The sequence below is a fragment of the Saccharopolyspora aridisoli genome, from assembly GCF_004348445.1.
Taxonomy (GTDB): Bacteria; Actinomycetota; Actinomycetes; order Mycobacteriales; family Pseudonocardiaceae; genus Saccharopolyspora; species Saccharopolyspora aridisoli.
The window spans coordinates 112,500-170,170 of the sequence record NZ_SMKV01000010.1 but is presented as its reverse complement, the minus strand read 5'-3'; the positions used below and the strand labels follow the sequence as shown (position 1 = coordinate 170,170).

The 57,671-nt window shown below is 68.1% G+C and carries 45 protein-coding genes and 2 pseudogenes (2 of these 47 cut by a window edge); 25 read left to right on the top strand and 22 right to left on the bottom strand.

What is annotated here, in order from left to right; translation table 11 throughout:
* Positions 1–2,096 carry the 5' portion of a glycoside hydrolase family 31 protein gene (locus E1161_RS10895; RefSeq protein ID WP_165939751.1) on the bottom strand. Its footprint begins 250 nt before the window's first position, so only the first 2,096 of its 2,346 coding nucleotides appear in the window; the start codon lies at positions 2,094–2,096; the stop codon falls past the left edge of the window.
* Positions 2,097–2,194: 98 nt separating this feature from the next.
* Between E1161_RS10895 and E1161_RS10890 the strand changes: the two genes are divergently transcribed.
* From E1161_RS10890 to E1161_RS10880, 3 genes are all read left to right on the top strand, one after another.
* On the top strand, positions 2,195–3,652 hold the full coding sequence (locus E1161_RS10890) for an MFS transporter (protein ID WP_132622242.1): 1,458 nt from the start codon (positions 2,195–2,197) through the stop codon (positions 3,650–3,652).
* 150 nt (positions 3,653–3,802) lie between these two features.
* Entirely contained in the window at positions 3,803–5,242 is a 1,440-nt protein-coding gene (locus E1161_RS10885) for an NAD-dependent succinate-semialdehyde dehydrogenase (protein ID WP_132622240.1), read from the top strand.
* Positions 5,239–5,967: a sulfite exporter TauE/SafE family protein gene (locus E1161_RS10880; protein WP_132622238.1), complete on the top strand. Its 729-nt coding sequence runs from the start codon at positions 5,239–5,241 to the stop codon at positions 5,965–5,967. Before E1161_RS10885 ends, E1161_RS10880 begins: the two co-directional genes overlap by 4 nt.
* A 259-nt stretch (positions 5,968–6,226) precedes the next feature.
* On the opposite strand, the gene E1161_RS10875 is transcribed toward E1161_RS10880, so the two are convergent.
* From E1161_RS10875 to E1161_RS10865, 3 genes are all read right to left on the bottom strand, one after another.
* Positions 6,227–7,291 carry an esterase-like activity of phytase family protein gene (locus tag E1161_RS10875; protein ID WP_408011978.1) on the bottom strand — a complete coding sequence of 355 codons (1,065 nt, stop codon included), beginning with the start codon at positions 7,289–7,291 and terminating at the stop codon, positions 6,227–6,229.
* Between the two features lie 625 nt (positions 7,292–7,916).
* A complete protein-coding gene (locus E1161_RS10870; RefSeq protein WP_235874934.1) occupies positions 7,917–8,660 on the bottom strand; it encodes an IclR family transcriptional regulator in 744 nt (247 codons plus the stop codon).
* 5 nt (positions 8,661–8,665) lie between these two features.
* On the bottom strand, positions 8,666–10,123 hold the full coding sequence (locus tag E1161_RS10865; protein WP_132622234.1) for an APC family permease: 1,458 nt from the start codon (positions 10,121–10,123) through the stop codon (positions 8,666–8,668).
* A 241-nt stretch (positions 10,124–10,364) separates the two neighbouring features.
* Here E1161_RS10865 and E1161_RS10860 point away from each other — a divergent pair, with 241 nt between their 5' ends.
* Entirely contained in the window at positions 10,365–11,780 is a 1,416-nt protein-coding gene (locus E1161_RS10860) for an APC family permease (protein WP_132622232.1), read from the top strand.
* 33 nt (positions 11,781–11,813) lie between these two features.
* The gene (locus tag E1161_RS10855) at positions 11,814–13,733 is read left to right on the top strand and encodes a primary-amine oxidase (protein ID WP_132622230.1); all 1,920 of its coding nucleotides are present in this window, start codon (positions 11,814–11,816) and stop codon (positions 13,731–13,733) included.
* 189 nt (positions 13,734–13,922) lie between these two features.
* Here E1161_RS10855 and E1161_RS10850 read toward each other — a convergent pair whose 3' ends face one another.
* Positions 13,923–15,359 (bottom strand): APC family permease, encoded by a 1,437-nt coding sequence (locus E1161_RS10850; protein WP_132622228.1) that lies wholly within the window; start codon positions 15,357–15,359, stop codon positions 13,923–13,925.
* Positions 15,352–17,316, bottom strand: coding sequence for a primary-amine oxidase (locus tag E1161_RS10845; protein ID WP_132622226.1), 1,965 nt, complete (start codon positions 17,314–17,316; stop codon positions 15,352–15,354). The genes E1161_RS10850 and E1161_RS10845 overlap by 8 nt, the downstream gene beginning before the upstream one ends.
* A 118-nt stretch (positions 17,317–17,434) precedes the next feature.
* Here E1161_RS10845 and E1161_RS10840 point away from each other — a divergent pair, with 118 nt between their 5' ends.
* Positions 17,435–18,022 (top strand): TetR/AcrR family transcriptional regulator, encoded by a 588-nt coding sequence (locus tag E1161_RS10840; protein WP_132622224.1) that lies wholly within the window; start codon positions 17,435–17,437, stop codon positions 18,020–18,022.
* Between the two features lie 2 nt (positions 18,023–18,024).
* Here E1161_RS10840 and E1161_RS10835 read toward each other — a convergent pair whose 3' ends face one another.
* On the bottom strand, positions 18,025–18,702 hold the full coding sequence (locus tag E1161_RS10835; RefSeq protein ID WP_132622222.1) for a GntR family transcriptional regulator: 678 nt from the start codon (positions 18,700–18,702) through the stop codon (positions 18,025–18,027).
* A gap of 114 nt (positions 18,703–18,816) precedes the next feature.
* On the opposite strand from E1161_RS10835, the gene E1161_RS10830 reads away from it, so the two are divergent.
* The 9 genes and pseudogenes from E1161_RS10830 (at position 18,817) to E1161_RS10795 (ending at position 30,430) form a co-directional block, all read left to right on the top strand.
* Positions 18,817–20,313: a fumarylacetoacetate hydrolase family protein gene (locus E1161_RS10830; RefSeq protein WP_132622220.1), complete on the top strand. Its 1,497-nt coding sequence runs from the start codon at positions 18,817–18,819 to the stop codon at positions 20,311–20,313.
* Positions 20,310–21,263, top strand: a complete 954-nt coding sequence (dapA, locus tag E1161_RS10825; protein ID WP_132622218.1) for a 4-hydroxy-tetrahydrodipicolinate synthase — start codon at positions 20,310–20,312, stop codon at positions 21,261–21,263. Before E1161_RS10830 ends, dapA begins: the two co-directional genes overlap by 4 nt.
* A 1-nt stretch (position 21,264) precedes the next feature.
* Positions 21,265–22,758: a 5-carboxymethyl-2-hydroxymuconate semialdehyde dehydrogenase gene (hpaE, locus tag E1161_RS10820; protein ID WP_132622216.1), complete on the top strand. Its 1,494-nt coding sequence runs from the start codon at positions 21,265–21,267 to the stop codon at positions 22,756–22,758.
* A gap of 30 nt (positions 22,759–22,788) precedes the next feature.
* On the top strand, positions 22,789–23,859 hold the full coding sequence (hpaD, locus tag E1161_RS10815; RefSeq protein ID WP_132622214.1) for a 3,4-dihydroxyphenylacetate 2,3-dioxygenase: 1,071 nt from the start codon (positions 22,789–22,791) through the stop codon (positions 23,857–23,859).
* Positions 23,856–25,322 carry an NAD-dependent succinate-semialdehyde dehydrogenase gene (locus tag E1161_RS10810; protein WP_132622212.1) on the top strand — a complete coding sequence of 489 codons (1,467 nt, stop codon included), beginning with the start codon at positions 23,856–23,858 and terminating at the stop codon, positions 25,320–25,322. Before hpaD ends, E1161_RS10810 begins: the two co-directional genes overlap by 4 nt.
* A gap of 55 nt (positions 25,323–25,377) precedes the next feature.
* Positions 25,378–27,282, top strand: coding sequence for an FAD-binding monooxygenase (locus E1161_RS10805; protein ID WP_132622210.1), 1,905 nt, complete (start codon positions 25,378–25,380; stop codon positions 27,280–27,282).
* Positions 27,279–27,593, top strand: a pseudogene (locus E1161_RS28340) (aldehyde dehydrogenase family protein); the annotation flags it as partial. The gene E1161_RS10805 and the pseudogene E1161_RS28340, both read left to right, overlap by 4 nt.
* A gap of 88 nt (positions 27,594–27,681) precedes the next feature.
* Positions 27,682–28,705: pseudogene (locus E1161_RS28665) on the top strand (aldehyde dehydrogenase family protein).
* Positions 28,706–28,747: 42 nt separating this feature from the next.
* Entirely contained in the window at positions 28,748–30,430 is a 1,683-nt protein-coding gene (locus E1161_RS10795; protein WP_132622208.1) for an amidohydrolase, read from the top strand.
* A 171-nt stretch (positions 30,431–30,601) separates the two neighbouring features.
* Here E1161_RS10795 and E1161_RS10790 read toward each other — a convergent pair whose 3' ends face one another.
* From E1161_RS10790 to kdgD, 3 genes are all read right to left on the bottom strand, one after another.
* On the bottom strand, positions 30,602–31,807 hold the full coding sequence (locus E1161_RS10790) for an Nramp family divalent metal transporter (RefSeq protein WP_207920177.1): 1,206 nt from the start codon (positions 31,805–31,807) through the stop codon (positions 30,602–30,604).
* Between the two features lie 172 nt (positions 31,808–31,979).
* Positions 31,980–33,560: an aldehyde dehydrogenase (NADP(+)) gene (locus E1161_RS10785; RefSeq protein ID WP_132622204.1), complete on the bottom strand. Its 1,581-nt coding sequence runs from the start codon at positions 33,558–33,560 to the stop codon at positions 31,980–31,982.
* Complete coding sequence (gene kdgD, locus E1161_RS10780; protein WP_132622202.1) at positions 33,557–34,483, bottom strand: 5-dehydro-4-deoxyglucarate dehydratase; 927 nt, start codon at positions 34,481–34,483, stop codon at positions 33,557–33,559. The genes E1161_RS10785 and kdgD overlap by 4 nt, the downstream gene beginning before the upstream one ends.
* 106 nt (positions 34,484–34,589) lie before the next feature.
* Between kdgD and E1161_RS10775 the strand changes: the two genes are divergently transcribed.
* Positions 34,590–35,537: a LysR substrate-binding domain-containing protein gene (locus E1161_RS10775; RefSeq protein ID WP_132622200.1), complete on the top strand. Its 948-nt coding sequence runs from the start codon at positions 34,590–34,592 to the stop codon at positions 35,535–35,537.
* A 73-nt stretch (positions 35,538–35,610) separates the two neighbouring features.
* Here E1161_RS10775 and E1161_RS10770 read toward each other — a convergent pair whose 3' ends face one another.
* From E1161_RS10770 to E1161_RS10755, 4 genes are all read right to left on the bottom strand, one after another.
* Complete coding sequence (locus E1161_RS10770) at positions 35,611–35,802, bottom strand: hypothetical protein (RefSeq protein ID WP_132622198.1); 192 nt, start codon at positions 35,800–35,802, stop codon at positions 35,611–35,613.
* A gap of 417 nt (positions 35,803–36,219) precedes the next feature.
* Complete coding sequence (locus E1161_RS10765) at positions 36,220–37,566, bottom strand: MFS transporter (protein WP_132622196.1); 1,347 nt, start codon at positions 37,564–37,566, stop codon at positions 36,220–36,222.
* A gap of 37 nt (positions 37,567–37,603) precedes the next feature.
* A complete protein-coding gene (locus tag E1161_RS10760) occupies positions 37,604–38,605 on the bottom strand; it encodes a PDR/VanB family oxidoreductase (RefSeq protein WP_132622194.1) in 1,002 nt (333 codons plus the stop codon).
* Positions 38,605–39,741, bottom strand: coding sequence for an aromatic ring-hydroxylating dioxygenase subunit alpha (locus E1161_RS10755; protein ID WP_132622192.1), 1,137 nt, complete (start codon positions 39,739–39,741; stop codon positions 38,605–38,607). Before E1161_RS10755 ends, E1161_RS10760 begins: the two co-directional genes overlap by 1 nt.
* 110 nt (positions 39,742–39,851) lie before the next feature.
* On the opposite strand from E1161_RS10755, the gene E1161_RS10750 reads away from it, so the two are divergent.
* From E1161_RS10750 to E1161_RS10740, 3 genes are all read left to right on the top strand, one after another.
* Positions 39,852–40,436, top strand: a complete 585-nt coding sequence (locus E1161_RS10750) for a helix-turn-helix transcriptional regulator (protein ID WP_132622190.1) — start codon at positions 39,852–39,854, stop codon at positions 40,434–40,436.
* A gap of 348 nt (positions 40,437–40,784) precedes the next feature.
* Positions 40,785–41,000, top strand: coding sequence for a hypothetical protein (locus E1161_RS10745; RefSeq protein ID WP_132622188.1), 216 nt, complete (start codon positions 40,785–40,787; stop codon positions 40,998–41,000).
* Positions 41,001–41,787: 787 nt separating this feature from the next.
* Positions 41,788–43,410, top strand: a complete 1,623-nt coding sequence (locus E1161_RS10740; protein ID WP_132622186.1) for a BCCT family transporter — start codon at positions 41,788–41,790, stop codon at positions 43,408–43,410.
* A 449-nt stretch (positions 43,411–43,859) separates the two neighbouring features.
* Here the strand turns inward: E1161_RS10740 and E1161_RS10735 are convergent, their stop codons facing one another.
* Positions 43,860–44,699, bottom strand: coding sequence for a helix-turn-helix domain-containing GNAT family N-acetyltransferase (locus E1161_RS10735; protein WP_132622184.1), 840 nt, complete (start codon positions 44,697–44,699; stop codon positions 43,860–43,862).
* 99 nt (positions 44,700–44,798) lie between these two features.
* Here E1161_RS10735 and E1161_RS10730 point away from each other — a divergent pair, with 99 nt between their 5' ends.
* Positions 44,799–46,133 carry an FAD-dependent oxidoreductase gene (locus E1161_RS10730; RefSeq protein ID WP_207920176.1) on the top strand — a complete coding sequence of 445 codons (1,335 nt, stop codon included), beginning with the start codon at positions 44,799–44,801 and terminating at the stop codon, positions 46,131–46,133.
* A 273-nt stretch (positions 46,134–46,406) separates the two neighbouring features.
* Positions 46,407–46,847 carry a DUF6653 family protein gene (locus tag E1161_RS28510; RefSeq protein WP_328591244.1) on the top strand — a complete coding sequence of 147 codons (441 nt, stop codon included), beginning with the start codon at positions 46,407–46,409 and terminating at the stop codon, positions 46,845–46,847.
* A gap of 843 nt (positions 46,848–47,690) precedes the next feature.
* Here the strand turns inward: E1161_RS28510 and E1161_RS28660 are convergent.
* Entirely contained in the window at positions 47,691–47,960 is a 270-nt protein-coding gene (locus E1161_RS28660) for a WGxxGxxG family protein (RefSeq protein ID WP_408011977.1), read from the bottom strand.
* Between the two features lie 424 nt (positions 47,961–48,384).
* Between E1161_RS28660 and E1161_RS10720 the strand changes: the two genes are divergently transcribed.
* The gene (locus tag E1161_RS10720) at positions 48,385–49,020 is read left to right on the top strand and encodes a hypothetical protein (protein ID WP_132622178.1); all 636 of its coding nucleotides are present in this window, start codon (positions 48,385–48,387) and stop codon (positions 49,018–49,020) included.
* Between the two features lie 630 nt (positions 49,021–49,650).
* Here E1161_RS10720 and E1161_RS10715 read toward each other — a convergent pair.
* Entirely contained in the window at positions 49,651–50,238 is a 588-nt protein-coding gene (locus tag E1161_RS10715; protein ID WP_132622176.1) for a DUF1097 domain-containing protein, read from the bottom strand.
* Between the two features lie 316 nt (positions 50,239–50,554).
* Complete coding sequence (locus E1161_RS27115; protein ID WP_165939750.1) at positions 50,555–50,704, bottom strand: hypothetical protein; 150 nt, start codon at positions 50,702–50,704, stop codon at positions 50,555–50,557.
* Positions 50,705–51,287: 583 nt separating this feature from the next.
* Here E1161_RS27115 and E1161_RS10710 point away from each other — a divergent pair.
* Positions 51,288–52,142, top strand: a complete 855-nt coding sequence (locus E1161_RS10710; RefSeq protein WP_235874931.1) for a GH25 family lysozyme — start codon at positions 51,288–51,290, stop codon at positions 52,140–52,142.
* Positions 52,143–53,162: 1,020 nt separating this feature from the next.
* Here the strand turns inward: E1161_RS10710 and E1161_RS10705 are convergent.
* Entirely contained in the window at positions 53,163–53,525 is a 363-nt protein-coding gene (locus tag E1161_RS10705) for a hypothetical protein (RefSeq protein WP_132622174.1), read from the bottom strand.
* Between the two features lie 305 nt (positions 53,526–53,830).
* Between E1161_RS10705 and E1161_RS10700 the strand changes: the two genes are divergently transcribed.
* On the top strand, positions 53,831–54,325 hold the full coding sequence (locus tag E1161_RS10700; protein ID WP_132622172.1) for a DUF4383 domain-containing protein: 495 nt from the start codon (positions 53,831–53,833) through the stop codon (positions 54,323–54,325).
* 112 nt (positions 54,326–54,437) lie between these two features.
* Here the strand turns inward: E1161_RS10700 and E1161_RS10695 are convergent, their stop codons facing one another.
* From E1161_RS10695 to E1161_RS10685, 3 genes are read right to left on the bottom strand one after another with little or no spacing between them, the layout of a single operon-like run.
* Positions 54,438–55,457 (bottom strand): NAD(P)/FAD-dependent oxidoreductase, encoded by a 1,020-nt coding sequence (locus E1161_RS10695; RefSeq protein ID WP_235874939.1) that lies wholly within the window; start codon positions 55,455–55,457, stop codon positions 54,438–54,440.
* A gap of 16 nt (positions 55,458–55,473) precedes the next feature.
* On the bottom strand, positions 55,474–55,992 hold the full coding sequence (locus tag E1161_RS10690) for an isoprenylcysteine carboxyl methyltransferase family protein (protein WP_235874930.1): 519 nt from the start codon (positions 55,990–55,992) through the stop codon (positions 55,474–55,476).
* Positions 55,989–57,029, bottom strand: coding sequence for a type III polyketide synthase (locus tag E1161_RS10685; protein WP_235874938.1), 1,041 nt, complete (start codon positions 57,027–57,029; stop codon positions 55,989–55,991). Before E1161_RS10685 ends, E1161_RS10690 begins: the two co-directional genes overlap by 4 nt.
* Here E1161_RS10685 and E1161_RS10680 point away from each other — a divergent pair.
* Positions 57,006–57,671, top strand: the 5' portion of a protein-coding gene (locus E1161_RS10680; RefSeq protein ID WP_132622166.1) for a UbiA family prenyltransferase. It continues 294 nt past the right edge of the window; 666 of the gene's 960 nt are visible here — the first part of the coding sequence; its start codon is at positions 57,006–57,008; its stop codon lies off the right edge, out of view. The genes E1161_RS10685 and E1161_RS10680 overlap by 24 nt on opposite strands.

The following is a 57,671-nucleotide window of genomic DNA, read 5'->3' as shown; positions in this document are numbered from 1 at the left end:
CGTTCCAACGGCACGAATTCCTCGTGCAGCGCCGGACCTTCGTGCCGATCGCCGGTCACGAGGTCCGTCCACCCGCCGCGGGGGATGTAGAAGCGACGCCGCACCGGCTCGCCGCCGTCGTCGAAGACCGGAACGACGAGCAGGTCTGAGCCGAGCAGGAACGCGTCGTCGCGCGCCGTGGCGAGGTCGTCGTCGGGGAACTCCAGCGCCAGCGGGCGCAGCATCGGCCAGCCGTGCTCGGCCGACTCGTGCGCGGCCTGCCACAGGTAGGGCAGCAGCGAGTAGCGCAGTCGGATCCACTCGCGTGCGATGTCCAAGGCGTGCTCGCCGAACTCCCACGGCTCGCGCGGACGAAGTCCGTGGGCGCGCATGAGAGGCGAGAGCGCGCCGAACTGCGTCCAGCGCACGTAGAGCTCAGGTGTGAGCTCGGGGCCGAAGAAACCGCCGATGTCGTGTCCCCACAAGCCTGGCATGCTCATGGCGTGCGACAGGCCGCCGCGCAGGGTCGCGCGCATGCCCGACACCGTGGACTCCGCGTCTCCACCCCACTGCGCGGGGTAGCGGTGCGACCCCGCCCAGCCGGAACGGCCCCACACCAGGGGTGCGCGACCGGTCTTCTCGGCGATGGCCTCGCTCACCGCACCGTTGTAGCGCAGCGGGTACAGGTTGTGCGCGTGCTCGGCTCCGGTTCCGCCGGCGAGTCGGACGTCGTCGGGCAGGCCCTCGCCGAAGTCGGTCTTGAACACGGCGACGCCGTCGTCGAGGAATGGCCCGTGCAGGTCCTGCCACCAGCGGCGAGCCTCGGGCGAGGTGAAGTCCAGCAGTGCCCGAGGCCGTCCGTCGGGGACGGGCGTGCCCGCGATCGTGGCGATCTCCCCGTCGGCGTCGGTGATGAGGTAGCCGCGCTCGGCCGCCTCGGCGTAGCGGGGCGATGCCGGGTCGAGGTAGGGCAGTTCCCAGACCGAGAGCCGCAGGCCGAGACGCTCCAACGCGGTGATGAACTCCGCTCGATCGCCGAAGCGGTCGGTGTTCCAGATGAAGTCGCAGTTAAGCCTGTCCACGACGAGCCAGTCGGGGTCCAGGTGCAGGATGTCGCACGGAACGCCCAGTTCCCGCAGCGTGCGGCCGATCTCCTCCATCTGCGAGGCGGAGTGGTACCTGCAGCGGCCGAGCCAGTACCCGAACGCCCACACCGGGGGAACCGCTCCACGCCCGGTCAGCCGTGTGTAGGTCGTCAGCGCCTGCTTGGGCTCGGGACCCGCGATCAGGTAGAGGTCCAGCTCGCCGCACTCGGCTTCGACGCCGAACACGCCGTTGCGGGAGTGGCCGACGTCGGCGTTGACGACGGCACCGGTGTTGATCAGCGCGAGGTAACCCGCCGTGGAGTACCAGACCGGGGCCGGTTTGTAGGCCATGCCGGTCCCGGTGCCGAGCGCGTCCTCGACGCGCAGGCGCAGCCGCTGGCCGTTCTTCACCGAGCGGCCGAACTGCTCGCCGAAGCCGAGGATCTCCTCGTCGGGGCCGAGTTCGAGGTTGACCGCGGTCGTCCCACCTGCAGTGGCGGCGGGGGAGATGGGCAGTCCGGCGACTTGGCGGAGCTTCCCAGCCGTGCTGATCAGTGTGGCGCCGGTGGCGGTGTCCTGGACTTCCAGGGAGAAGGGGCGCCGACCGAGCCTGACGCGCAGCCGACCCCCGCTCACCACAACAACGTCGTGCTCGTCCTGCTCGACCGTTGTGCTGGTCTCGGCGTACTTGGGCGTGACGAGGATGCCGTGCTCGGTTCCTGTCGGTGCTGAACGCTGCCTGTCGGCCGCGCCGATCGTGATGCGCACGACCTCCGGACCGGCCCAGCGGACATCAACCGCGAATTCTCGGGTGAGCAGGGGAGGGATGTCGAGCTCGGGGAGGTTCGGCATGCTCGTCTCGATGCCTTGCTCGGCGAGCGTTTCGCCGGTGAGGTAACCGAAACCATCGGCTCCAGGTTGGCAGAGAACGGCGCGGACTCGCGCGGTCACACCGTGTCCGGCGGTCGTGTCGGGATGCGCTGTCACTTCCTCGACCTCGCGCAGCATGTACCGCTCTGTCAACGCTGACATCTCTTCTCCCATGTTGACCGCGATCTTGACGCGGTGTCCCTTCTAGCTTAACTTCTGGCAAGAGGTCTTACCACTTCCCCCCACGCAAAGGAAACCCCATGACAGGCAACGCCGCCGTCGTGCTCCGGAAGCCGGACGACGTCCTGCGCCTGATCGACACAGGCCGGATCCGTCCCAAGAACCCCGCCTTGGTCAAGATCGTTGCGCTCGGCAGCATCTTCGTGGACGGCTGGGACCTGAGCAGCTTCGGTCTCGGGACCGTGCAGATCACCTCGGAGTTCAACCTCACGAACTCGGGGTTGAGCCTGCACTCGCTGCCCGTCATCTCGATGACCATCCTGCTCGGCGCGATGTTCGGCGGGCTCTTCGGTGGCTACCTCACCGACCGGGTCGGCCGCACGAAGATGTTGCTGATCACGCTGTTCCTGCTGGTCGGCGCCACGGTGCTGGCGGCGACGGCGCCGAACCCGGAGCTGTTCTGCCTCTGGCGATTCCTGATGGGTGTCGGCGTCGGGCTCGACGTTCCCGTTGCGTTGGCGTTCGTCGCGGAGTACAGCGCGATCTCCAACAAGGGCCGCAACGTCACGATGGCCCAGGTGATGTCCACGGCCGCGGCGGCGGTCGCGTTCTTCGTGATCATCCCGTTCCACTTCATCGGTGTCGGCGAGCAGCTGTGGCGGTGGTCCATCGGTCTCGGCGCCGTCCCCGCCCTGATCGTGCTGATCCTCCGGTTCATCTACACCGCCGAGTCCCCGATGTGGGCGGCGAAGTACGAAGGGCTCGAGAAGGCCGCGGAGATCCTGCGGAAGAACTACGACCTCGAAGTCACCGTGGACGAGGAGCGCCGGGTCGTGGCGCCGCAGGAGGGGCGTTCCCGCGCAGGCAGCCTGCTCGCGCTGTTCCGGCCGCCCTACACAGCGCGCACCATCCTGGTCAGCATCCTCGTGGTCTGCCAGGCCGCGCAGTACTACGCGATCTCGCTGTACATGCCGAAGATCTTCAGCTCGTTGTTCCCGGACGACATCGTGCTGGTGCTGGTGCTCTCCGGCGTGGTCAACCTCATCGGCGCGATCGGTGCGCTCGGCTGCGTCGCCGGGACACAACGATTGGGCCTTCGACGACTCGGCCTGATCGGTTTCTCCATCACCGCGGGCTGTCTGGCGATCATCAGCGGCGCGTTCAGCGTTCTCGCCGCCTCGATCGCGGTGGTCCTGATCGCGGTGTTCTCAGCCGCGCACAACTTCGGCGCGGGCTACGTCGGCACTGCGATGGGAACGCTGTCCTACCCGACCGCCATCCGAGGGATCGGCGGCGGGTACACGCAGGCGATCACCCGGGTCGGCGGCATCATCGGCGCCTTCGCCTTCCCGGTCCTGCTCGACGCGCAAGGCATGCGCTTCACGATCGGAGCGATCGTGCTCGCCCCGCTCGTCGCGATCATCGCGCTGGTGGTCATCCGCTGGGACCCGGTGGGCAAGGACGTCGAAGAACACGGCGACGAGGACCTGGACACGTGCGATGAGGTCGGCGCGAGCACGTCGACGAGATCGAACTGAGCCGACTGAGCCGATGGGAGTCCCCCGCGCGGCGGAGGGCTCCCATCGCCGCGATCCCTGCCCAGAGGGTGCGAGCCTCGGGCAGGACCGGCGGCCGCCCGCCCCGGCCGTGGAAGCTCCTCCGGAACACCGATGACAGGAGACGAACGAATGCCTACCCAGCCCACAGTCCTGATCGACGGACGGTGGACCTCGCGCGAGTCCACCTTGGACGTCCACAACCCGGCTGATGGCAGTCTCGTCGGACGTCTGGACTGGACGGATGCCGAGCAGGCGGCCGCAGACGCCACCGCCGCGGCCGATGCGGCGGCAGTCGCCTTCGCCGGCTGGGCCGGCACCGGTGTCCGGGAGCGGTGTCGTCTGCTGTCGGCCGGGGCAGACCTGATCGAGGAGCGTGCCGATCTCCTCGCCGATCTGCTCGCCCGCGAGGCGGGCAAGCGACTTCCCGAAGCGCGCGGCGAGATCGCCTTCTCGGTGGAGTACTTCCGCTGGTTCGCCGAGCAGGCGAGGCGGAGGCATGGAGCGGTGGTGCAGGAGGAGGTGGCGGTCCGGCGGCACCTCGTGCGCCGCAAACCGGCCGGAGTGGTGGCGAGCCTGACACCGTGGAACTTCCCGTGCTCGATCCAGGCCCGCAAGCTCGCACCCGCGCTCGCCGCGGGCTGCACGGTGGTGGCGCGTGTTTCGGAGAAGGCTCCCCTCGCGGTCACCGAGATGATCCGTTGCCTCACGGATGCCGGGCTGCCGCCGGGCGCGGTCAACCTCGTGCACGGGCCCGCTGCGGAGATCACGGGCGCCCTGCTCGCTCACCGCGCAGTGCGCGTCGTCTCGTTCACCGGGTCCACTGAGGTCGGGCGGCTGATCATGCGTCAGGCGTCGAACCGGATCACGCGTCCACTGCTGGAACTCGGTGGGAACGCGCCATTCCTGGTCCTCGACGATGCCGATGTGGACGCCGCGGTCGAGGGCGCGATGCTCGCACGGTTCCGCAACACCGGCCAGTCCTGCATCGCGGCGAACCGCTTCTTGGTCCAGGACGGCGTGCACGACGAGTTCGTGGCCGAGTTCGCAGCGAGGATCAAGACGATGACGGTCGGGAACGGGGTGGCCGACCCGTGCCCGGACCTCGGCCCCGTGATCGACGACGAGCGCGCGGCGGCCGTTCGCGGTCTGGTGGCCGAAGCCGTCGCAGCGGGTGCCCAGGTCCACGGCGGCCAGCAGCGACTCCCGGAGTCCGGTAGCTACGTCGCGCCGTGCGTGCTCACGGGAGTGCCCCAGGACGTCGGCCTGGCCGCGGAGGAGGTGTTCGGACCGGTGGCGGGTGTTTTCCGGTTCTCCACCGTCGAGGATGCGCTGACCACCGCCAACGCCACCGAGATGGGACTTGCCGGTTACGTGTACTCCGGTGATCTCGGTGCCGGGTGGCGCATCGGCGAGCAGCTGGACGTGGGCATCCTCGGTGTCAACGAGCCGCTGCCCAGCGTCGCCTTCGCCCCGATGGGCGGCGTCAAGCAGTCGGGGCTCGGCAGGGAGGGCGCCGACATCGGACTCGAGGAGTTCACCGAGGTCCAGTACGCAGCGCTGACCCTGTGAGCGCGGCAACGGCGGTCCTCCTGGCCGTGCCGGTGCTGATAGGGGCCCTCACGCAGCGCACGACGGGCCTGGGCTTCGGTTTGGTAGGAGGTCCGCTGATGGTCGCCGCTGCGGGCCCGCACATCGGGGTGAGCCTGTCGAACGCGCTGTCCATGGTGCTGTGCGGGACCGTGCTGGCCCGGACCTGGCGGGACACCCATTGGCGTTCCGTGCTGATGCTGGCGCTCCCCGCGATCGCAGCCATCCCGCTCGGCGCGTTCGTGGCAGCGGTCTCGCCGACCGGGCCGTTGCTCGTGCTCATCGGGTCGATGGTGATCGTCGCCGTGGCCGCCACGGTACTGGCCGGACGCCAAAGGCTGCTGCGGGGCGCACCAGGCGCGGTCATCGCCGGAGCGATCTCGGGCTTCATGAGCGTGACCGCCGGGGTCGGAGGGCCGATGGTGTCGGTGTACGCGCTCTCCGAGCAGTGGGCTCGACGAGTGCTCATCCCGACCGCGCAGGCGTACCTGCTCGTGGTGAACTTCGGTTCCCTGGTCGCGAAGGGAATACCCGAGGTGTCGTGGCTCGGCTGGGTGTGCTGCGGTGCGGCACTGGTGATCGGTGCGATCGCGGGTGAGTGGCTGGACGAGCGGATCGCGGCGAAGACAGGCCGTCGGTTGATCATCGGTGTCGCGCTGATCGGTGGGGCCTCCGCCGTGGTGCGGGGTGTCGTGACGATGCTGTGAGAGCAGCGCACGAGCAGTCCGTCCCAGTGCGACGTCGCGGGGAAGCCCGCACAGGACCGCCGTCGCGACGTCCGGGACTCAGGCGGCGTGGTGATCGCCAGTGCTCCGACGTTCCAGAATCCGGCGAACGCCTCGAAGGAATCGCTGGCGGGTCGCGGAACGGCCAAGCTGCTGGCCAAACAGCTGCGCGCCTCCAGCGTGGTACCGGAGCGAGGAGTGGTCGGGCCCGCGCGGAACGTCGTCGCGCGGGCCCGTACCGCTACTTCACCGCCAACGTCAGGATCTGCGTGGTCTGGTTGGGGGAGAAGTTGTCGTCGCTGATCAAGACCAGGCTGCGGCGGCCGTCGGGCAGGCGTGGTCCCCAGGTCATTCCCTCGATGTTGTCGATCGTGCTCGGGGCCAGGTCGGCGAGGTCGACCACCAGCTGCTTGCGGGCCGGTTGCACATCGGCGTTGGTCAGTGACTCGACGTGTTGCACGTCGGTGGCGGTACGGGTGTCGGTCCGGTAGATCCGGATCGAGTTGCCGACGCCGCTGACGAATGCGCGCTCCAGAACCAAGTATTGGTCGCCCTGGTCAGCCAGGACCGCGGTCGCGCCGTTGTTGGCGGAGCCACCGGTGGGGGAGGCGGCGAAGACCGGGTCGAGCGGGTAGGCGTACTGCGCGAGTACGGACCCGGTCCTGGACTGCAGGGTGATGCGGGACAGCGCGCCGTGCTCGGTGGTCGGCGACTCGCCGTCCTGCAGCAGCGGACCTTCCGTGGCGGTGACCACCCTGGTGCCGCCAGCTGCCAAGGTCAGGCCTTCCAGGGCCTCGTTCCGCTTGGGCCCTGTCGTTGGCGTCATGCGCAGGTTCGCTGGCAGCGGAAGGTCGTGGGTGGAGCTTCCGCCGGTGTCGGCACCGCGGATCGACGGGTCGATCAGCTGCTCGCCGCGATCACCTTCGCTGGTCCACCAGAAACCCTCGGCCAACGGGTCCCAGCGGATGTCTTCGGGATCGACCGAACCTGCCGGGTAGGTCGTGCCGTCCGGGCGTAGCAGCGGGCGGGTGCCGGTCAGCTCGAACCGGGTGCCGTCGAAGTCAGCGGTGTAGTACCGCGCAGGGTGCCGTTCCGAACGATCGTCGCTGATCACCGCCCACTGGCCGGTGCTCGGGTCGTAGTCCACGCCGGACAGGCCACCTACCGTCGTGCCGTCGAACTGCATGGCGTGCGGCAGCGTCGTTTCGCCGACCAACTCGACCTGGCCGTCCTCCGCAGCGGCTGGCTGCGCAGCCACCAGCAGGCTCGTGGCAAGCACTACGCCCGGAACACTCGTCCTCATCATGCGAACAGCGCATCCGACCATGGTGGCCGGCAAGTGGCGCGCAGGTGGAGGAAGGTTGTCCCGGTGCTGACCGTTGAGGTGACCAACTTGCGCGATCGTGGTCCACGGCGTTCGCCGTTGGGGGACCTGAGTGGGAGTCATCGGCTTTCCCGCGACCACCAAGGTGGTCAAAGTTGATTCCCAACCCGCACAACCACGTTTTCGCATGACAGGCAACACTCCCGGGTGTGCGGGCCGCTTCGACCTCGTCGACCAGACCGAGGATTCACCACCGGCACGCCCCGCCGGAACCAGCGATTCCCCCGGGCTAGCCACCGCACGAACGAACGTCGTGACGCCACGCCGACACAGGGCACGAGGGATTTCCGAACGCTGCGCAGGTCGAGCCGCGACTGCGCGAGCTGTCGGAGGAATCGAGGGCAAGGCGCCAGGCCGAAGACCACTTCCGGTGGTACTCGAGCCCAGAGGTGCTGTCGTCAGCTGCTGCCGCGACCTCCCGCTCGGCGTTGGAGGGAATTGCGGCCACCACGGCCGAAGTTTTCCTCGCGGACGACGGTGAATCCGGTTCGACGGGCGCCTTTCGTTGTCCAGCGACTGGGTCATCCATCCCTCTCCTGCGCTGCTCTCAGGCGAGGAGTGGTCTTAGCTGCTGGGCGTGCTGCTCCAGCATCGTGACGAGGGCACCGCGCCGCTCGGCGATGCCGTTGGCCGGTCCGCTGACGGTGAGCCCCGCCACGAGCGTGCCGGCTTCGTCGCGCACCGAGACGGCGAGGCAACCGCGGTCCGAGCGCAGTTCACCGAGCTGCCACGCGATCCCGGTGCGCGCAACCTCCTTGAGTTCCACGTCCAGCCGGGTCGGTTCGGTGATGGTGCGCTCGGTGAACGAGCGCATGTCGCGGACCAGCGCGCGCCAGTCGGGCTGGTCGGCGAGCAGGATTTTGCCCAGCGCAGTGGCGTGCGGGAAGCGGGCCAGGAGCGCTTCGTCGCTCGGCGGGTGATCTGGGTCGGTGTCGATGAGCACGAGCCGACCGTCGGAGTAGGAAGCGAGGTGAACGCCCCAGCGCAGCTGCTGACGCACGTGCTCGACGACTGCCCGCGCGGCAGCGCAGGGCCGGGGCGGTGCCGCGACAGACAGGCGTTTCGCCCGCCTGCCGAGGGCGAACCCGCGCAGGTCGGGAAGTCGCACCAGGTACTCCTCGCCGACGAGCAGGTTGAGCATGCGATAGGTCGTGGCGGGCGGCATCCTCAGCGCGGCGGAGATCTCCTTGGCCGTGACGCCGGGGCCGGCCGCCGCGACTTCCTCGAGCACGGCGAGCGCGTTGCGGACGGCCTTGGGTTGTCTGCCGGACAGCGGTGCGGGATCGACCACGGGGCTCACTCCCGCCCGGTGAACAGGTCCGCGGCGGAGGTCTCGTCGTAGACGCCGAGGCCGCGCAGTTCCTCGGGCCGGTGCGCGCGGAGCCAGAGCAGCCAGGTCAGACCGGCAGCCGCGAGCACCGCGAAGACCCATGGGTAGGGCGCGCCGGACGAGGCGAGGGTGAACACCGCGAGCACGATGAGCAGCGGCGGAGCCACGACGATGGTGATCAGCACGGGCGTCGGGGTCAGCTCACCGATGCGGTGGAGGAACACCGGTGCGGCCAAGCACACGAGCAGGTACGCGAGGAGGTAGCCGAACACAGCCACGTTCAGCAGCGAGATCAGCAGCAGGGGAGCAGCGACTCCCGCTGCCAGCGCGACGATCGGCACGGACGTGGTCACGGCGAACGCGGTCACGATCGCGACGTGCGGGGTGTGGTGCCGCGCGTGGGCGGCGCCGAACGCCGCAGGAGCGATCCGCTCGCGCCCCATCGAGAACAGCACCCGGGCGAGCGAGGTCGCCGCGGCCATGGCGCACGCGAAGAACGAGGTCGCGACACCGACGTCGAGCACGTAGGGCAGCCACGAGAGGTGCTGGATGGCCGCGAGCGCGTTCCACGGCTGCGGCTGCCCCGCCAGCCGGCCCGGTAGGTGGTTGAGCCCGGCGACCTGCGTGTAGGCGGCGATGAGGAGGAGTCCGCCGCACAGCGCAGCGGTCCACTGCACGGCGCGCGGCACCGACTGGAACGGCCGCCGAGCCTCGACCCCCAACGACGCCGCCGCCTCGAACCCGATGAACCCGCCCAAGGCGGGCAGCACACCGGCGGCGATGCCGCCGAACCCGCCTGGAAACCCCACGAACGGGGCCGTGGCCGGAGGTCCGAGTCCGACGATCAGGACGCCTGAGACGAGCAGCATCAGCCCGATCGAGACCGCCTCCGTGATCAGCACGACCTGCGCGGACAACCGAATGCCCCGAACCGTGCACAGCGTGGCGACGGCGCCGAGGATCGAGACGAAAGCGGCCACGGTTGCGTTGCCCCCGGCCAGGCCGGCGTGCGCGAGCAGATCGGTCAAGTAGGTCCCCGAGCCGACCAGCGCGGCCATCGTCAGCAGCCCGTACCCGACCAGCAGCGCCCAGCCGCTGGCGAACGCGGCCAGCGGCCCGAGCCCCTTGGCGGTGAGGCTGTACAACGAGCCCGCCGCCGCCATGCGCCGGGTGAATTGACCGACGCAGCTTCCGATGAGCGCCGCCAGCGCGGTGGCCACGAGGAATGACCAGAACACGCCCGGTCCCGCGGTGGTCGCCGCGATCGCCGGTGTGGCCGCCATCGCCGCCGAGGGTGCCGCTCCTGAGATCGACTGCGCGAACACCTGCAGTGGCCCGAGGTTGCGGCGGTCCAGGCCCGCCACGGGGGATTCGGGCCGCAGCACCGGGCGGCCCGCGAAACCGGTGTGGTTCCCGTCCTTCACGGCTAGCCCTTCCCTGTGGATGCGGCGGTGTGGAGGGCACTGTAACCGTCCCGTCAATCGAGGTCACGGGAGTGCGGGTCAAATGAGAATTCCGGGTGCGGCGTTCTCGCGAGACGAGAACGGGGCGCGGGTTTTCCCGGACGTGGAGACCCGGGTTTGACCGCGCGATCAGGCCTGGGCAACGGTACTCGCCAACGCTGCAGCGATTCGTCGAAACCCCTTCGACCGGGGAGTTCACTTCATGGAACCACCCGCCAGACAACCACTTCCCGGGTCCTTGGGAGCCGGATCAATCGTTCTCATGGTGGTGGCGGCCGCGGCACCACTCACTGTCGTGGCGGGCAGCGTCCCGCTGGGCATTGGCCTGGGCAACGGCGCCGCGTTCCCGGCCACCTTCCTCGGCTGCTTCGCGATCCTGCTGTTCTTCGCCGTCGGGTACTGCGCGATGAGCAGGCACGTTCCCAACGCCGGGGCGTTCTACGCTTACGTCCAGCACGGCCTCGGCCAGGCGCCCGGTCTCGGCGCTGCGTTCCTCGCCCTGGTGACCTACACGGCGGTGCAGCTGGCCGTGTACGGCTACCTGGGGGCAAGCGTCGATGCCCTGGTGCAGCACTGGGGTGGGCCGGCGCTGCCCTGGTGGCTGTGGGCAGGGGCGGCCCTCGCGGCGGTTGCCGTGCTCGGATACCGCCACATCGAACTCAGCAGCCGGGTGCTCGGCGTCCTGTTGACCTGCGAGATCGGTGTCGTCATCGTGTTCGACGTCGTAGTTGCGGCCAGCGGCGGGGCCTCGGGGCTGTCGACCGCGTTCCTCCAGCCCGGAGCGGTCGTGTCCGGGTCGCTGGGCATCGGCATCATGTTCGCGATCGCCAGCTTCATCGGGTTCGAGGCGACTGCCGTGTTCCGGCACGAGGCGCGGGATCCCGAACGAACCGTTCCTCGGGCGACCTACATCTCGCTTCTGCTCATCGCCGGTTTCTACACGCTGTCCAGTTGGGCGGTCGTGTCCGCGTGGGGCGATGGCGAAGCCATTGCGCAAGCCCAAGGCGACCCGGGGAACATGCTGGTCATGACCGTCAGCGAGTACCTCGGTCCGGTGGGCGCCGAACTGACGCAGGTGCTGCTGGTGACCAGCCTGTTCGCTGCGCTGCTGTCGTTCCACAACGTCCTGGCCCGGTACTGCCACGCGCTGGGCGGTACGGGAGCGCTTCCCGCGGTCTGCGGCCGGACGCACCACCGACACGGTTCACCGCACGCCGCCTCGCTCGTCCAGTCGGCCAGCGCCGCCGTCCTGCTGATCGTGTTCGCGGCGGGCGGCATGGACCCGGTGACCCAAGTCTTCCCCTGGATGGCCGGTTCGGCGACCGTCGGCGTGCTCAGCCTCATGGTGCTGACGTGCCTGGCGGTGCTCGCGTTCTTCCGCCGCAGCCGTGCGGACACACGCGCCTGGCACACGGTGATCGCGCCGGTCCTGGGGCTCACCGGGCTCCTTGGGTGCCTGGTGCTCACGATCGTCAACTTCCCGACGCTGATCAGCGGGTCGCCAGGCATCGCGGTGGTGATCGGAGCCGTTCTCCTTGGCTCCTTCGCCGCAGGGGCCCTGCTGCCCACCTTCCGACGTTCGGTGCCCGGACCTGTTCCGGTTCGAGAAAGCCTGTGATCTCAGCATTTTCCGCCAAGAGGAGGAACAACGATGACCGCTGGGGAAGCGACCACGGCTTCGCCGTCGCATCCGCTGGACCCGATGACGCCGGAGGAGGTGCGCGAGATCAGGTCCGTCCTCGATCGCGCAGGCCTGCTGGGTGAGAACACGCGCTTCGCGTTCTGCGCGCTGGAGGAGCCGGACAAGGAAGTGGTGCGGGACCACGTGGCGGGCGACTCGGTCGAGCGCCGCTTCCGTGCGCTGCTTCTCGACCTCGAGGGCGGGCCGTCCAGGGACGTCGTGGTATCCACGACGAGTTCCGCTGTGATCGGCCAGGTGGATCTTGATCCGGTTGCGGACGGCCAGCTGCCGATCATCGACACCGAGTTCGAGCTGATCGAAGACGTCCTCAACGCCAGCGAGGAGTGGTGCGCCGCGCTGGTCCGGCGTGGTTTGGATCCTGCTGAAGTGTGCGCGGTTCCGCTTTCAGCCGGGGTTTACGACTACCCGGAGGAAGTGGGCCGTCGCGTCGTCCGGGCGCTGGGATTCGCCCAGCACCACGAGAAGGACCACCCGTGGGCGCACCCGGTGGACGGTCTGGTCGCTTACGTGGACCTCAGCCGCCGTGAGGTCATGCGCGTTGTCGACGAGCGGGAGTTCGCCGTTCCGCAGGAGCCGGGCAACTTCGACGATCCCGCGCAGGTGGGGCCGCAGCGCACGACGCTCAAGCCCATCGAGATCTCCCAACCAGACGGGCCCAGCTTCACGGTGGACGGACACCAGGTCCAGTGGGAGGGCTGGGACCTCCGCATCGGTTTCAACGAACGCGAGGGGCTCACGCTGCACCAGATCGCCCTGAACGACCGACCGATCGCCTACCGGGCCTCCATCGCGGAGATGGCAGTGCCCTACGCGGACCCGTCGCCGGTGCGGTTCTGGCAGAACTACTTCGACTGCGGCGAGTACATGTTCGCTCGTTACACGAATTCGCTGGAACTGGGCTGCGACTGCCTCGGGGAGATCCACTACTTCGACGCGGTGGTGGCCGACGACCACGGGCAGCCGCGGACCATTCGCAACGCGATCTGCATGCACGAGGAGGACTACGGCGTGCTGTGGAAGCACACCGACATCTTCACCGGCTCGCACGAGACCCGGCGGCAACGCCGGCTGGTGATCTCGTTCTTCACCACCATCGGCAACTACGACTACGGCTTCTACTGGTACTTCTACCTCGACGGCACCATCCAGCTGGAAGCCAAGGCCACCGGGATCACGTTCACCGCCGCCTACCCACCGGAAGGCCACGAGTACGCCGCCGAACTCGCACCAGGACTCGCGGCGCCGTACCACCAGCACCTCTTCTGCGCACGTCTGGACATGTCGGTGGACGGGCACCTCAACGCGGTCGAGGAAGTCGAGGTGGCCACGGTCCCCGTCAGCGACGCCAACCCGCACGGCAACGCCTTCCGTGAATCCCGAACCCGGCTGACGACCGAGAAGCACGCGGCACGCACCGCCGACCAGGGGCGCGCGCGGACGTGGCACGTGATCAACCCGGAGGTGCGCAACCGGTTCGGCCGCAACGTCGCCTACGCCCTCCACCCGGAGGGCCAGCCCACGCTGCTGGCTGACGAGGACTCGTCGATCCACACCAGGGCGCACTTCGCGACCAAGCACCTCTGGGTCACCCGGTACGACCCCGCGGAGCGCTACCCCGCGGGCGACTTCGTCAACCAGAACCCCGGCGCAGGCCTGGGCGAGTGGATCGGGGCCGACCGCGAAGTCGACGGCGAGGACATCGTCCTGTGGCACACCTTCGGGCTGACCCACTTCCCCAGGCCGGAAGACTGGCCGGTCATGCCCGTCGACTACACGGGATTCACCCTTGAACCGGTGGGCTTCTTCGACCGCAATCCCGCTCTGGACGTGCCGCCCAGCACGAACGGTCGTTGCCACGGTGCTGACTGACCGAGCGGCGTTTGCCCTCGGACGAAGGTGACCGAGTGCTGAGCTCGTCGATATCGCGAGCCGGTCGCCGCACTGAAGCGGCTGGTGCGGGGCTGGGCATGGTGGATCCTGCCGCCATGCCCAGCCCATCGAGGTGGAGGGGGGAGGAGCCCTGACGTGGCCACCGACGACGGCAAGTGGCCGGAGACGTCAGGAGGTGAGTTCGTGGAGCGTGCTTCGGGATGCGCGGTAGGACTTGTTGGCCAGTGCGGTGAGAACTCCGATGGCGAAGGCCAGGGCAACGACGCTCAGGAGGATGGCGGCGAGCACGCCTGAGCCGCTGATGAGCGTCGTGAAGTTGGTGAGCACCAGTGCGGTGATGGCGAGGACTCCCACGAGCCCGAGAGCCGGGGCGAGGCGCGTGTTCCAACTTCGCGCGTCCACCTCGGACCGGGCGAAGAACACGAGGATGGCCAGTCCCGTGAGCATGATGAGCGTCAGGATGCTGACCGTTGCCAGACCAGACATCCAGGTGAACAGGTTGAGCACCGGGTCTGCGCCGGCGAGCGCGAAGGATCCCAGGACGAGGACGGCGGCGGCGGTCTGGGTCAGTGAAGCGATGTGAGGGGAAGCGTGGCGGTCGTGGGTGTTGCTGAGCGAGGCAGGTGCGATGCCATTGCGGGCCAGGGCGAACAGGTAGCGCGCGATGGCGTTGTGGAATGCCAGGAGTGCCGCGAACAGGCTGGTCAGCAGCAGGATGCTGACGATGTCGGCGGAGACCGGGCCGAGGTAGTCGGCCGCGGTGTCGAAGACCAGGCCTGAGGTGTTGGCGTTGGCGGCGGCTTCGATCCGGTCGGGGCCGTGGGCGACGACGATGGTCCAGCTGGAGAAGGTGTAGAACGCGCCGATGAGCACGACTGCCACGTAGGTGGCGATCGGGATGGTGCGCTTGGGGTTGCGGGATTCCTCGCCGTAGATGGCGGTCGCTTCGAACCCGACGAACGAGGCGACGGCGAAGGTCACCGCGACGCCTGGCGCGCCCTGGAAGAACGTCGCCGGGGAGAACGACGTCGCCGAGTAGCCCTCCGGGCCGCCTTGTACGAGGATCGCGACGGCGAGCGCGGCGACGATGGCGATCTCGAGCACCAGCATCACACCGAGGACCTTGGCTCCGATCTCGATGTTGCGGTATCCCAGGGCCGCGACGACCACCAGCAGCAGCCCGGCGAGCGCCCACCACGGGACCTCCGGACCGCCGTAGCGGGTGATGAGTTCCTGCAGGGTTGCGGCGGCGAGGCCGTAGATGGCTGCCTGGATGGCGGTGTAGGTCAACAGCGCCAGCCCGGCAGCGCCGAGACCGATCGTCGGTCCGAGTCCTTTGGTGACGTAGGCGTAGAACGCCCCGGCGTCGACGACGTGGTAGCTCATCGCCGCGTAGCCGACGCTGAACACCAAGAGCACCGAGGCCACGATCGCGTAGGCGACCGGCACACCGGGCCCGTTGCTGATCGACAGCATGACCGGCAGCGCGCCGCCGATCGAAGTCAGCGGTGCGGCGGCGGCCACGACCATGAACACGATACCGGCGACGCCGATGGATCCGCGCAAACCGCGGCCGTGTTCGGTTTCGACGGTCCTCTCAGTCATGGCAGCACTCTCCGGTCGTGTCCTCGGGGGAGCGGGACTGGCAGTGCGCACTGGCGCTCGGGGGGACGTCCAGGGTGGGGTTGCGGTCGAAGAATCCGACGGGCTTGAGCTTGAAGCCGGTGTAGTCCACCGGCATGATCGGCCAGTCCTCCGGGCGGGGGAAGTGCGTGAGCCCGAAGGTGTGCCAGACGACCACGTCCTGGCCCTCGATGTCGCGGTCTTCGGCCACGTAGGCCGGCAGGCCCGCGCCACCCGGGTGCTGGTTGACGAAATCGCCTGCGGCGTAGCGTTGGGCCGGGTCGTAGCGGGTGACCCACAGGTGCTTGGTGGCGAAGGTGGCGCGGCGCTGGATCGGCGAGTCGTCGTCGGCGAGCAGTTCGGGATTGCCCTCGGGGAGCAGCGCGTAGGCGACCGGATCGCCGAGGCGGTTGCGCGACACCGGGTTGGTGATGTGCCAGACCCGCCCGGCGCGGTTGTCGGCCAAGCGCTGGGCCTGCGACTCGGTGCGCAACGGTGTCCTGTTGCAGGTGAAGGCGTTGCCGCGCGGGTTGTCCGGACCGGTGGGCACCCGCTGCACGTTGATCTCCTCGACGGAGTTGTGGTGTCCGTCGACCATCATGTCCAGCCTCGCGGAGAACAGGTGCTGGTGGTACGGAGCGCCGAGTCCGGGAGCGAGCTGCGAGGCGTACGGGTTCGTCGTGTCGTTCCCTGGGCCGGGGTAGGCAGCGGTGAACACGACGCCGGTGGCCTTGGCCTCGCACTCGATGGTGCCGTCGAGGTAGAGGTACCAGTAGAAGCCGTAGTCGTAGTTGCCGATGGTCGTGAAGAAGGAGATCACCATGCGGCGCTGTCTGCGGGTTTCCGACGACCCGGCCCACAGGTCGGTGTGCTTGAACAGCACCCCGAAGTCCTCCTCGTGCATGCAGATGGCGTTGCGCAGCACGCGGGGGTGGCCGAATTCGTCGGCGATGACGGCGTCGAGGTAGGTGATGTCGCCGAGGCAGTCGCATCCGAGCTCGAGGGCGTTGGCGTAGCGGCCGATCATGTATTCGCCGGTGTCGAAGTAGTTCTGCCAGGACCGCACCGGCGACGGGTCGGCGTAGGGAACGACCATCTCGGAGATCGATGCGCGGTGCACGATCGGGCGCTCGCGGTCGCCGTCGCGGAATGAGATCTGGTGCAGCACGAGTCCTTCGCGTGCATCGAAGCTGATGCGCACCGACCAGTTCTCCCATTCCAGCCTGTCGCCGTCCAGGGCGAAGCTTGGGCCGTCGGGTTGGACGATCTCGATCGGCTTCTGCGATGTCCGAAGTGGACCTGTCTCAGCGAGGTCGTCGAAGTTGCCGGGCTCTTCGGGGATCGGAACCGGGCCGAGGTCGAGTACTCGCGTGACCGTGCGGTTGTCGACGTCGACGTAGCCGACGAGCCCGTCAATCGGATGCGCCCAGGCGTGGTCGGCCGGGTGCTCCTGCAGGAAGGCCAGACCGCGCAGGATTCGGCGCCCGGTCTCCTCGGGGTAGCCGAAAACTCCCGCGGACAGGGGAGCGACACGGACTTCGGCGACGTCGACCTCGCGCGCGGCCAGCGCCTGCAGCCAGCGTTCGTCCGCGGCGAGGATCTGCTCGACCAGCTCGAACTCCTGGTCGAGCACTGGAAGTTGGCCGTCGGTCGCCGGGTCCAGCAGCGTTTCGCGCTGGATCGACTCCGATGTCAGTGAGATGATGACGTCCCGGCCGCCGGGAGCCGCCACGTCGTGCAGCAGCACCCGCACGAGCCGATCGGGTTGTTCCGGACCGTAGAGGGCCTCTTTCGAGGGCTCTTCCAATCCCAGGTAGACCACGCGGGTGGTGTCTGGCAGGAAGCCGGCGTTGTCGAGGATCTTCCTCGCGCAGTTGATTTCCTCGGCGGAGAGCCGGTCAAGCGGGTGAGGAGTTGCGGTCGCGGAGTGGGGTGGCATCATCGACTCCCTTTTTTCTACATGCGTAGACAGAAGGGTGAGGCATTGGTGTCGCGTGCACAAGAGGTAGCGAGCAGGCGATCGATACAGTGGGTTGAGTTCTCGCGGAGGAGCAACAGTGCCGAAACTTGTTGACCACGAGGGGCGTCGTGCTCGCATCGTGGAGGCGACCTGGCGGCTCATCGCTGAAAGAGGCGTCGAGGGAGCCACGATGCGAGCGATCGCCGAGGCGATCGGGATGGCGAACGGTGCGCTCAAGCACTACTTCCCGGACAAGAACTCGATCATCCGCACGGCTTTCACCCACGTTTTCGACGCGACCAACGAGCGCGTGCGGGAACGTCTCCGCGGTCGGACCGGGATGGCCGGCTTGCGGATCTTCTGCGAGGAGGTCATGCCGCTAGCTGACCTGACCGACCTCGAAGCCAGGGTTGTCCTGCCGTTCTGGCAACGGGCGCTGGCCGACGCGGACCTGCGGCAGGTCTACACCGACGCGATGGCGTTGTGGCGCAACCAGATCATCGAATTCCTGCACCAGGGCCGAGCCGAGGGGTTCGTGAGCACGTCCACCGCGGACGACGTCGTGGCCGAACAGCTGCTGGCCATGCTCAACGGGTTCCAGTCGCTGGCATTGCTCGACGCGGCATCGGGCACGGCGGACGTGCAGCGCCGCACGGTCGAAGCGTTCCTGGGTTCGTTGCAGTAGCGCTAGCCCTGGGCGTGCTGGAACTTCAGCAGGGCGTCGATGGTGGCCGTGCGGTGGCGGCGGGCGGCGAGTTCTACCTCGATCGGGTCGGCTTCGTCCTCGATCAGCGCGATGAGTTCGGCGTGTTCGGCGACCGACTCGACCGCGCGGCCGGGGACGAAGCTGAACGTCGAGTTGCGCAACATCCGCAGCCGGCTCCACCCTCGGTGCACCAGGTCGATCAGGTGTTCGTTGGGGCAGTGCAGGAACAGGGCTGAGTGGAACTCCTCGTTGAGCTCGGTGAACCGGCGCGGGTCGAAGTGCTCCAGGGTGTCGCGCATGCGCTCGTTGATGGCGTGCGCCCTGGCCAGGTCTTCGGCGGTGAGCAGAGGAGCGGAGAACCCGGTGGCGGCGCCCTCGACCACGGCGAGGGTCTGCATGGTGGTGACGTACTCGCCCTCGTCGACCAGGGCGACCTGCGCGCCGATGTTCTTCTCGTAGGTGACCAGTCCCTCGGCTTCCAGGCGGCGGATGGCCTCCCGGACCGGGACGGTGCTCACGCCGAGTTCGGTGGCGAGCTGGCTGAGCACCAGCCGGTAGCCGGGGGTGAAGCGGTGCGAGACGATCCGGTCGCGGAGCCACTCATAAGCCAGCTGCGACTTGCTCGTGGTGATGCTCTCGGCCGGTGCGTCGCTAGTCATGGGTCCTCGTTTCGATGAAGTCGCGCTTCATTTTGCCCGACCAGTGTTCGTTCCCGGAGGCGCGTGCTGCTTCGGCGTTGTGATCGCATATGTCATCGTATACGATCCTGCGGCATGACGTCCGATGCCGTTCGTTCCCAGGCCGAAGGCCTCGCTCACCACCCGCTAGTCGGGCGGCCGGGCAAGGTGATCGCACTGCACCTGAACTACCCGTCGCGGATCGCCCAGCGCGGCCGGGCGCCCGCCAAGCCGTCGTACTTCCTCAAGCCGGTGACCTCCCTGGCGGTTACCGGGGAGACCGTCGAACGCCCACCCGGTGCGGAGCTGCTGGCCTTTGAAGGCGAGATCGCACTGGTCATCGGCAAGTCCGCCCGGCGGGTGTCCGAGGAGGAGGCCTGGTCGCACGTCGCCGCGGTGACTGCGGCGAACGATCTCGGCGTGTACGACCTGCGGTCTGCGGACAAGGGCTCGAACCTGCGCTCCAAGGGCGGCGACGGCTACACCCCGCTCGGCCCGGCGAGCATCCCGGCCGACGCGGTCGACCCGGCGGAGCTTCGGGTGCGGACCTGGGTCAACGGCGAGCAGGTCCAAGACGACTCCGCGGGCACCGTGGTCTTCCCGTTCGGCGAGCTGGTCGCCGACCTCTCCCAGCTGATCACCCTCGAACCGGGCGACGTCGTGCTCACCGGCACCCCCGCCGGATCATCGGTGGTCGGGCCCGGTGACGTCGTCGAGGTCGAGGTGGACGTGCCCGGCACCGAGCACAGCACCGGCCGGCTGCGCACCACCGTCGTCGAGGGCGCCGAGCCGCTGCCGGAGTTCAGCGCGCAGCCGTCGGTCGACGACCACCAGCGGGCCGAGGCCTGGGGCAGCCGCGAGGCCGCTGGTCTGGAACCGCCGTTCGAGCTCACCGAGGACCGCATCGCGAAGCTGCGGAAGGTTGCCGTGGCGACGTTGTCCGCGCAGCTGCGCAAGCACGGCTACAACCAGGTCTCCATCGACGGCGTGCGCACCGACAAGCCCGGCAGCAAGGTCATCGGTCGGGCCCGCACGCTGCGTTTCGTGCCCGCGCGCGAGGACCTGTTCCGCAGCCACGGCGGCGGGTACAACGCGCAGAAGCGCACCTTCGACTCGCTGGAGCCCGGAGACGTGCTGGTGGTCGAGGCGCGCGGTGAGCGCGGCAGTGGCACCGTCGGCGACATCCTCGCGTTGCGCGCGCAGGTGCTGGGTGCGGCGGGCATCGTCACCGACGGGGGAGTGCGCGACCACAGCGCGGTCAAGGAGCTCGACATCCCCACCTTCTCCGGCGGCCCGCACCCGGCGGTGCTCGGGCGCAAGCACGTGCCGTGGGACAACGACATCACCGTGGCCTGCGGCGGGGCGACCGTGCAGCCCGGTGACGTCATCGTCGGCGACGACGACGGCGTGCTGGTCATCCCGCCCGCGCTGCTGGACGAGGTGCTCGACGCCGCGATCGAGCAGGAGGCCGAAGAGGAGTGGATCGCCGCCCGCGTCGCCGAAGGCGCGGCCGTGGACGGGCTCTACCCGCTGACCGGTGACTGGCGTCGCCGCTACGAGGCAGAGCGAGACGGACAGGAAGGAACCCGATGACGAACTGGCGCACCCGCCCCGAAGAACTGACCGGGTCGATCGCTCCGGTGATCACCCCGTTCACCGCCGACGGCGCGGTGGATCACGAGTCCCTCGCCAACCTGGTGAACTGGCAGCTCAAGCAGGGCTCCGACGGGATCTCCATCGGCGGTTCCACAGGTGAGCCCAGCGCGCAGACCATCGACGAGCGCGCCGATGCGATCCGCACCGTGGTCAAGGCCGTCGACGGGCGCGCACCGGTCGTTCCGGGAACGGGTTCGGCGAAGCTGGACGAGACGGTCGAGCTCACCGGCGCGGCCTACGAGGCGGGTGTGGACGCGGCGCTGATCATCACGCCGTACTACGCGAAGCCGACGCAGGAAGCGCTCTACGTCTGGTACTCCACGGTCGCGGAGGAGTACCCGGACCTGCCGATCATCGCCTACAACGTGCCGACCCGGACCGCGGTGGAGATCGCGCCGGAAACCGTCGCCCGGCTGCACCGGGACGTGCCGAACTTCGTGGGGATCAAGGAGACCACCAAGGACTTCGAGCACTTCTCGCGGGTGATCAAAGCCGCCGGCCGGGATCTTCTGGTGTGGTCCGGGATCGAGCTGCTGTGCCTGCCGCTGCTGGCGCTGGGCGGCACGGGTTTCGTCAGCGCCACGGCCAACATCGCACCCGGCGCGACGAAGCGGATGTACGAGGCCTTCCACGCCGGACGCATGGACGAGGCGCTGGACATCCACTACGGGCTGCACCCACTGGTGGACCTGATCTTCGTGGAGACCAACCCGGCGCCGGTCAAGTGGGTCCTGGCCCAGCGGGGCCTGATCCGCTCCGAGCACGTCCGGCCGCCGCTGATCACCCCGACCGACGCGGGCAAGGGCAAGATCCGCGCGCTGCTGGCCGAGGGCACCGACTTCCTGTCGCCGGTCGAGGACGACGACACCATCGCCGGAGGGAACTGACATGACGATCCACCACGTGCCGGCCGACCTGCCCAAGCGCATCCAGCACTTCATCGACGGGGAGTTCGTCGACAGCCTCGACGGCGACACCTTCGAGGTCCTCGACCCGGTGTCCAACCAGTCCTACCTGGAGGCCTCGTCGGGCAAGCAGGCCGACATCGATCGCGCGGTCTCGGCTGCCCGCAGGGCTTTCGACCAAGGTCCGTGGCCGGGGATGCTGCCGCGCGAGCGCGCGCGGATCCTGAACAAGATCGCCGACATCGTGGAAACCCGCAACGAGCGGTTGGCGGAGCTGGAGACCTTCGACACCGGGTTGCCGATCACGCAGGCGCTGGGTCAGGCGAAGCGGGCGGCCGAGAACTTCCGGTTCTTCGCGGACCTGATCGTGGCTCAAGCTGATGACACCTACAAGGTGCCGGGCAAGCAGGTCAACTACGTCAACCGCAAGCCCAAGGGCGTGGCCGGGTTGATCACGCCGTGGAACACGCCTTTCATGCTGGAGAGCTGGAAGCTCGCCCCGGCGCTGGCCTCCGGTTGCACGGTGGTGCTCAAGCCGGCCGAGTTCACGCCGCTGTCGGCCGGGTTGTGGCCGGAGATCTTCCGCGAGGCCGGAGTTCCCGACGGGGTGTTCAACATCGTCAACGGGCTCGGCGAAGAGGCCGGCGAAGCCTTGGTCAAGCACACCGACGTGCAGCTGATCTCCTTCACCGGCGAGTCCGCCACCGGTCAGCTGATCTTCGCCAACTCCGCGCCGACCCTCAAGGGCCTGTCGATGGAGCTGGGCGGGAAGAGTCCGGCGGTCGTGTTCGCCGACGCCGACCTCGACGCGGCGATCGACTCGACGGTGTTCGGCGTGTTCTCCCTCAACGGCGAGCGCTGCACCGCGGGCAGCCGAATCCTGGTCGAGCGCGGCATCTACGACGAGTTCGTCCGCCGCTACGTCGAACGCGCGGAGAACATCAAGGTGGGCGATCCGCACGACCCGGCCACCGAGGTCGGCGCCCTGGTGCACCCCGAGCACTACGAGAAGGTCACCGGCTACATCGAGATCGGCAGAACCGAAGCAACCCTCGCCGCAGGTGGCGGACGCCCGGAAGGCCTGGAGACCGGGAACTACGTGCGGCCCACGGTCTTCGTCGACGTTCCGCCCACCGCGCGGATCTTCCAGGAGGAGATCTTCGGCCCGGTCGTGGCGATCACCCCGTTCGACACCGACGAGGAAGCCGTGCGCCTGGCCAACAACACCAAGTACGGGCTGGCGGCCTACGTGTGGACTTCGAACCTGGAACGCGCCCACAACGTCGGGCAGCGCATCGATGCCGGGATGGTCTGGCTGAACTCGCACAACGTCCGCGACCTGCGCACGCCCTTCGGCGGCGTCAAGGCCTCCGGTCTCGGCCACGAGGGCGGCTACCGATCGCTGGACTTCTACTCCGACCAGCAGGCCATGCACATCTCGCTGGCCCCCGTCCACACCCCCAAGTTCGGCGCCTGAGGCGCCACGCATGCGAAGGACCGTTCAACGATGACTGTCTCGCAATCTCCAGCGCTGATTCCTCCGGACATCGTGCGCTGCGCCTACCTCGACCTGGTGGTCACCGACCTGGCCAAGGCGCGGGAGTTCTACGTCGACGTCCTCGGCCTGGTGGTCACCGAGGAGGACGACGAGGCGATCTACCTCCGCACGCTGGAGGAGTTTATCCACCACAACCTCGTCCTGCGCGAAGGACCGGTGGCCGCCGCGGCGGCGTTCTCCTACCGGGTGCGGACCCCGGAGGACGTGGACCGGGCGGAGGAGTGGTTCGCCGCCCGCGGCTGCCGCACCGAGCGTCGAAAGGACGGATTCACCAAGGGAATCGGCGACTCGGTGCGCGTGACCGATCCGCTCGGGTTCCCCTACGAGTTCTTCCACGAGGTGACCCACGTCGAGCGGCTGGCGTGGCGCTACGACCTCTACACCCCCGGCGCGCTGGTGCGCCTGGACCACTTCAACCAGGTCACCCCCGACGTGCCGAAGGGCCGGGAGTACCTGGAGGACTTGGGTTTCCGGGTCACCGAGGACATCCAGGACGCCGAGGGCACCACCTACGCGGCCTGGTTGCGGCGCAAGGACACCGTCCACGACACCGCCCTGACCGGCGGCGACGGGCCGAGGCTGCACCACGTCGCCTTCGCCACCCACGAGAAGCACAACATCCTGTCCATCTGCGACAAGCTCGGCGCGCTGCGGATGTCCGACGTCATCGAGCGCGGACCCGGCCGCCACGGCGTGTCCAACGCCTTCTACCTCTACATCCGCGACCCCGACGGCCACCGGGTGGAGATCTACACCCAGGACTACTACACCGGGGATCCCGACAACCCCGTCGTGACCTGGGACGTCCACGACAACCAGCGCCGCGACTGGTGGGGCAACCCGGTGGTCCCGTCCTGGTACACCGAGGCCTCCCCGGTCCTGGACCTCGACGGCCGACCGCAGCCCTTGCAGGTGCGCACCGACAGCAGCGAGGTGGCCGTGACGGTGGGAGCCGACGGCTTCTCCTACACCCGCAAGGGCGACGACGAGCAGGGCTTCAAGCTGGGGGTCTCGCTATGACCACCACGGAGAGCGACCTCATCGGGCGCGTTCCCACCGAACTGCTCGTTGCCGGGAAGTGGATCCCAGGGAGCAACGGCACCTTCCCGGTGCACGACCCCGCCGCCGGTGAGGCCCTCGCCGAGGTCGCGGACGCTTCACCCGCCGACGGTGCCGCCGCGTTGGACGCCGCCGCGAGCGCCGGACGGGAGTGGGCACGGACCCCGGCACGGCGCCGGGCCGAAATCCTGCGCCGGACCTTCGACCTGGTGCAAGAGCACGCCGACGACCTCGCCCTGCTGATGACCCTGGAAATGGGCAAGCCGCTGCGGGAAGCCCGCGGCGAGGTCGGCTACGGAGGCGAGTTCCTGCGCTGGTTCAGCGAGGAAGCCGTCCGAATCGACGGTCGCTACAGCACCAGCCCCGAGGGAACCGGCCAGATGGTGGTGACACACCGCCCGGTCGGCCCGTCGTTGCTGATCACGCCGTGGAACTTCCCGCTGGCGATGGCCACGCGCAAGATCGCACCGGCGCTGGCGGCCGGCTGCACCGTCGTCATCAAACCGCCGGCTCTGACCCCGCTGACGACCCTGATGCTGACCCGCCTGCTGGAGCGGGCTGGGGTGCCGGAGGGCGTGGTCAACGTGGTGACGACGTCGAAGTCCGGTGCTGTGTGCGGGCCGCTGATCAGCGATCCGCGGCTGCGGAAGCTGTCGTTCACCGGCTCCACCGAGGTCGGCGTCCGGTTGCTGGAGCAGGCGGCCGGGGGAGTGCTGCGCACCAGCATGGAACTCGGTGGCAACGCCCCGTTCCTGGTCTTCGACGACGCCGACCTCGACGCGGCGGTCGAGGGCGCGTTGGCCGCCAAGTTCCGCAACACCGGGCAGGCCTGCACCGCCGCAAACCGCTTCTACGTCCACGAAACCGTCGCCGAGGAGTTCAGCCGGCGCGTCACTGAACGCGTCGCGGGAATGCGGACCGGACGCGGCACCGAAGACGGCGTCGACATCGGGCCGCTGATCGAGCGCAAGGCGGTCGACAGCGTCGCAGCCCTCGTCGACGACGCCGTCGAACGCGGCGCCCGCGTCCGCACCGGCGGGTCCCGAGGAGAGGGTCCAGGCACCTTCTACCTGCCGACCGTGCTCACCGACGTGCCACCGGATGCGGAGGTGATGGGCCAGGAGATCTTCGGGCCGGTGCTGCCGGTCACCACCTTCACCTCGGAGGAGGAGGCGATCGAACTGGCCAACTCGACCCCCTACGGCCTCGTCGGCTACGCCTACACCCGCGACACCCGCCGCGGTCAACGCCTGATCGAGGAGATCGAGACCGGGATGATGGGACTCAACGTCGGGGTCGTCTCGAACGCAGCCGCGCCCTTCGGCGGGGTCAAGCAGTCCGGTCTCGGCCGCGAGGGCTCCCGGGAAGGGATCCAGGAATACCTGGAGACGAAGTACACCCTGATGCCCAACCCTTACGCGTGAAACCTGGCCCTACCGCGGAAGAACCGACTTTCTCGCAATGACGTGAGGAGAGATCGTGCAGTTCCACCACCACGGCTACGTTTCGGGTGATCCCCGCGTTCAGCCGGCTGCCGGGACCGGTGTGGATCGTCCAGCTGAGCTCCCCGACGAGGTCGACGTCCTCATCGTGGGCAGCGGTCCCGCGGGGATGATCGCGGCCGCGCAGCTCGCTCAGTTCCCGCACATCGTGACGCGCGTGGTCGAACGTCGCCCGGGACGGCTGGAGATCGGGCAGGCCGACGGCATCCAGGCGCGCAGCGTCGAGACGTTCCAGGCGTTCGGGTTCGCGGCTCGGATCACCGAAGAGGCCTACCGGATCACCGAGATGTGCTTCTGGGCACCGGATCCCGAGAACCCGGAGAACATCGTCCGGACCTCGCGGGCTCCCGATGACCCGGCCGGTGTCAGCGAGTTCCCGCACCTGATCGTCAACCAGGCGCGGGTGCTGGACTACTTCGCCGAGGCGGCTCGCAACGCCCCGGCCAGGATCGAACCCGACTACGATTACGAGTTCCTCGGCCTCGACGTCGCCGACGGGGGAGACCACCCAGTGACCGTCACGCTGCGGCGCAGCGCTGGCGAGAACGAAGGCGAGCAGCGGATCGTGCGCGCCAAGTACGTGATCGGCTGCGACGGTGCTCGCAGCCGGGTGCGGGAGTCGATCGGGCGGGAACTGGTCGGTGACCGTGCCAATCACGCCTGGGGCGTGATGGACGTGCTGGCCGAGACCGACTTCCCCGACATCCGCACCAAGTGCGCCATCCAATCCCACGACGGCGGCAGCATCCTGCACATCCCTCGCGAGGGGAACCACCTGTTCCGGATGTACGTCGACCTGGGCGAGCTCTCTGCGGACGACCACGGCAAGGTCCGCGAGACCACTCAGGAAGAGGTGGAGGCGCGCGCCAACCGGATCTTGCACCCGTACACGCTGACGGTGAAGCACGTCGGCTGGCGCAGCGTCTACGAGGTCGGGCACCGGCTGGCCGACAAGTTCGACGACGTGCCGGCCGAGCTCGTGGGCACCCGCACGCCGCGGGTGTTCATCACCGGCGACGCGTGCCACACGCACAGCGCCAAGGCCGGTCAGGGCATGAACGTCTCCATCCAGGACGGCTGGAACATCGCCTGGAAGGTCGCGCACGTCCTCGACGGACGCGCCCCTGAGTCGCTGCTGGACACCTACTCCGCGGAACGCCAGGTCATCGCGCAGAACCTCATCGACTTCGACCGGGAGTGGTCGAGCATGATGGCCGCCAAACCCGAGGAATTCGACGACCCCAACGCGCTGGCCGACTTCTACGTCAAGACCGCCGAGTTCCCCGCGGGCCTGATGACCCAGTACCAGCCGTCGCTGGTCACCGCGGAGGCCACGCACCAGGAGCTGGCGACCGGTTTCCCGGTCGGCAAGCGCTTCAAGTCCCACGCCGTGACGCGGGTCTGCGATGCCAACCCGGTGCACCTCGGCCACCACCACCGCGCCGACGGACGCTGGCGCATCTACGTCTTCGCTGATCGGCCCGCCGCCGGAAACCCCTCGAAGGCGGAGCACTTCGCCGAGTGGATCACCAGCTCCCCGCAGTCACCGGTGGTCGCCTTCACGCCCGAGGACGCCGACATCGATGCCTGTTACGACGTCAAGGTGATCTACCAGCAGCACTACACGGCCGTCGATCTCGGTTCGGTCCCCCGGGCGTACCTGCCGAAGGTCGGTCCCTACGAGGTCGTCGACTACGAGAAGGTCTACGCCGCGGACCCGGTCGAGGACATCTTCGAGGAGCGCGGCATCGACCGCGACGGCGTGATCGTCGTCGTCCGCCCGGACCACTACGTCGCCAACGTGCTGCCCCTGGACGCCACCGAGGAGCTCGCGAGGTTCTTCACGGGGATCTCCGGTGCCAAGCGTCACGCCGGTGTATGAGCGCCGGTCGGTCGAGAATGGAGTGCTGGATGTTCGTGAAGGCCGAAGACCTGTTGGCGGATGTCCAGCCCAAGATGGGCGGCACGGAGATCAAGGATCCGGCCACCGGTGAGACCGTCGGCCGGGCCCCGGAACACGACGCGACCGACCTCGATTCGGCCGTCGCTGCCGCCCGTGCGGCGCAGCCGGCGTGGGCGGGTCTGGGTCACACCGAGCGCAGCGCCTTCCTCACCCGTGCTGCGCAGGCGGTCGAGGACAACGCGGAAGCCCTCGCAGAGCTGTTATCCAGGGAGCAGGGCAAGCCGCTCAACGGGCCCAACGCGCGTTTCGAAGTGGGCGCGTGCGCGGCGTGGCTGCGCACCACCGCCTCGTTCGAACTCGAACCGGAGGTGGTGGCCGATGGTGCGGAACTGCACTACCGGCCGCGGTGTCGTGGGAGCGATCGGGCCGTGGAACTGGCCCATGATGATCAGCGTGTGGCAGCTGGCCCCGTCGCTGCGCATGGGGAACACGGTGGTGCTCAAGCCGTCGGAGTACACGCCGCTCTCGGTGCTCGCCCTCGCGCACGTGCTCAACACAGCGCTGCCCGACGATGTGCTGCACGTGGTCTCGGGTGGGCGTGAGGTCGGCGAGGCGCTGGTCGCACATCCGCACATCGACAAGCTCATGTTCACCGGATCCACCGAGACGGGCAAGGCCATCATCCGGTCCTCCGCGGACACCGTGAAGCGGTTGACCCTGGAACTCGGCGGCAACGACGCAGGCATCGTGCTGCCCGACGTCGACCCGGCGAGCATCGCCGAAGACCTCTTCTGGGGCGCGTTCATCAACACCGGCCAGACCTGCGCGGCTCTCAAGCGCCTGTACGTCCACGAGGACGTCTACGACGACGTCGTCGAAGCCCTGGCCGGGCTTGCGGCCGCCATGCCGATGGGCGTCGGCATCGACGAGAGCAACGTACTCGGCCCGCTGCAGAACAAGGCCAGTACGACATCGTCACTGAGCTGGTCCAAGCGGCGAAGGACGACGGTGCACGCATCGTCGTCGGCGGGAATCCGGTCGAGGACCAGCCCGGGTACTTCTACCCGACGACCCTGGTCGCCGACATCGACGACAAGAACCCGCTCGTCACGCGAGAGCAGTTCGGTCCGGTCCTGCCGATCATCGAGTACTCGTCGGTTGACGAAGCTGTGGCGATGGCCAACGACTCGACGTCGGGTTGGGAGCATCCGTCTGGTCCTCCGACGAGGAGCAGGCGCGCTCGGTCGCCGTCCGCCTGCAGGCCGGCACCGTGTGGATCAACAAGCACGGCGCAGTGGATCCCCGCATCCCCTTCGGCGGTGCCAAGCAGTCGGGGTACGGCTTGGAGTTCGGTGTGGAAGGCCTCAAACACCTCGGCCAGCCCCAGGTCATCAGCCGCTGAACGGCGGAAACGTCCCCTGACACTCCCTCGAGAGGAACCAGCATGAGTTCTCCCGCGGACCTCGTCGTGACCGGTGGCCGGATCTGGACCCAGGACCCCGGCCGGCCGTGGGCCGAGGCGCTGGCCGTGCGCGACGGGAAGATCGTCGCGGTCGGATCCGCCGCCGAGGCCGAAGCGTTCACCGGTCCGGACACGCAGGTGCACGACGCAGGTGGTGCGATGATCATGCCGGGGCTCATCGACGGGCACGTGCACCTCAACCTCGGCGGCAGTCAGGCCGCGTTCGAGCTGCCGCTGGCGCCCACCGACGACCTGGACACGATCCTCGGCAGAATCGGTGAGTGGGCGGCAGGTCTGGGACCCGATGCCTGGGTGGTCGGCGGGATCGTCGGCAGCACCGTTCTGGACGGCCTCGCCGACGCCGCCGTTCTCGCGAGGCTGGACGAGGCGAGTGGTGGGCGGCCGGTGCTGCTGCGCGACGACAGCATGCACAACCGCTGGGTCAACTCCCGCGCCCTCGCATTGATGGGCGTGGGACCAGCTTCGGCGGATCCGGACGGCGGCCGGTACGTGCGCGACGGGAACGGCTGCTTGACCGGAGTGCTGCACGAGTCGGCGTCGGCCGAGGCCGAAGCCGCGTTCACCAGGTCGATCACCGATGTGCAGGCCCGGACGGACACGGCCGTCGCCACTGCCATCGAGACGCTCAACTCCTACGGGGTGACCTCGGCGCAAGAGGCAGCCACCATGCTCGGCTCGGCGCGCGCCCTCGCCGCTCTCGAAGCGTCCGGCGGGCTCAACGCTCGGGTCGTGCTGTCGATGCCGGTGCGGCCGTTCCTGGAGGACGGCCTCGTCGGTGAGGAGCTCATCGCTGAGGTCGCCGAGCTGCGTGGCGAGCTGGTCCGGCCGGACTTCGTGAAGATCGTCATGGACGGTGTTCCGATGACCCGGACGACGGCCCTGCTCAGCCCCTACCGGTGCGGTCACGGCGCGGAGCCCACGCAGGGGGAGATGTACTGGACGCTCGACGACCTGGTGGCACAGCTGAAACGCTGCGCCGAACTCGGGCTCGGTGCCAAGCTGCACGCCACCGGTGACGCCTCCGCGCGTCGCGTGCTCGACGCCGCCGAGCGGTTGCGGAACGAGACGGCCTCCGGCATTCGCCTGCAGATCGCCCACGCCGAGTTCGTCCACCCCGACGACGTGCCGCGCTTCGCGGAGGTGAACGTCGTCGCCGACCTCTCGCCCTACATCTGGTACCCGAGCGTGATCCAGGACAGCATCGCCGAACAGGTGGAGCCGGGGCTCGTCGAGTCCTCCTGGCCGATGCGCGACCTCGTCGACAGCGGCGCGGTCGTCGCCGCGGGTTCGGACTGGCCGTGCGCCGCACCGACCCCCGACCCCTGGACCGGGCTGGAAACCCTCGTGACACGGCGCAACCCGGACGAACGCTTCCCCGGCACGCTCAATCCCAAGCAGGAGCTGACGTTGGAGGAAGCGATCGCAGCGTTCACCTCGAACCCCGCGGACGCCCTCGGCATCGGCGACATCGCCGGAAGGCTGGCACCCGGTTGCTCTGCCGACTTCATCGTGCTGGACCGGAACCTCTTCGAGATCGACCCCCGCGACATCCACGCCACGCGGGTGCAGCGCACCTACTTCGCGGGCCGGCTCGTGCACGAGAACCCGGATGGCAAGGCGTCCTGCGCCGAGCTCACGCCGTGATCATGTGATCCAGCGGTGCGCTCCCGGCGCTGCACTGCTTGCGATCACAGCCGGGACTCCCGGTACGAGCGGCCGACTAGACACCGACCGATCTACCAGGAGTCCCTCCTCTTACCAGCTCCGCACCGGTGAGAACAGTTCAGGGACCGGCGCTCAGGCCGACTGCCCTGCCTAGAACCACCCCATCACCACCTCAATGCTCACCCAGATCGCCAGTGCAGTGGTCAGGAACAGAACGACGTTCTCGACGACGTTCGCCTTGTGCTCGCCCAAATGGCTGCGCTTGTTGACGAGGATTAGGAGGCCGACTGCCACGATCGGGACGACGACGGCCTGCAGTCCGGTCACGAAGACGGCCATCTCGACGAAACCGGGCATACCTGGGGCGGACCAGACGACGGGGGAGATCAGGATGAACAGGCTGACCCACTTGAACCACGGGTCATCCTCGAACTTCTTCCCGAACTCCTCCCGTCGCGCGGGCTTGACGATGTGCAAGCAATCGATGACCACCTTGGGGAATCCGTTCGCGAACCCGATGACACTGCTGTAGAGGATGCCGAATGCGCCGATGTAGAAGACGAGGGCGCCGAACTCCCCCAGGTGGAGCGACAAAGCCTTGGATATGTCCTCGAGGCTGCCGACCGCGATGTTGTTCGGAGCGAGGAGCTCGGCCCCGACCACCCAGACCGCGAGGTTGATGACGATGGCGGCACATATTCCGAACAGGATGTCGTTGCGTTGGACCTTCCTGTACTGGGCGCCTGTCCAGCCCTTGTCCTTCACGAAGTAGGGGTACAGGAAGTTGGCCATCGAGCCCGCCACGGCTCCGATCAGGGAGAGGGCCACGGCGAAGACCCCGAACGTGCCAGTATCGTCGGGGATGCCAAAACCGACCGTGGCCCTCACGATCCCACCCACGTCGGGAACTGAGTAGATCGCCAGCCCCAGGAAAGCGATGGTCATCAACACCAGGAAGAGCTTCAGCAGCTTCTCTATCGTGTTGTAGACGTTGCGCCCGATGACGAACAGGCTGACCAGGACCACGACGCATGACCAGAGGAATGGCTGCCCGATGCCGAAGATCCAGGTCAACGCCTCCCCTGCTCCGGTGATCATGTAGGCGTTGAGCAGGTGGCCGCTGATCAGGACGGCAATGCCGATGAACCAAGGGAAGTACTTGGACACATCGTTGTATCCTTCGACGATCGTCTGGCCTTTCGTGTTCAGGATCTGATACCTACCCATGAGGTTCACGATGACGAATCGCACGATCAAGGAGAGTGCGAGCAGCCACATGAGGTTGTATCCGTAGCTCGAGCCCGAAACGGAGGCGGTGACGAGATCACCGGCCCCCATCATGCTCAGGACGGCCACGATTCCGGGACCGAATTGTCGGAGTCGGCCCCGAAGTGTCCCTTCCGGACTTCTGATGGCTGCGTGGTTGTCTTCTTCTCGATCCATCATCACGGTCCTCGTTGACTGTTTTCCGGAGTGGCTGGGGCCGGTGCCCACCTCGTTGACGCGGAGCGGACACCGGCGGGGATGGCTACTGGGTGCCCGGGATACCGTCGATGCGACGGAACAGGCCGTCGGGGTTGCCGTCGGCGATCGCGCTCGGCAGCAGGCCGCTCGGAACATCCTGGTAGGACACCGGGCGTAGGAACCGGTCCACGGCACGCGTGCCGACGGAGGTGGTTCGCGAGTCCGACGTGGCGGGGAACGGACCGCCGTGAACCATCGCGTGGCCGACCTCGACTCCCGTCGGCCAGCCGTTGAACAGCACACGGCCCGCGAGGAGCTCGAGTGCGCTCAGCAGCGTGGCGGCCTCGCGCTCGTCCCCGGTTCCGGTGTGGACGGTCGCGGTCAGCTGGCCTTCGAGAGCCTCGGCGACCGCGTGCACCTGAGCCATGTCCTGGCAGCGCACGACGATGCAGCAGGAGCCGAACACCTCCTGCTGCAACGCCTCTTCGGCGACGAACCGTTCGGCGTCGGTCGCGAGCAGTGCGGGGCGGCAGGTGATCGGCCCGCCGGAGTCGGATCCCCGGGCGAGCACCTCGACGCCGTCGTGGCCGGACAGTGTGCTGACGCCCTGGGCATAGGCGTCGGCGATCCCGGGCGTGAGCATCGTGGCCGGTTCCGACGCGGTGATCGCCGTCGTGGCCGCGTCCACGAAACGGTGCAGGTCCGGGCCGTCCACGGCGACGACGATGCCCGGGTTGGTGCAGAACTGTCCGGCGCCGAGGGTGAGCGAACCGACGAACGCGGTGCCGATCTCGCCGGCGCGGTCGGCGAGTGCGCCCGGCAACAGGAACACGGGGTTCGTGCTGCTCATCTCCGCGTACACCGGAATCGGGCGGGGACGCGCCTGCGCGGCGGCCACGAGCGCGAGGCCACCCTGGCGCGACCCGGTGAATCCCACGGCACGGATGCGCGGATCGGTGACGAGGGCCGTGCCGAGGTCGGGGCCGTGGCCGAACAGCAGCGAGAACGTGCCCGCGGGCAGCTGCGTCTCGGCGACCGCGTCGCTGATCGCCCGACCGACGAGTTCCGAGGTGCCGGGGTGGGCGTCGTGGCTCTTGACGACGACGGGGCAGCCCGCCGCGAGCGCAGACGCGGTGTCCCCACCCGCGACCGAGAAGGCGAGGGGGAAGTTGCTGGCGCCGAACACGGCCACGGGGCCGAGCGGAACGGCACGCTGGCGGATGTCGGCGCGGGGCGGTGTGCGGTCCGGCTGTGCCGGATCGATGCGCGGGATTTCGAGGTTCCCGTCGCGCAGCAGCGTGGCGAACATGCGCAGCTGGCCCGTGGTGCGGCCGCGCTCGCCCGTGAGGCGCGCGAGGGGCAGACCGGATTCGGCGTGGGCGCGTTCGACCAGGGCGTCGCCGATCGCCTCGATGTTGTCGGCGATGCGTTCGAGCAGCTCGGCGCGCCTGGTCACCGGCAGCGCCCGGTACTGGCCGAACGCGTCGCACGCGGCGGCGCACGCACGGTCGACGTCGGCGGAACCGCCGTAGGCGAAGGCGGGGTCCAGTTGCTCGCCGGTGCTCGGGTCGACGGCGCGGATCTCCGTTCCGGTTCCGGTGACCGGTTCACCCGCGATGATCATCCGACCGGTCGGGGTGTTCATGCGTTCTCCTCGGGAATCCGGGAGATCAGCTCGGAGAGCTGCTGCAGTTCGTCGTCGTCGAGGTCGGTCAACGGGGCGCGGACCGGCCCGGCGGGGCGTCCGATGGCCCTCATGCCCGCCTTCACGATGCTCACCGCGTAACCCGCCTTGCGGTTGCGGATGTCGCAGTAGGGCAGCACGAATTCGGCGAGGTAGCGGTCGACGGCGGCGCGGTCGTGGGCGCGCACGGCGGTGTAGAACCGCTGCGCGAACTCGGGCACGAAGTTGTACATCGCCGACGAGTAGGTCGTGACGCCCATCTCGAGGTACGGCAGCGCGAACGCCTCCGCAGTGGGGAGGCCGCCGACGTAGGTCAGCCGGTCGCCGAGCCGCGTGTGGATGCGGGTCATGCGCTCGATGTCGCCGACACCGTCCTTGAACCCGACGAGGTTGGCGCACGCGTCGGCCAGGCGCGCGACGGTTTCGTCGGTGTAGACCGCGTTGGCTCGGTTGTAGATGATCACGCCGAGCGAGGTCGCCGCGCAGACCGCCTTGACGTGCTCGATGAGTCCGTCCTGCGACGCCTCGGTGAGGTACGGCGGCAGCAGGAGCAGCCCGTCGGCACCCGCTCGCTCGGCGGTTCGGGCCAGCTCGATGGCGGTAGCGGTGCCGTAGCCGGCCGGCGCGATCACGGGCACGTCGTCGGGCGTCTCCCCCACGGCGGCTCTGACGACGGCCGACACCTCGTCGGGGGTCAGCGAGAAGAACTCGCCGGTGCCGCCCGCGGCGAAAAGCCCGGCCGCGCCGAACTCACTCAGCCAGGCGATGTTCTCGCGGTAGGCTGGCTCGTCGAAGCTCAGGTCGTCCCGGAAGTGCGTCACCGGGAAGGACAGCAGGCTGTTCGACAGCCGCTTGGCTGTTTCGTGGGGCGTGAACTGGGACATCGCGTACTTCCTCCAGGTTGGTCTGGCCCGTGACCGCGACGCTAGAGTCGGCGAGCAATGCACGTCCAACTCCAAATTCGCATCCTCTGATTCAGGAAATGCATCGATGTTCACGATCCACCAGCTGACCGGCTTCGTCGCCGTCGCCGAGGAAGGCCACTTCGGTCGCGCCGCCGAGCGGTTGAACATGACGCAGCCCCCGCTGAGCAGGCAGATCCAGCAGCTGGAGAGGGAACTCGGCGTCAGCCTGATCGATCGCAGCGGCCGGACGGTGCGGCTCACGCCCGCAGGCCGCGCCTTCCTGCGGAACGCCCGCAGGCTCCTGCACGACGCCGAGAACGCCGCGCAGTCGGCCCGGCGGATGACCGCGGGCCGCGCCGGCCTGCTCAACCTGGGGTTCACGGCGACGTCCGGATACGGCGTGCTCGGCACGGTGCTGCGCACCATCGCCGAGCGGCTCCCGCATGTCGAGGTGGTGCTGCAGGAGTTGGTCACACGCGACCAGCTGGACCGCATCTCGTCCGGCACGCTGGACGCGGGCCTGGTGCGGCCGCCGACGCCACCCGGCGTGGAGTCCCGGCTGGTGGGCACGGGCGCCCTGGTGGCCGCGTTGCCCGCCGGGCACCGGCTGGCCGACGAGGAGCGGCTGCCGCTCGAGGCCTTCCACGGGGCGGACGTCGTCGGGTACTCGCCGCTTGAGGCGCGCTACTTCTACGACCTCGTCGTGGGCATCTTCGGTGAAGCGGGCGTGCGGCCGACGTACGTGCAGTACGTCTCGCAGGTGCACACGGCGCTGGCGCTGGTCGAAGCCGGGCTCGGCATCGCACTGGTGCCGACGACCGCGGCGCGCTTGCGGTTCGCCGGGCTCGTCTTCCGGCCCGTGGATCTGCCGGTCCCGGAGCCCGTAGAGCTGCGGGTGGCGTGGCGGGGCGAGAACGACAACCCCGCGCTGGCGGCCTTCCTGCAACTGTTCACCGCCGCCGACGACCGCGGTGATCCGCTCATCGGCCTCGGCGACGGCACCGCGGACGGTGTGCGTGGAACGTCCGAATAGGATCGCCGCACGCGCGCGGCGGTTCCCGGCCGGAGACGCGTGGTTCGGCCGGGCACGGTGGGCGCGTCCGGTGTCAGCGGACCCCGCGGGCGCGGGAGGCGGCCGCCAGCGCGGCCAGGCTCACCAACGACACCGCCAGCAGGTAGCAGCCGGAAGAGGACTGCGAGCCGGTGCCCGCGACCAGCGCCGCCGCGATCGGGGCGTGGGCATGACGAGCATCCCTCCGAGCGAACCGAAAGCCAGACCCGGCACTCCCCATCGTCACGAGCTCGACGACAACGGCAGAGCGCGAGAATCCGCAGTGGACCGGAGCGCAGCAGGCCACCGGGCGTGCTCCCTACTTCGGACTCGCGCTTCGGAGCGGCTGGCCCAGCCGGTGTTGAGTCCGGCTCCGACTGGCGAGGAGTGCCCGTTGACCTGCGAGTTACCGCAGGTCAACGGGCACCTGTCTCGGTGTGGATCAGTGGTGACCGCTACACGATCGTCTTCTCGACCGCTGGGTACCGAAGGACCCACCTGACCGTGTGGGAGCTACGCGGTCAAGCGGGTCGGCGGGCGGTCATCGGTGGTGCCGGGCCTCGGGTGGTTTCGTCGGCATGTGGTCCACGTGGCGATGGAGCTCGATGTCGTGGGCGTCAGCGTCGCGTTGCGCTCGGTGCGCGCCGGTGCCCCGGACGTTGCCTCAGCCCGTGGCCGGGTTCGTGGCCGGTTCCGTGGCCGCTGGGGTGGAGTCCGGGTCGTGCTTGCGCAGCGCGACCAGGGCGAGTGCGCAGAGCGCGACGACTGCGGCGGCTCCGACGTAGAGCTGGGTCGCCGAGGCACCTGCGTCCTTGAGCAGGCCTGCGATGGTCGGGGAGAGGATGGCGCCGATCCGGCCCATGCCGAGCGCCCAGCCCATGCCGACGCCGCGGAGGTGGGACGGGTACAGCGGTGGTCCGACGGTGTACGCACCGGCGATGCAGCCGTTGATCAGCGCGCCGACGATGACGCCGATGCCGAACCCGAGCCACAGGATCGAGGTGCTCAGGATGAACACGACCATCATCGCGGCCGACAGCAGCGAGAACCCGATCAGCACGACCCGTGGTGGGCGGAGCCGGGCGGCAAGGCCGTAGAGCACCGAGCCGACGGTGCCACCGATCGAGATCGCCATCCCGGCGGTGACCGCAGTGCTCTTCGAAAGCCCTTCCTCGGCGAGGAGGGTCGGGGTCCAGCTGTTGACGAAGTAGAACCCGAACATGATGGTGATGAAGATGATCCAGAGCAGGATCGTGGGTGCGAGCAGTTGCTTCAGCCAACCCGAACCGGTCTGCCCGGCGTCCTTCCGGGCGGAGCTCGCCTGGTCGAGGTCGGCCGTGCTGGTGGAGTCCATCCCCATTCGCGCCAGGGTCCGGTTGATGCGCTCCAGGGCGCCGCGGGGACGGCGCTGCTCGAGGAAGGCGAGCGACTCCGGCAGCAGCACGGCGATGACGATCAGGGCGAGCAGAGTTCCGAAGCCGCCGGCGTAGAAGACGATCCGCCAGTCGCCGCCCACCGTGGTCTTCGCGACGAGGCTCGCGAAGGTCGCGCCGATGCCGTACCCGGCGGTGTAGATGCCGATGGCGAGCCCGCGGTTCTTCGCGTTCGAGAACTCGCTGGCGATCACGTTGGTGCTGGCCAGGATGCCGCCCACGCCGATGCCGGTCACGAGCCGGAAGAGGCCCATCACCAGCACTGAGGGGGCCATCGCGGCGCCGAACATGCCGATCGTGCCCAAGGCGAGGCTGATCAGGATCAGCGGGCGACGCCCGATCAGGTCGGCGAAGGGTGCGAGCAGCATCGAACCCAGCGCCATCCCGATCAGGCCGACCGAGACCAGCAGTCCGAACTGGGAACCGTTCAGACCGAACTCCTCGGTGACCGAGGGGCCGGTGAACGCGACTGCCATGACGTCGAAGCCGTCGAGGCAGTTCATGAAGGTGCAGAGCGCGACGATCAGCCATTGGTAGCCGGACATGGGCGCCGCGCCGATGCGTGCCGTGAGAATCATTGAGGTATCCAGTGGTGAGGGATCCGTTGCGCCCGGATCAGGTGAGGTGGAGGGTGACGGATGCGCGGTCGCCGGTGTTGCCGACCGCCGCGCGGGAGACGCAGAGGCACAGGTGGGTGGAGCGCTGCTTCTGCGCTTGGCTGAGGAAGACGTCGCGGTGGTCGATGGTGCCCGCGACCTCGACGATCTTGGCCAGGCAGAGTCCGCACTCGCCCTTGCGGCAGTCCGAGAGCGTGTCGACCCCGGCCGCGTTCAGGGCGTCCAGGATCGAGGTGCCGGGTGCGACGGCGACCTCCCGGTCGAGCTGGGGAAGGCGGACCACGAACTCCTCGGCTTCGAACCGGCCGCTGGACCCGAAGGTCTCGAACCGCAGGTTGGTCTCGGCCAGCCCGTGCTCGGTCCAGCTCGACCTGATCGCGTCCATCAGGCCGATCGGGCCGCACATGTAGAGCTCGGTCGTGGCCGCGTTCGGTGCCGCGGCGATCTCGTCGACCAGACCAGGTACCGACAACGGCGTCCCTTCGTCGTCGACGTGCACCCGGAGCCGATCGCCGTGCTCGGCGGTGAGCTCGTCGAGGTAGGCCATGACCTGCCGACTCCGACCGACGAGCACGAGCTCGTAGTCGGCGCCGCGGCGGCGCAGAGCTGACGCCATCGCGACCAGTGCGGTGACGCCGATGCCGCCGGCGACCAGGACGTAACGACCGGCGCCGACCGCGAGCGGGAAGCTCTGCACGGGCCCGGTGACGGTGAGCTCGTCACCGACGGCCAGTGCGTGCATGGCCTCCGAACCACCTCGGGAGGCAGCGGAGAGCTGCACGCTGAGCGTGAGCCGGCGGCCCCCGGCCTCGGATCGCACGACGGAGTAGGAACGGATCTGCCGTCGGCCCTGGACGGGCAGTGCGACGTCGACGTGCGTACCGGGCGCCGCGTGCTCGGGGTGTTCGACCTCCAGCACTATCCGGCGGACGCCGTCGGCTACGAGGTCGGCTTCGACGATCTGCGCCCGTTGCCAGCGGGACTGGGAGTGGGCCGCCATCAGACGCCCCTGCCCGCCGCAGCGGGAGCCGCCGACGGCCGCCCTTCGGCGGCAAGCATCCGCTCCAGGATCTGGCGGACCCACATCCCGCCTACGTCGATGTTGAGGCTGTAGAACTCGTGCTCCGGGTTGGCGTCGATCGCGCGTTGCTGGGCGCGCAGCATGTCCTCGTCCTCGCCGAAGACGCCGTGCACACCTTGGCGCAGCTGGGTGGTGATGGTCTGGTTGTCCAGGCAGTAGTTGCGCATGAACGCCCAGAAGTAGTGACAGGTGCGGTCGGTCTCGGGGGTGATCGTGTTCATGACGTACCCGTTGACGCCTTGGCTGCGGTCGCCCTCGGGCGCGCCGGTGCCGGCCTTGGCGACACCGACGTCGATGCAGATCGTGGCCGGCGCCTGGAACCTGATGATCTGCCAGCGGTCGACCTTGCCCTCGAAGCCGGGGAACTTGTCGCGCATGTTCTTCAACCAGAACGGCGGGGCGTCGATGCCGCGCATCCAGCGGGTGACGGTGACCGTGTCGCCTTCGTGGATCACGTCGAACTCGGACTCGGAGAGCTCCTCCTGGCCGATGCTCGAGGAGTGCACGAACTCCTCGTGGGTGAGGTCCATCAGGTTGTCGAGGACCAGCTGAAAATTGCAGTCGGCGTGAATGGTCTCGCCGTCACCCGCCCAGGACGGATCGTCCATCTGGTGCATGTCGGGCACGGTGGCCGGATCGGCGAGGTCGGGATCGCCCACCCACACCCAGACGTAGCGGTAGCGCTCGACGACGGGGTAGGAGGGGACGACCGCGCTCGGGTTGATCGTCTCCTGCGCGGGCATGGCGGTGCAACGACCGGTCGAGTTGTAGCGCAGGCCGTGGTAGGGGCACTGCAGCTCGTTGCCGAGGACCTTGCCCTGCGACAGGGGGGCGAGCCGGTGCCAGCAGGCGTCGGCGAGTGCGACGGCGCGCCCCTCGGTGTTGCGCCACAGCGCGAGCGGAACACCGGCGACGGTGCGCGCCAGCGGCTGCTTGCCGGTGACCTCGTGATCCCAGGCCGCCACGTACCAGGCGTTGCGGGGGTGGTTGAAGATCTTCGCCGCGGCCGTGGTCGGTGCTGCGGTTCCCACCGGTGCGGGGGTTGTGAGCGTCATTGGTCAACTCCCTATGGAGAGAGGTATCTGTTGTGTAAGCCACAAGCTATCTATGGATATAGTGAGTTGGCAAGGGTGGATAGCGTGGCTGATCAGGAAGGGAGGCCATCTTGTCGCTGCGACACGCGCTGATCGCGTTGCTGACGGGTCGTCCGATGACCGGCTACGACATCTCGAAGAGCTTCAGCCGCTCGGTCGCGCACGTCTGGCACGCCCCGGACTCGCAGATCTACCCGGCGCTCAACCGGATGGAACGCGACGGGCTGCTCACCTCGGTCGAGCGTCCCTGGGGCAAGAAGGGGACCAAGAAGGAGTACCACGTCACCGACGCGGGCCTCGCCGAGTTCCGGGAGTGGATGGAATCGCCCCTGGCGCCGCAGTGGCAGCGCGACCCCGCCTACCTGAAGGCCGCGTACTTCGACTTCGCCGACCCCGCGGCGGTGCGTGAGCAGCTGCGGCAGCAGCAGGAGTACTGGGAAGAGCACCTGGCGATGCTCGAGGGCACCCGGGCGACCCTCGTCGACCGCACTCACCCGACCTTGGCCGCGCGGATCGCCAAGCTGACCGAGCGTGAGGCCGAGCTGACTGTCCGCTACAAGATCTACGCCTACGACGGACTGATCGCGCGCGCCCGCACCGAACTGGCGTGGATCCAGGACGGCTTCGCGCTCCTCGACGAGCTGCACGGCGTCTGAAGAGCTCGCGGTCGTGATCCGGTCAGCGGTGCTCTCCACGCACGTGGCGGGCCCGGGTTGAGAAGACTGACGGGTGGAGGAACCTCCGGGGCCCAGTGGCCCATGGGATCTTGGCGGTGACGCTCTGGATCGGCGTTCGGCGAGCACGCCGGGCTCTGCTGCGACGTCGGTCCACTGTGGGGTGTGATTTGTCCACTGTGGGGTGTTGAGTGGTGATGGCCGGTGATTCCCCAATTTCGTCGAAGAGTGGGTCGAGGACGCGCTGCGGGCCCTCATGGCGCCGCGCTGGGAACTGCTTTCGCCACGGGCAGGCCGCCGGGGCTCGCCTGCCTTCGCCGACCCGCGACGGTGGCGTCGAGGAAGCCGCAGTTCGAAGCGAGCTCGACCGCCAGGCGCCGGGTTGCCGAGCTGAATTCCCGACGACCTCCACCGTGGAGGAGTATCGAGCTCGAAGACCACTTCTTCGCCACCGAGCCTGGATTCCTCCAGCAGTCGGCGACGCACTTCCTCGGACGTGGCCTGGCCGCACACCGCAAGGTGGTGCTGGACACCCACAAGTCCTGATCGCGCACGAGTTCCGGTTCGAGCCGCCGTGCTTCCGCCGCTTTCTACCGGGGTTCAGACGCTGCACGAGAAGCGGGAAGGCGGATGAACCAGGCCACCTGCTCAACGACTACGCCGTCGAGCAGGTGGCCCATCGGGCCGGACGGGTTCGCGTCCTTCGCGACGCTGCCGATGCACGACCCGGCCCGGCGGCTGTGGAACGACTGGACGTGCTCGTCCACTTGGGCCCGAGGGGCTCGCTGTGGTTCGTGATCGGACCGCCTCGGCGCCGGTTCAACGACCACCGCACCAACAGGTGTCCCTCGGGGGCCACATCGCCAAGAGGTCCTTGCCACCGGGTGAGCTGAACTCGCCAGCTGAGTCCGTTCGCTGGTGACCGATGTCCTGCGGCGAGCGCCGGGTGCGCGATCTCGCTGCCGGACCGCCGACTCGCAGCGCTGATAGAGGATTTCTATAGGACCCTTTCAAAATTCGTCTAGCCAGATCTTCTCGATTCGTTTGATCGAGCGGTGCACAACTGAGAGCCTCTGCGGAAGCGCACAACGAAAGAAGGTCCTGCTGCCTCGGTGGAGGATGTGCCACATCCGCTTTGGTCGGGCCGCGCGAAGCTTGGGCCCGCGGCGCAGGATGAAGTCGTGATGCCGACGCATCGACCGTCGGCGACGCCCGGTGCGGGCGTCCTGTGAGGAGGTTCATCACACCTGTCGAAACTCGTCGTTCCCAACGGGAGTGGCGAGCATTCCGCTCGTGCCGAAGTTCTCCAAGCTGGTGAATCAGGGTTTCTAAAATGGAAAAAGTGCAAAACAAGAGGGCGACGAATCATACCGTTTTCGCGGTATCGATAGCCGTTTCGGCGCTGGTCGTCCTGTGGGGAGCGGTGGACCCGAACGGGTTCGGGACCGTGACAACTCAGCTCTTCAACTACGTCGTAGCGGATATGAGCTGGTTCTTCCTGCTCACCGCGAACATCTTCCTCGTGTTCGTCATCTACCTGGGTTTGAGCGGCTACGGGCGGATCAAGCTCGGTGCTGATCGGGACGAGCCAGAATTCGGCCGAATGTCCTGGTTCGCCATGATGTTCCAGGCGGGGATGGGTCCGGCGATCATCTTCTGGGGCCTGGCCGAACCGCTGTCGCACTACGTCGACGTCCCCTTCGGCCTCGCTCCGCCCAGCAGCGACGAAGCCGCCGGGGTGGCGATCAAGTACTCGTTCTTCCACTGGGCGCTGCACCCGTGGGCTATCTACGCGGTCGCGGGCCTGGCCGTGGCCTACTTCACCCATCGCAAGAACGAGCGGGGACTGCTCAGCGCGATCTTCCGGCCGCTGCTCGGCGATCGCGTCGACGGACCGCTGGGCAAGGCCATCGACGTGCTGGCGGTGCTGGCAGTGGTGTTCGGCATTGCCGTGGCGCTCGGGCAGGCAGGCCTGCAGATGACCGCGGGACTGGGTGAGACCTTCGGGTTCCCCACCGGAATCGTCGTGCAGCTGATCGTGCTGGCCCTGACCACGGCCGCGTTCATGGGCTCGGCAACGACGCGGATCGAGCACGGCATCAAGTGGCTGTCGAACATCAGCATGCTCATCGCCCCGGTCCTGCTGATCTTCTACTTCATCGTGGGCCCGAGCATCACCCAGATCAACGCCTTCACCGAGGGTCTCGGTGATTACCTGGGCAACATCCTGCCGATGAGCTTCCGGCTGGACGCCTTCAGCCCGGACAACGGGTGGATGGGCAGCTGGACCGTCTTCTACTGGTCCTGGTGGATCGCCTGGGCCCCGTACGTGGGTCTGTTCATGGCGCGCATCTCGCGCGGTCGCACGATCCGCGAGTTCGTCGCGGCCACCGTGCTGGTGCCCAGCCTGGTCAGCATGATCTGGATCGCGGTGTTCGGCGGCGCCGCGCTGCAGCTGGCGCGCAGCGGTCTGGCCGGTGACATCGCGCAGACCGTGCAGCAGAGCCCCGCGGCCGGGATGTTCGTGTTCATCCAGCAGTACCCGATGGCCGGGCTCATGTCGGTGATCACGTTGATCGTGCTGTGGGTGTTCTTCGTAGCGGGCGCCGACGCGGGCACGGTGGTGCTGGGCGAGTTGTCCACGGGCGGCGAGCCGAACCCGAGGACCTGGGTTCGGCTGCTGTGGGGCGTGTTGCTCGCCGGGGTCGCGGCCGTGTTGCTGGTGTCTGGTGGCCTCGAGGGGCTGCAGAAGGCCTCGGTGCTCACCGGGACGCCCTTCGCGATCATCCTGGTGGGCATCTGCGCGGCCTTCTACAAGACCCTCCGGGATGAGCATGGCCCCAACAGTGCTCGGGTGCCGGTCTCCGGTGCGCGCGCAGCGACACCGGAGGAGTCTCCGCAGGACGTCGAGGTCGCCGTGGTGAGCACGGAGCCCACCCGGAGCGAGAGCCGGTGATCTCGGTGCTTCCCCTGCGCTAGGCGTGGTTCGAGGTCGCGGCGGTGGCGGTCGGCACCGCCGCCGCCCTCTCCTCTGCGTGATTCCTCAGCGGTTCTCCGGTGAAGGCAGTCGCAACGCCGTGCATCGGTTGCGGCTGCTGGAACCGGAGAACCGCTGCGCTTTCCGCTCGGCGGGCGACCGCGACCCGGCTCCGCGCGGATCGGCGCGCGGACGTTCTCGTCCACGAACCGTGCCCTCGTTGTCGTCGGTGACGGTGCTGAGGCGGTGGTGGGCGCGGAGTCGGCGTCGAGGGGTTCGTCTCCTGCTCCCAGCACGACGAGCCGGAGGCCCAGGGCGTGTCCGGACCTGCCGCCGCCCATGACGATGGCGTCGCAGTCGTTCACAGGGCACCTCTCATCGACCGACGCCCTCGCGGCGGGTGTGGGTGGGGTGGTCGTTGGACCAGGTCAGTCGTCGTCGCAGCTGCGGCGGCGTTCGAGGAAGACGGTGTCGCGCCAGACGCCGTGGTGGTGGGCGATGCGTTCGCGCACCCCGACGGTGCGGAATCCGGCGGAGCAGTGCAGGGCGATGCTGGCCCGGTTCTCGGGGAAGGTGGAGGTCTGCAGCGTCCACAAGCCCCCGGCGTCGGCGGCCGTGACCAGCTTGTGCAGCAAGGATTTTCCGACGCCACGGCCTCGGAAGTCCTCGCTGACGTAGACCGACGTTTCAGCCACGCCCGAGTAGCAGTCCCGGGTGGACACGGGAGTCGCGGCGGCCCACCCGGCGACCTGCCCGTCGACCTCGGCGACCCACCGGTGGTCCGGCAGCCACTTGGCCTCCAGCGACTTGCGGGGCGGGACGTCGGTTTCGAAAGTGGCGTGGCCGGTGGCGATGCCTTCGGCGTAGATGCGACGCACGTCCGTCCAGTCGCCGGGTTCCAGCTGGCGGACGGTGACGTCCTCGGGGAGGTCGTCGGGGCAGCAGGGGCGGGCCACGACACCCATGACCGCGTCGGCGGCGTGCGGCAAGCCGGTGCAGCAGGCGGTGTTGACCGAGACGAAGGTGGTGGTGCGTTTCTTGGTCAGCAGCACGAACCCGACGTCGGCGAGCTTGCGCACGTGGTGGGAGCAGGTGGACTGGCTGATGCCGAGCTGTTCGGTCAAGGTGCCCACGCTGATCGTGCCGGCCGCCGCCACCGCGTGCAGCAGGCGGACGCGGGTGGGTTCGGCCAGGCACGCGAACCACTCGGCGTAGGTGGCCGCATCCTCTGCGGGCAGCAGTCCGGTCTCAGGAGCCGTCGTCGTCATGCCATGAGTATCGACGCACATCGATGGTTGCGTCAATCGATCCGCGTCGATACAGTTGAGACAACTTCATCGAAGATGATCGATGTAAAGGGGAGTGCCGTGGACGAGTTGCCGGTTGTCGTGGTGGGTGCGGGCCCGGTGGGTCTGGCGGCTGCGTCAGAAGTTTTCGAGCGGGGCTTGAAGCCCTTGGTGCTGGAGGCGGGGCCGGAGGTCGGCTCCGCGGTGCGGGAGTGGTCGCACGTCCGGTTGTTCTCGCAGTGGGCGGAGTTGATCGACCCGGCTGCGGCGCGGTTGCTGGAGCGCGAGGGATGGCACGCGCCGGATCCGGCGGCGTACCCGGCCGGTGCGGATTGGGTCGAGCAGTACCTGCAGCCGCTGGCGGCTGCGCTGGGGGAGCGGGTGCGCTTCGGTGCCCGGGTGGTGGGCGTGGCTCGCCGCGGGCGGGACCGGGTCGTGGATGCCGGGCGGGCGTCCGAGCCGTTGACGGTGCACGTCGAGACGGCCGACGGCGAGGAGAGGATCGCGGCTCAGGCGGTCATCGATGCCTCCGGGACGTGGCGGAGCCCTAACCCCCTGGGCGGCGACGGGCTCCCGGCCGCCGGAGAGCTCGCTGCACGGGACAGGATCAGCTACCAGGTGCCCGACGTCTCCGATGGCCAGGTCCGGGCTCGGTTCGCGGGCAAGCGCATCGCGGTCGCCGGTAGTGGGCATTCGGCCCTCACCGCGTTGGTGGCCTTCGCCGGACTGGCCGAGGAGGTGGCTGGCACGGAGATCGTGTGGGTGCTGCGCCGGGGCCGCTCGGGGGATGTGTTCGGTGGCGGTGAAGCCGACCAGCTGCCCGAGCGCGGGGCGCTGGGGTTGCGCGCCAAGCAAGCGGTCGAAGCCGGACACGTTCGCACGATGACGGGTTTTCGCACCGCAGCGGTCGAGGCCGATGGGGACGGTCGCTTGGTTCTGACCTCGTTCGAGGGGGACAAGAGCGCGCCCGTCGACGAGGTCGTGGTGCTGACCGGGTTCCGTCCGGATCTGTCCTGGCTCTCGGAAGTCCGGTTGGACCTGGACCCGGTGCTGCAGGCGCCGACCGCCCTGGCGCCGTTGATCGATCCGAACGTGCACTCCTGCGGCACCGTCTACCCGCACGGAGCCAAGGAGCTGGCACATCCGGAACCGGGGGTGTTCGTGGTCGGGATGAAGAGCTACGGCCGGGCGCCGACGTTCCTGGCGATGACAGGCTACGAGCAGGTCCGCAGCGTAACCGCCGCGATCGCCGGCGACACCGAATCCGCCGAGCGGGTGGAGCTCGTCCTGCCGGAGACCGGGGTGTGCGGCGGGGCCGGGCTGTTCGACGAGCCCGAGGCAGAGCAGGGTGGCGGATGCTGCGCCGCGCCGCAGCAGGCAGTCGAGCTCGCAGCGCCGGGAGCCGCTGAGCGCTGACCGGCACGCACTCGTGGGCCTGGCCGTCGTGGTCGGCGTCGTCACGATTCCCCTACCCGCTGGGCTGCGGCAGGCCACCTGCCAAGGCGTCGGAGAGGTGCCGGCGGAGTTGCCGGTGATCGACGGGCTCGTTGTCGCAGCGACACCGTTGTGCGAGGCCTGTGCTCGATGCAGGGCTGGATCCTCCGGAGACATGCGGGTAGCGTGATCTGCGGTGTGCCGGGAAGTCTGGTCGGCGTGACGTAGCCGGTTCTTGGGACGGAGCACACCGACATGGGATCTACCTCCTCGATCGCTCACCTCCGTCGCGCCGTGTTCGCCCGGCACTCGAACGCCTGGAGTGCGTGGACACGATGGGCGACGACCCCTTTGGTCCTGGTTCCGGTGTGGACGCGCCGGTGGCCGCACGCGGCGGTTGTGGCTGCGTGGTTCGCGCTCAACCCGGTCGTGTTCCCCAAGCCAGCAGATCAGCGAGCATGGGCAACGAGAGCCATGCTCGGCGAGGAACTGTGGATCGTTGACCGCCCCAAAGACGTAGCGCTGGCCATCAACGCGATCGCAACCGGAGCAGGTGTGGTGGCGCTCGTAGCGGCTCGCCGTCGAAACCTGTGGATCGCGAGCGCTGCAACGGCCGCCCAGATGTTGCTCTTGCTGCTCTACTGGGAACGCATGGCTCGCTACTTCGATGCCCGTAGCCCCGCCGAGGAACGTTGAGCGAGCATCTACCGGACCAGCGCGGGGCCGCAGGCCGTCTTTCGCCGGTGTCGCGAACAACTCGCCCAATGGCGGCTTCCGGATGCCCGCCGCGTCTTGACGGTGCGCGGAGGCCTTGCGCATGCGGTTGCTGCGGCGTCTTTTTCGGTTGACACCTGAGGTGCGAGGCTTCGGCCTCGCTTCGGAGTGTCGTCGTGTCCCCGCCATTTTCGTGATGATGTGGTCGCTGTGCCGTTCACGATGGACGGTGATCTCACATCTCACTGCCAACGCACCGAACATGCAGTGGTCGTCCGACATCCACCATCGACATCTGGCTCAGCAACCTCCGCGCGTAGCCTGGAGAACTCGTCCCGGGTGAGCAGAAGACCATTTTTGGGAGAACGAGCCGACGTTGAACGGACCGGCACCGGTGCTGATCATGAACGCGTTGCACGGTCCGGCGAAGCGGCTACGCCTGAGCGACCAATGTGGACAATCAGGTGAGAACGCCGAGCTGTTGACCTACGGTGATCAATTCGGAAGCAGCCTGGCGGGACAGTGGTGTGAAGCGTGGGCTGGAGTGCGCTGTAGGGACCAGCTCAGGTATTCGTCGCACGTGTTACCACGGGCGGTCTCCTCTGGGTCCGAACGAGGCCGTGTTGGGATCGGTGATCGCTCGCGCGGCGTCGATCATCACCGCATGTAGTTCAACAAGAGGGTCAGCGCTACGGACAGCACCACCGAAATGAGGACCATGGTCAGACAGCCGACCGCACCACCAACCGGCTTGATCTCCACATTGCGAAATCGCATTCTCGACCTCCGATGTAGTGCCGAGGCGGTGCGGTCGGCTGTCCGTACTCACGCGCCAGGCCCGCGCCCCGCGCTCGGCCGTTCGCTGCTCTGTTGCTGGCGTCGCATCAGCCCTGCGAGGCCGGCCAGACCGAGCAAGCCGAACAGGCCCCAGTACTGATCGTTGTCGTCCTTCTGCTGCTCTGGTTGCTCTTGAACGGGGGCAAGACCGCTCGCGGCTGTGGCTGAGGGTGTTGCCGCGTCGAAGCCCAGACCCGGCGCAGCCGTCAAGCCGACTGCGAGAGCCGCTGCCGCTACCGTACGAGCCAGTCGTTTCATTTGAATACCCCTTTCGTGTCGTGCTCTTGCCCTTTCGTCCACGAGGTTTGGTTCCAAGTGGAAGGGATCGACTCCGATTCGCTCGTTGCGGGTGGGCGGAGTCGGCCGCCCGGTTCGAATACCTCTCCCACAGCTGTTTGCGGTTCTAGCGATGTTTTCCCTTCGAACGGGGTTTCGTAACCCTTGCGCAGCCACCGCGAACTGCTTTCAAAGCGGCGGCTCCGCTTACGCCAGGTTTGCCACGAACTGGCTTCTTAAACCCTCAGCCGACGATATCGCTCGGCGACAGGGTGAAGCGCGGTTCGTCGAGGCGAAAGGCGCGCCGTCACTCGGACGGGCGTCGGTGTCCGATGTGCACCTGCGGAACAGGGCGCTGACGACGGCCGGAGGTGTAACGCCCGTCCCTGCAGGGCAACCCGAGGACATGTGGTGTTCCGGTGCCGGTGCTGTGATGGGCGGGGTCTTCGGGGCTGCCGCCCGGCTGAGGCGTGGCAAACCACTGCACCCGCACGGCACGGTGTACGAAGCCGTGCTGCGCCGAGCGGGGGCGCCGCAGCCGTGGGCTGTGGAATGGCTGGACGAAGCCGGCGAGGATCACGGGTTGGTCCGCATCTCCCGGTCGATGGGCCTCCCCCAGCTCTTGCCGGACGTGTACGGTCTCGCGTTCACGTTCAGCGGGCCGTCAGGCGACCGCCACGACCTACTGCTCGCCACTACTGGTCTGCGGCCAGGCCTGCGGTATTTCCTGCTGCCCCAACGAGATCCGTTCTCGGGGACGTATGGATCCCTGCTGCCCTACAGGGCAGCGCACGGGTTGGTCTTGTTCGCTGCCGTGCCGTTGGCTACGGACGACTCGGTTGCGAGCTTCCGGCTGCTCGCCGCCACGCCGACTGGACGGTGGCGGCCATTCGGCAGGTTGGACCTCACAGGCCGCACCGGGGCGACGGCCGACCAGCCCATCCGCTTCGACCCGGTCATCCACGTCCTGCCGGGACTCGCGTGGCCGCCTGCGTTGGAGCGGCTTCGCGAACCCGCGTACGCGGCCGCGCGCCGAGCGTGAGCGCCGCTCCACCTCCCGTGACAGCATCTGCGACCAGGGTGTCCGTTCTGCTGCGTCGCGCACTCCCGGGGCGTCCACAAGGGAAGCGCACCATCCGGTGACGGCCCCCGTTGGGGATCTGCTGCGCGGGTGGGGAAGTGCTCAACGTGCGGCCTGCTCGTAGCAGCTGAGTTCGAAGCCGGAGAACACCGTGGTGACGCCGTCGTGAGCGGAGGTTCGCCCGGACGGCCCGTCGGGCCGAACGTACCGCGCGCTTGGGAGCGCGCCGCCAGCGGCGGTCCCCGTCCGTTCAGCACGTGGATCGCCTACCGGCGCCCGCAAGGCACCCGCTACCTGTGGGAGTCCCGGCACTCCCGCGAGGGTTCCGGCCCGGTCACCGCCGCGGGGCGGGTCGCGTCACCGCGGTTGGGCGACCTGGCGGACCGGGAGTACCGCCGGGTCCGCCGAGTCACCCCTGACCGACGGCAGTCTCGACCCCATCGATCGGGTGTTCTGGGCCAGCTGGAGAACGAGCATATGCCGGTTTCGCGCTCGCCCGGGACGAGACGAACCCCGAGGAGTCGCTCGAGCGCCTCACTGCCGCGTTCGAGTGGTGCGAGGCGGCCGGTCGGCGGGTGCGGATGGTGGAAGTCAGGCGTCGACCACTGTTTCGGCCGGTTGGGGTGCTTGGCGGCCGAACGGCGTCATGATGGCGACGTTGAACCAGCCGAGGAAGGCACCGAGCAGTCCGCCCAGCACCGCCGGGACCGAGGTGATCAGCGGCAGCAGCACGCTGTCGGCGGGCAGTGAGAGGCCGCCGAAATTCGTGTAGGTCCCGATGAAGTACGTGGCCAGTCCCATGGACAGGCCGTTGAAGAAGGGGAGGCTCCCGGTGTCCTTCGCGAACGGCAGCAGCTGCATGATGTAGATGAGCGGGATCAGGGCCACCGGAAGGCCGATGAACCACGAGACGTCGCCGCTCGAGAAGATCGCGGCGTCGCCCACGACCATGCCGACGAGCAGCGTGAAGATCAGCGCGATCGCCGCGCTGACGACGCCGCTCAGGAATGACGGGACGACGACGCGGAGCACCGTCGGCTTCGCGCCCAGGGCGAAGTACTCCGCCCACACGATGAACGCCAGCCACAACGGCAGTGACCACGGGCCCAGCCACAGGCCGAAAGGCAGGGCGACAGCGACGGTCACCGGCACGGCAACCCACAGGGGAATGGATCTCATTGCTGCTCCTCTCGAGGATCGGCTTCCTTGACCAATCTCGTGGCTCGCACTCAGCCGGACCTGGCTTGCACGTCACTGTTCGTGAACGGGCGGGTACCGGGTGAGCGGCGTCGGTCGGGCAGCGAGGCGTTGGTAGCCGGTCGAGAAGCCGTCGAACAGGTCGCTGCCAGAATTCCACCCGTGGGCTCGGTGCGCATTCGCGCGTACGACGAAAGTGGCGTTGTTGTAAAACCTCTCGTGCTGCAATGTCGAGAGATGAATCCAGACCCGAACGTGCTCCATGCGGGTTCTGATAGCGGGGCTCGTTGTTCCGTGTTCACGTGGCGGATCGCTGGATGTGCCGGACGGGATCGGTGGCGTCCGTGTTCTGGTGGTCGGTGAGGTTCGACGGCAGCATGTACGTTCCGCCTCCGGAGAGCTCCCGCAGTGTTGGGATGACCTTGGGGTGGCGCTGCTGTGTCTTCAAGACCTGGCTGGAGCGAACAGCGCTGGATCTCGAAGACCCTTCTCGTACTGGTAGCCCGGTACCTCTATCGCGCTGGTCAGGCACCTCCACCATGCCGACCCGGCGGTGAACCGAGCGTGTTGCGACTTGGGGGAGTCCGGTCGTGATGTCGATACCGGTGATGCGTGGAGCGTCGCGAGAAATTCATGTTAACCATCGAGGCGAGAAGTTGCACTGGTAGTTCAACTACTGGTGCACGGGCGTGCCATGGCCGCGGCGTTCGCTCGAGTCCGGTTACTTTCTGAAGCCGACTTGCTCGCGTCTGTGACACATTAGGGTGAATCTAGGTACTCAAACACGTAGAAACCGCGAGGCAATATCACGCTTTGTGCTGAATTGTGGTTGCGTGATTCCCGAACGTGCGAATGAAGTTAAAGGTCCCGAGAACAACGATCATACCGGTGGCCAAGCTCCGGCAGCGCGGCGCTCCCGGGAGAGGGGCGCGCCGTACCTGACCGCGATCCGCAACAAGCTCCCCGAAACGGGTGCCCGTGCATCGTGGAGGCGTGCGGCGCAGGCCGGTGGGGCAGCTGCTGCTGTCGGCGTGATCGGTCTGTTGGTTGGCTGCGGCAGCTCCGGCGAATCGGAGTCGAAGGTGCACGATGCCGCGCTGCAAGCTCCTATCCCAGCCCCACCGGCGCCGCAGCAGCAGGCCGACCCGGGCACGCCCGAGCCGCTGGCAGGCGCGCCAGCCGCCCCTGATCAGCTACCGGCGGCTGCTCCGCCCGCGCCCGAAACGCAGGCCGAGCCCGAAGCGCCGCTGGGTCCGCCGGTCGAGGGGATCGACGTGTCCAACCACAACGGGGACATCGATTGGAGCCAGGTCGCAGCCGAGGGCAAGAAGTTCACCTTCGTGCTGGCAACCGACGGCACCAGCTTCACGAACCCGCGCTATGGCGAGCAGTACCACGGAGCCAAGGAAGCCGGCCTGATCGCGGGTGCCTACCACTTCGCCAGGCCCGGCTCCTCCTCGGCCGAGGAGCAGGCCGAGCGGTTCTTGAACACGGCTGAGTACCAAGCTGACGGCAAGACCCTCCCGCCCGTGCTGGACTTGGAGGTCGATCCGAAGGCCGGCGGTTGCTACGGGCTGAACGTCGACCAGATGCAGCAGTGGACCAAGACTTTCAACGAGAAGGTCAAGGACCGAACCGGCAAGGACGCGATCATCTACGCCAACCCGTCGTTCTGGCGGGAGTGCATGGGTAGTACGGACTCCTTCGGGAACCACGCGCTGTGGCTGGCTTCCTACGATGTCGACAACCCGGCCGTGCCCAGCGGTTTCGGCGACTGGGACTTCTGGCAGTACACCAGCAAGGGCAAGGTCGCCGGCATCAACACCAACACGGACCTCAACCAGTACAAGGAAGGTCTCGCTCGCCTGGAGCGTTTGGCGCGCTGAGGTCACAACGACTGCACCGCACGATGAGGAGCTCCGCGGGTAGCGGGCCGCTGGAAACGCAGGCGGCCCGCTACCTCGTGCGCTCGGGGGTCCGCTGCGGGTGTAGGAGTTCTGGTGCGTCACTGGTTCAGCGTTCTGCCACCACGATCGTTCCAGTGATGCCGAGCCGCGGGGCTTCCCGAGGTGCGGCGGAACCTGGACTGGGCATCGGCTGCAGCGCGATCGCCGTGCCCATCGCCGAGGGCTGTTCGATCCACCCTCGGCCCACGCTCCGCCGCGATAATCTCAACTCGTGAGCGAGCGCCCGTTTTCGGCGTCGGCGACTCTTCGCACGCCGGTGACTCCTCCGCCGGTCATGGGTAGTTCATCCTGGTCGACATCGACGTCGAATAGTTCCGGACGACCTTGCGCTCGGTCGTGTCCGTCGGCGAAGGGGCGCGAATCCCTCCTCCGGAACTGAGCTCGCCCCCGAGACGTGCTCGACCGCCTTGATCTCGTGCCCTTGTGCGAGGTGGGGCAACAAGCATCGGAGTCCCGGTATCGCGCATGTGCGAGGTGTTCGGCGGTTTGCCGATCAGTGAGGTCGCAATTCCTGCGAAACCCCCCGGTCGTTGCACGTGTGCCGGAAACGGGTCGGACAGGGAGCGAATACCAGGCCTCGCCGACCGCGCACAGCACGAACTGGTGCCGACCGAGGTGGAGGCGCCGATCTGCGAGGTTCGAAGGGGTCGTCGCTGGGTGCCCGAGCGATCGACCACGAGCTCGGCTAGTGCGGTCTCGGCGGCGCGGAGGACCACGCGTCGAAGCCTGATGCGCAGCGGACTGGGTACGAGCGCGAGCAACATCAGACTCGCAACTCGAAATCGTCGGTGTTGTTCAGCTTGGCTGATGACCGCGACTGCACCTGGTGACTCGAATCGATGATCCACTCCGGATGCTGATCCCCGCGGTGGTGGTCGTCGCGGATGGCCGTGCGGTGTGAGGCGTTCACCGGAGCGACGGACGTTCTGAGAACCGGTATCACTCGCGTTCGCGGGAGATGGTGTCTTCGTGGATGTGCTGTGCCTCTTCCCAATACTCGCCGGCGTGCCGCATAGCTGAAGCGAGAACTGCGGTCATGCCTTCGAGATCTCCGATCGCGCGATCAAGAGCTTCGTGGGGGCGGTCGCGCAGCGCTTCCTGGTACAGGTGATCTCGGTCCACCTGGTCGAGCTTGCTGGTCAACTCGTCGGCCAGGTGGTGCAAGGACCCCAGCACTCCGAGCAACGCCGCGCCGAACGGTGGCCAATCCAGTTGAGCAAGATCAGTGCTCGCGCATTTTCTCGCGGCCCGGTCGAGCGCGTCCCGGGCGGCGTACATTTCTTCGAGAGGATGTTGAGCCATGGCTCCTGCCTCTGCCAAGTCGATCAGGCAAAATTCCTATCGTCAGCGGCGAGGCCGAATCGGGGCCGCCGCCACTTGCGCCGGCTCGCACCTCAGTGAGTCCCACGAGCAGCACGGCTCCCGGTGTCACCGGGCTCTGGGGTGACTACAGCATGCTAGCGCGTGCACGCTGGTCATGCAGGCGCTCGGCGTCGTCCGCTGTGGTTCACCGAGTGCAGTACCGGGTCGCGCAACCGGTCGCGACGTGTCGCTGCCTCAGGTAGCGGGTAGCCGAGAGCTGGCCAATGCGCGAGAAGGGAAGAATCATGAGCGGGACAACCACAGGCAGTTCAACGAACAAGTCGCCCGCACGGATCGCCGCAACAGTCGTCGCGGGAGTCTTCTTGCTCGTCGGCATTCTTGGATTCATCCCCGGGGTCACAACCGAATATGAGGGGATGACATTCGCCGGTCACCAATCCACCGCGATGTTGCTCGGCATCTTCCACGTATCGATCTTGCACAACATCGTGCACCTCCTGTTCGGCCTCGTCGGCCTCGCGCTCGCCCGAACCGCCGGCGGCGCGATCTCGTTCCTCGTCGGGGGAGGCGTCATATACCTGGTGCTGTGGATCTACGGCCTCATCGTCGACATGGACAGTGCGGCCAACTTCGTCCCGTTGAACACGGCGGACAATTGGCTGCACCTCATCCTGGGCCTCGGGATGCTGGCACTGGGCGCGCTGGTCTGGCAGGCGGGCAGCCGCCACCGCTCGACGAGCGGCCACGAGGGCACCTCCGGAAGGGGCACCAGCGACTGAGGCCGTCTCGTCGTTGACTGATCTGTTCCCGCGGGGATCGCGGCGCACGGTGAGGGCAAGCTCTGCGGCGCCTGAGGCGAGAGACCAGGCTCGTCCCTTCTGGGCCGCGACGTCATCGTGCGAGCTGGTCGACAGCCAAGGCGAAGAGCCACGGGTTCTTGGCAGCGGTCGGCACGATCCGCCGAGCGAGTGAGGGTTGCCGCCGTGCCCACAGCAGGGCTTCGGTCAGCCATCGTGACCGCCGTGAAGTCCGCTTCCAGGCGTGCTCGTAGTCGGAGGGCCTATCCATCCTGATGCAGCGCACGAGCTCTGCCGCGGTGACCAGGGACACCGCTAGTCCTTCTCCGGTGAGGGCGTCCACGTAGCCGGCCGCGTCCCCCACGAGCAGGACGCGGCCCGCGACGCGGTTGGATGCGCGCTGGCGCAACGGGCCGGCACCACGGACGGAGCTGATCGGTTCCGCATTCGCGATTCGTGCCGCCAGGTCTGGGAAGGCGGAGAGTTGCTGCGTGAACCCGCCACGGACGGATGAGAGGATCGCGACCCCGACGGTGTCCGGTCCGACCGGCGTCACGTACGCCTCGGATTGCGACGCCCAGGTCACCTCGACCGTGTCGGTGAACGGAACGAGGGCGTAGTGGCGGCGCAAACCCCAACGTGGGAACCGCGTGGTGCATGCCGTGCTGATCTCTGCCAGTCCGGCGAGTTCGCGGACCGTGGAATGCAGCCCATCGGCCGCGACGAGGTATCGCGCTCGCAGCCCCTCTGCGCGGACGTGATCGCTGTGTTGGGAGACGTTGTCGATCGGCAACGCCAGTATCGGTACGCCGTGCCGTTCTACCGCGGAGCGCAGGGAGTTGTGCAGTGCTGTGCGTCGTACCCCTCTGCCGGTCCCGGTGCGGAACGCAGCCCGGGCGACCGTCGAGCCTTGCCGATAGGTGATGCCTTCGATGGTGTGGCCGGGCGGGTCGACCCCGAGCGCGCCGAGTGCGCGGACGGCGCCAGGCATCAAGCCTTCTCCACAAGCTTTGTCGATCACGCCGGGGCGCTTCTCGCACACGACGACGTCCAAGCCAGCGCGTGCGCACCCCAGCGCGACGGCGAGGCCGGCGGGGCCACCACCAGCGACCACGACGTCGTGAAGATGACTAAGCACGCGCCGACCTCAACGCTTCGTCCTCCACACGCACCCGAACTGAGAGCAGCGTCGCGTTCAACGCGGTGAAGGTGACAGCTGTCAGCCACGCGCCGTGGACGAGCGGCAGGGCGAATCCTTCGACGGTCACCGCGAGGTAGTTCGGGTGGGGTAGGAGGCGGTAGGGGCCTTCGGTGACCAGGGGGAGGCCTGGGACCAGCACGATGCGGGTGTTCCACCGGTATCCGAGGACGCGGATGCACCACCACCGCAGTGCCTGTGACGCGACGACCAGAGCGAGCATCGGCCAGCCCAGCAAGCCCGAAAAACCCCGGGCAGTCAGCCATACTTCGATCACGCAGCCGACCAGAAGCCCGGTGTGCAGCGCGACCATGAAGGGGTAGTGCGCGGATCCGGTCTCCTGCCCACCGTGGGACAAGCTCCACGCCAAGTTGCGCTTGGCGACCGCCAACTCGGCCATTCGCTCTGCTGCGACCAGGCCCACCAGGACCGTGTACCAGGCTTCGGTCACCACCGCAGGAGCACCAGCTCTGAGCAGAACCCCGGCCCCATCGCCATCAGCACACCCCAATCACCCGGGGACGCGGGTCGGGAAGTGATCGTGTCAGCGAGGACGTGCAGCACCGAGGATGACGACACGTTGCCGATCCGGTGCAGGGAGCGCCACGTCATCGCCAGGTCGTCCTCGTCGAGTCCCAACACCGACTGGACGGCCTCGATGACCTTCGGCCCGCCGGGGTGGCAGATCCAGCGAGCGATGTCCTCGACCTCGAGGCCGTGCGGGGCCAGCAGCTGTTCGACGTCCTGTGCCAGGTGCTTGCGCACGAGATCAGGCACTTCCGCTCCCAGCACCACCTTCAGGCCCGAGTCACCGACGTCCCACCCCATGGCACGCTGGCTGTTCTCGTAGAGGTGGCTCACGGAGTCCACTACGCGTGGTCCCGTCACCTCGGCCTCATGGTCGCCTCCCACCGCGATGAGTGCGGCAGCACCGTCGCCGAACAGTCCTGCCGCGACCATGTTGGCGGGGCTGCGATCGTTGCGTTGGACGGTGAGGGAGCAGAGCTCGACCGACACCAGCATCGCCACTGAACTAGGCCAGCCACGCAGGAAGTCGTGCAACCGCGCGATCCCCGCTGCGCCCGCTAGGCAGCCAAGTCCCACCACCGGCACCCTTTTGACGTCCGGACGCATCCCGATGCGTGCCGCGATCCGCGCGTCGAGGGAGGGGACCGCGATTCCGGTGACCGTCGTCGACAACACGAGGTCCACGTCCGCGGCGCTGAACCCAGAGGCTTCAAGAGCGCCGAGCGCGGCATCGCATCCGAGATCCACTGCTGCTGAGAGGTAAGCGTCGTTCGCCGCGGTGAAACCATCCAGCGCGTCGTACTGCTCGATGGGCAGCGCCAGGTGCCGGGTGGCGACACGTGCGCTGGTGTGAATTCGGCTCGCCACAGCTCGCGCAGTCCGGTCTGGGAGGCACAACCGGCCGAACAGCTCGGTCAGCTGTGCTTGTGGATACCGATGAGGCGGGAGCGTTCCGTGCACGGCCGAAATGGTTGTCACCGTTTCCACGGTACGACTTCCGCATACAATCGCCAGATGACCCGTTCCGCAGCGGGATCCAACGGTGCTGGACGTTGCGCACCGACCAAGCGACGCTGGCAGGTATTGGCGCTAGGTCTCATGAGCGCCTCGCACCCGGGCCCGGGACTCACGGTGACATCATTGGTCGTGGTCTTCGCCGCTGGTGTGGGACTCCCCTTCGGACAGGTGGTGCTGCTCGGCGCAGCAGTGCTGACCGGTCAGTTGTCCATCGGGTGGTCCAACGACTGGATCGACGCCGCGCGAGACCGCTCGATCGGACGAGAGGACAAGCCGGTCGCGGCAGGAATCGTCCCGGTGGCCGGCGTTGGTCTCGCCGCGTCGGCGGCGCTCGGTGCCACGATCGTGTTGTCGTCGCTACTCGGGCTTCGTTCCGCTGCGGCTCTGCTGGTGGGAATCGCGGCGGCGTGGGCGTACAACCTCGGGTTGAAGGCGACGACATGGTCCGGTGCGACCTACCTGCTCGCCTTCGGCGCGCTGCCCGTCGCACCATATGCAGCACTGCCTGGACAACCCTGGCCGCCGTGGTGGGTTCCGGTCGTCAGCGCACTGCTCGGTTTCGGTGCACATGTCGCGAACGCTCTT

Bases quoted from the DNA above. Each gene is read 5' to 3' on its own strand.
- E1161_RS10890 (WP_132622242.1), top strand. From the start codon at position 2,195: ATGACAGGCAACGCCGCCGTCGTGCTCCGGAAGCCGGACGACGTCCTG.
- E1161_RS10885 (WP_132622240.1), top strand. From the start codon at position 3,803: ATGCCTACCCAGCCCACAGTCCTGATCGACGGACGGTGGACCTCGCGC.
- E1161_RS10875 (WP_408011978.1), bottom strand. From the start codon at position 7,291: ATGATGAGGACGAGTGTTCCGGGCGTAGTGCTTGCCACGAGCCTGCTG.
- E1161_RS10860 (WP_132622232.1), top strand. From the start codon at position 10,365: ATGGAACCACCCGCCAGACAACCACTTCCCGGGTCCTTGGGAGCCGGA.
- E1161_RS10855 (WP_132622230.1), top strand. From the start codon at position 11,814: ATGACCGCTGGGGAAGCGACCACGGCTTCGCCGTCGCATCCGCTGGAC.
- E1161_RS10850 (WP_132622228.1), bottom strand. From the start codon at position 15,359: ATGACTGAGAGGACCGTCGAAACCGAACACGGCCGCGGTTTGCGCGGA.
- E1161_RS10845 (WP_132622226.1), bottom strand. From the start codon at position 17,316: ATGCCACCCCACTCCGCGACCGCAACTCCTCACCCGCTTGACCGGCTC.
- E1161_RS10835 (WP_132622222.1), bottom strand. From the start codon at position 18,702: ATGACTAGCGACGCACCGGCCGAGAGCATCACCACGAGCAAGTCGCAG.
- E1161_RS10830 (WP_132622220.1), top strand. From the start codon at position 18,817: ATGACGTCCGATGCCGTTCGTTCCCAGGCCGAAGGCCTCGCTCACCAC.
- dapA (WP_132622218.1), top strand. From the start codon at position 20,310: ATGACGAACTGGCGCACCCGCCCCGAAGAACTGACCGGGTCGATCGCT.
- hpaE (WP_132622216.1), top strand. From the start codon at position 21,265: ATGACGATCCACCACGTGCCGGCCGACCTGCCCAAGCGCATCCAGCAC.
- hpaD (WP_132622214.1), top strand. From the start codon at position 22,789: ATGACTGTCTCGCAATCTCCAGCGCTGATTCCTCCGGACATCGTGCGC.
- E1161_RS10810 (WP_132622212.1), top strand. From the start codon at position 23,856: ATGACCACCACGGAGAGCGACCTCATCGGGCGCGTTCCCACCGAACTG.
- E1161_RS10795 (WP_132622208.1), top strand. From the start codon at position 28,748: ATGAGTTCTCCCGCGGACCTCGTCGTGACCGGTGGCCGGATCTGGACC.
- E1161_RS10785 (WP_132622204.1), bottom strand. From the start codon at position 33,560: ATGAACACCCCGACCGGTCGGATGATCATCGCGGGTGAACCGGTCACC.
- kdgD (WP_132622202.1), bottom strand. From the start codon at position 34,483: ATGTCCCAGTTCACGCCCCACGAAACAGCCAAGCGGCTGTCGAACAGC.
- E1161_RS10775 (WP_132622200.1), top strand. From the start codon at position 34,590: ATGTTCACGATCCACCAGCTGACCGGCTTCGTCGCCGTCGCCGAGGAA.
- E1161_RS10765 (WP_132622196.1), bottom strand. From the start codon at position 37,566: ATGATTCTCACGGCACGCATCGGCGCGGCGCCCATGTCCGGCTACCAA.
- E1161_RS10760 (WP_132622194.1), bottom strand. From the start codon at position 38,605: ATGGCGGCCCACTCCCAGTCCCGCTGGCAACGGGCGCAGATCGTCGAA.
- E1161_RS10755 (WP_132622192.1), bottom strand. From the start codon at position 39,741: ATGACGCTCACAACCCCCGCACCGGTGGGAACCGCAGCACCGACCACG.
- E1161_RS10740 (WP_132622186.1), top strand. From the start codon at position 41,788: ATGGAAAAAGTGCAAAACAAGAGGGCGACGAATCATACCGTTTTCGCG.
- E1161_RS10735 (WP_132622184.1), bottom strand. From the start codon at position 44,699: ATGACGACGACGGCTCCTGAGACCGGACTGCTGCCCGCAGAGGATGCG.
- E1161_RS28510 (WP_328591244.1), top strand. From the start codon at position 46,407: ATGGGATCTACCTCCTCGATCGCTCACCTCCGTCGCGCCGTGTTCGCC.
- E1161_RS28660 (WP_408011977.1), bottom strand. From the start codon at position 47,960: ATGAAACGACTGGCTCGTACGGTAGCGGCAGCGGCTCTCGCAGTCGGC.
- E1161_RS10720 (WP_132622178.1), top strand. From the start codon at position 48,385: ATGTGGTGTTCCGGTGCCGGTGCTGTGATGGGCGGGGTCTTCGGGGCT.
- E1161_RS10715 (WP_132622176.1), bottom strand. From the start codon at position 50,238: ATGAGATCCATTCCCCTGTGGGTTGCCGTGCCGGTGACCGTCGCTGTC.
- E1161_RS10705 (WP_132622174.1), bottom strand. From the start codon at position 53,525: ATGGCTCAACATCCTCTCGAAGAAATGTACGCCGCCCGGGACGCGCTC.
- E1161_RS10700 (WP_132622172.1), top strand. From the start codon at position 53,831: ATGAGCGGGACAACCACAGGCAGTTCAACGAACAAGTCGCCCGCACGG.